Annotated in this window: 52 protein-coding genes, 1 tRNA gene and 2 riboswitches (2 of these 55 cut by a window edge); of the genes, 20 read left to right on the top strand and 33 right to left on the bottom strand. The window is 40.8% G+C overall.

The features are described 5' to 3' along the window. Positions 1-176: the start of a glycoside hydrolase family 3 N-terminal domain-containing protein gene (locus tag ACXIUD_RS00840; RefSeq protein ID WP_458050743.1), read on the bottom strand. Its footprint begins 2,800 nt before the window's first position; only the first 176 of its 2,976 coding nucleotides appear in the window; the start codon lies at positions 174-176; its stop codon lies beyond the left edge, outside the window. Between the two features lie 162 nt (positions 177-338). Here ACXIUD_RS00840 and ACXIUD_RS00835 point away from each other — a divergent pair, with 162 nt between their 5' ends. The 4 genes from ACXIUD_RS00835 to ACXIUD_RS00820 are packed head-to-tail and all read left to right on the top strand — an operon-like array spanning position 339 to position 4,406. Next, positions 339-746 (top strand): hypothetical protein, encoded by a 408-nt coding sequence (locus ACXIUD_RS00835; protein WP_458050742.1) that lies wholly within the window; start codon positions 339-341, stop codon positions 744-746. Next, positions 746-2,644 (top strand): DNA mismatch repair endonuclease MutL, encoded by a 1,899-nt coding sequence (gene mutL / locus ACXIUD_RS00830; protein WP_458050741.1) that lies wholly within the window; start codon positions 746-748, stop codon positions 2,642-2,644. Before ACXIUD_RS00835 ends, mutL begins: the two co-directional genes overlap by 1 nt. 3 nt (positions 2,645-2,647) lie before the next feature. Then, on the top strand, positions 2,648-3,439 hold the full coding sequence (locus tag ACXIUD_RS00825) for a rhomboid family intramembrane serine protease (RefSeq protein WP_458050740.1): 792 nt from the start codon (positions 2,648-2,650) through the stop codon (positions 3,437-3,439). 4 nt (positions 3,440-3,443) lie between these two features. Continuing rightward, positions 3,444-4,406: a rhomboid family intramembrane serine protease gene (locus ACXIUD_RS00820; RefSeq protein WP_458050756.1), complete on the top strand. Its 963-nt coding sequence runs from the start codon at positions 3,444-3,446 to the stop codon at positions 4,404-4,406. Between the two features lie 5 nt (positions 4,407-4,411). Here the strand turns inward: ACXIUD_RS00820 and ACXIUD_RS00815 are convergent, their stop codons facing one another. Then, the gene (locus ACXIUD_RS00815) at positions 4,412-4,879 is read right to left on the bottom strand and encodes a hypothetical protein (RefSeq protein WP_458050739.1); all 468 of its coding nucleotides are present in this window, start codon (positions 4,877-4,879) and stop codon (positions 4,412-4,414) included. Positions 4,880-4,957: 78 nt separating this feature from the next. Continuing rightward, positions 4,958-7,669, bottom strand: a complete 2,712-nt coding sequence (locus ACXIUD_RS00810; protein ID WP_458050738.1) for a TonB-dependent receptor plug domain-containing protein — start codon at positions 7,667-7,669, stop codon at positions 4,958-4,960. A gap of 272 nt (positions 7,670-7,941) precedes the next feature. Here ACXIUD_RS00810 and trxA point away from each other — a divergent pair, with 272 nt between their 5' ends. Beyond that, positions 7,942-8,250: a thioredoxin gene (trxA, locus tag ACXIUD_RS00805; RefSeq protein ID WP_458050737.1), complete on the top strand. Its 309-nt coding sequence runs from the start codon at positions 7,942-7,944 to the stop codon at positions 8,248-8,250. 151 nt (positions 8,251-8,401) lie between these two features. Here the strand turns inward: trxA and ACXIUD_RS00800 are convergent, their stop codons facing one another. Together ACXIUD_RS00800 and ACXIUD_RS00795 are read right to left on the bottom strand one after the other, a co-directional pair. Continuing rightward, positions 8,402-10,150: a M14 family metallopeptidase gene (locus ACXIUD_RS00800; RefSeq protein ID WP_458050736.1), complete on the bottom strand. Its 1,749-nt coding sequence runs from the start codon at positions 10,148-10,150 to the stop codon at positions 8,402-8,404. Positions 10,151-10,161: 11 nt separating this feature from the next. Continuing rightward, positions 10,162-11,775, bottom strand: a complete 1,614-nt coding sequence (locus tag ACXIUD_RS00795; protein ID WP_458050735.1) for a M14 family metallopeptidase — start codon at positions 11,773-11,775, stop codon at positions 10,162-10,164. A gap of 236 nt (positions 11,776-12,011) precedes the next feature. On the opposite strand from ACXIUD_RS00795, the gene ACXIUD_RS00790 reads away from it, so the two are divergent. From ACXIUD_RS00790 to ACXIUD_RS00775, 4 genes are all read left to right on the top strand, one after another. Continuing rightward, positions 12,012-12,839 (top strand): universal stress protein, encoded by an 828-nt coding sequence (locus ACXIUD_RS00790; protein ID WP_458050734.1) that lies wholly within the window; start codon positions 12,012-12,014, stop codon positions 12,837-12,839. Positions 12,840-12,847: 8 nt separating this feature from the next. After that, positions 12,848-14,101: a cation:proton antiporter gene (locus ACXIUD_RS00785; RefSeq protein WP_458050733.1), complete on the top strand. Its 1,254-nt coding sequence runs from the start codon at positions 12,848-12,850 to the stop codon at positions 14,099-14,101. 97 nt (positions 14,102-14,198) lie between these two features. Continuing rightward, entirely contained in the window at positions 14,199-15,233 is a 1,035-nt protein-coding gene (gene hemH / locus ACXIUD_RS00780; RefSeq protein ID WP_458050732.1) for a ferrochelatase, read from the top strand. Between the two features lie 227 nt (positions 15,234-15,460). Beyond that, positions 15,461-16,630, top strand: a complete 1,170-nt coding sequence (locus ACXIUD_RS00775; RefSeq protein ID WP_458050755.1) for a CynX/NimT family MFS transporter — start codon at positions 15,461-15,463, stop codon at positions 16,628-16,630. Positions 16,631-16,775: 145 nt separating this feature from the next. Here the strand turns inward: ACXIUD_RS00775 and hpf are convergent, their stop codons facing one another. Further along, positions 16,776-17,081, bottom strand: coding sequence for a ribosome hibernation-promoting factor, HPF/YfiA family (gene hpf / locus ACXIUD_RS00770; protein ID WP_189579264.1), 306 nt, complete (start codon positions 17,079-17,081; stop codon positions 16,776-16,778). A gap of 29 nt (positions 17,082-17,110) precedes the next feature. Further along, positions 17,111-17,995 (bottom strand): tyrosine-type recombinase/integrase, encoded by an 885-nt coding sequence (locus ACXIUD_RS00765; RefSeq protein WP_458050731.1) that lies wholly within the window; start codon positions 17,993-17,995, stop codon positions 17,111-17,113. 331 nt (positions 17,996-18,326) lie between these two features. Here ACXIUD_RS00765 and ACXIUD_RS00760 point away from each other — a divergent pair, with 331 nt between their 5' ends. Then, on the top strand, positions 18,327-18,926 hold the full coding sequence (locus ACXIUD_RS00760; RefSeq protein WP_458050730.1) for a hypothetical protein: 600 nt from the start codon (positions 18,327-18,329) through the stop codon (positions 18,924-18,926). Between the two features lie 113 nt (positions 18,927-19,039). Beyond that, positions 19,040-19,642 carry a hypothetical protein gene (locus ACXIUD_RS00755; protein ID WP_458050729.1) on the top strand — a complete coding sequence of 201 codons (603 nt, stop codon included), beginning with the start codon at positions 19,040-19,042 and terminating at the stop codon, positions 19,640-19,642. Positions 19,643-19,700: 58 nt separating this feature from the next. On the opposite strand, the gene ACXIUD_RS00750 is transcribed toward ACXIUD_RS00755, so the two are convergent. Both ACXIUD_RS00750 and ACXIUD_RS00745 read right to left on the bottom strand, forming a co-directional pair. Then, positions 19,701-19,856 carry a hypothetical protein gene (locus tag ACXIUD_RS00750; RefSeq protein WP_458050728.1) on the bottom strand — a complete coding sequence of 52 codons (156 nt, stop codon included), beginning with the start codon at positions 19,854-19,856 and terminating at the stop codon, positions 19,701-19,703. 7 nt (positions 19,857-19,863) lie between these two features. Then, a complete protein-coding gene (locus ACXIUD_RS00745; RefSeq protein WP_458050727.1) occupies positions 19,864-19,956 on the bottom strand; it encodes a hypothetical protein in 93 nt (30 codons plus the stop codon). A gap of 353 nt (positions 19,957-20,309) precedes the next feature. Here ACXIUD_RS00745 and ACXIUD_RS00740 point away from each other — a divergent pair, with 353 nt between their 5' ends. Together ACXIUD_RS00740 and ACXIUD_RS00735 are read left to right on the top strand one after the other, a co-directional pair. Continuing rightward, entirely contained in the window at positions 20,310-20,624 is a 315-nt protein-coding gene (locus ACXIUD_RS00740) for a hypothetical protein (RefSeq protein ID WP_458050726.1), read from the top strand. Further along, positions 20,624-21,145: a hypothetical protein gene (locus ACXIUD_RS00735; RefSeq protein ID WP_189579261.1), complete on the top strand. Its 522-nt coding sequence runs from the start codon at positions 20,624-20,626 to the stop codon at positions 21,143-21,145. Before ACXIUD_RS00740 ends, ACXIUD_RS00735 begins: the two co-directional genes overlap by 1 nt. A gap of 165 nt (positions 21,146-21,310) precedes the next feature. On the opposite strand, the gene ACXIUD_RS00730 is transcribed toward ACXIUD_RS00735, so the two are convergent. From ACXIUD_RS00730 to ACXIUD_RS00680, 11 genes are all read right to left on the bottom strand, one after another. Further along, positions 21,311-21,466 carry a hypothetical protein gene (locus ACXIUD_RS00730; protein WP_229800499.1) on the bottom strand — a complete coding sequence of 52 codons (156 nt, stop codon included), beginning with the start codon at positions 21,464-21,466 and terminating at the stop codon, positions 21,311-21,313. Positions 21,467-21,473: 7 nt separating this feature from the next. Then, a complete protein-coding gene (locus ACXIUD_RS00725; RefSeq protein ID WP_458050725.1) occupies positions 21,474-21,824 on the bottom strand; it encodes a DUF5615 family PIN-like protein in 351 nt (116 codons plus the stop codon). Then, a complete protein-coding gene (locus ACXIUD_RS00720) occupies positions 21,824-22,060 on the bottom strand; it encodes a DUF433 domain-containing protein (RefSeq protein ID WP_458050724.1) in 237 nt (78 codons plus the stop codon). The genes ACXIUD_RS00725 and ACXIUD_RS00720 overlap by 1 nt, the downstream gene beginning before the upstream one ends. 145 nt (positions 22,061-22,205) lie before the next feature. Further along, entirely contained in the window at positions 22,206-23,090 is an 885-nt protein-coding gene (locus ACXIUD_RS00715; protein ID WP_458050723.1) for a glycoside hydrolase family 17 protein, read from the bottom strand. Positions 23,091-23,095: 5 nt separating this feature from the next. Next, positions 23,096-25,426, bottom strand: coding sequence for an MFS transporter (locus ACXIUD_RS00710; RefSeq protein WP_458050722.1), 2,331 nt, complete (start codon positions 25,424-25,426; stop codon positions 23,096-23,098). Between the two features lie 53 nt (positions 25,427-25,479). Then, positions 25,480-26,748, bottom strand: a complete 1,269-nt coding sequence (locus ACXIUD_RS00705) for a glycosyl hydrolase family 17 protein (RefSeq protein WP_458050721.1) — start codon at positions 26,746-26,748, stop codon at positions 25,480-25,482. An 18-nt stretch (positions 26,749-26,766) separates the two neighbouring features. After that, complete coding sequence (locus ACXIUD_RS00700) at positions 26,767-28,479, bottom strand: glycoside hydrolase family 3 protein (protein ID WP_458050720.1); 1,713 nt, start codon at positions 28,477-28,479, stop codon at positions 26,767-26,769. A gap of 27 nt (positions 28,480-28,506) precedes the next feature. Next, a complete protein-coding gene (locus tag ACXIUD_RS00695; protein WP_458050719.1) occupies positions 28,507-29,925 on the bottom strand; it encodes a glycoside hydrolase family 2 TIM barrel-domain containing protein in 1,419 nt (472 codons plus the stop codon). 107 nt (positions 29,926-30,032) lie between these two features. Further along, entirely contained in the window at positions 30,033-30,215 is a 183-nt protein-coding gene (locus ACXIUD_RS00690; protein WP_458050718.1) for a hypothetical protein, read from the bottom strand. Between the two features lie 147 nt (positions 30,216-30,362). Next, the gene (locus tag ACXIUD_RS00685; RefSeq protein WP_458050717.1) at positions 30,363-31,505 is read right to left on the bottom strand and encodes a DUF4221 family protein; all 1,143 of its coding nucleotides are present in this window, start codon (positions 31,503-31,505) and stop codon (positions 30,363-30,365) included. Positions 31,506-31,582: 77 nt separating this feature from the next. Beyond that, the gene (locus ACXIUD_RS00680) at positions 31,583-32,698 is read right to left on the bottom strand and encodes a Fic family protein (protein ID WP_458050716.1); all 1,116 of its coding nucleotides are present in this window, start codon (positions 32,696-32,698) and stop codon (positions 31,583-31,585) included. Between the two features lie 542 nt (positions 32,699-33,240). Between ACXIUD_RS00680 and ACXIUD_RS00675 the strand changes: the two genes are divergently transcribed. Then, positions 33,241-34,449, top strand: coding sequence for an ATP-binding protein (locus tag ACXIUD_RS00675; RefSeq protein WP_458050715.1), 1,209 nt, complete (start codon positions 33,241-33,243; stop codon positions 34,447-34,449). A gap of 131 nt (positions 34,450-34,580) precedes the next feature. Here ACXIUD_RS00675 and ACXIUD_RS00670 read toward each other — a convergent pair whose 3' ends face one another. The 6 genes from ACXIUD_RS00670 to ACXIUD_RS00645 form a co-directional block, all read right to left on the bottom strand. Further along, positions 34,581-37,106, bottom strand: a complete 2,526-nt coding sequence (locus tag ACXIUD_RS00670; RefSeq protein ID WP_458050714.1) for a M14 family zinc carboxypeptidase — start codon at positions 37,104-37,106, stop codon at positions 34,581-34,583. Positions 37,107-37,515: 409 nt separating this feature from the next. Beyond that, positions 37,516-37,779, bottom strand: coding sequence for a Uma2 family endonuclease (locus tag ACXIUD_RS00665; protein ID WP_458050754.1), 264 nt, complete (start codon positions 37,777-37,779; stop codon positions 37,516-37,518). Positions 37,780-38,151: 372 nt separating this feature from the next. After that, positions 38,152-38,589, bottom strand: a complete 438-nt coding sequence (locus ACXIUD_RS00660; RefSeq protein WP_458050713.1) for a hypothetical protein — start codon at positions 38,587-38,589, stop codon at positions 38,152-38,154. Beyond that, positions 38,582-39,181 carry a hypothetical protein gene (locus ACXIUD_RS00655; protein WP_458050712.1) on the bottom strand — a complete coding sequence of 200 codons (600 nt, stop codon included), beginning with the start codon at positions 39,179-39,181 and terminating at the stop codon, positions 38,582-38,584. The genes ACXIUD_RS00660 and ACXIUD_RS00655 overlap by 8 nt, the downstream gene beginning before the upstream one ends. Before the next feature lie 20 nt (positions 39,182-39,201). Next, entirely contained in the window at positions 39,202-40,398 is a 1,197-nt protein-coding gene (locus ACXIUD_RS00650; protein WP_458050711.1) for a 6-bladed beta-propeller, read from the bottom strand. A gap of 185 nt (positions 40,399-40,583) precedes the next feature. Beyond that, positions 40,584-40,658, bottom strand: a tRNA-Val gene (locus ACXIUD_RS00645). A 241-nt stretch (positions 40,659-40,899) separates the two neighbouring features. Here ACXIUD_RS00645 and ACXIUD_RS00640 point away from each other — a divergent pair. From ACXIUD_RS00640 to ACXIUD_RS00625, 4 genes are all read left to right on the top strand, one after another. Next, entirely contained in the window at positions 40,900-42,168 is a 1,269-nt protein-coding gene (locus ACXIUD_RS00640) for a M24 family metallopeptidase (RefSeq protein WP_458050710.1), read from the top strand. Between the two features lie 141 nt (positions 42,169-42,309). Beyond that, the gene (locus tag ACXIUD_RS00635) at positions 42,310-43,443 is read left to right on the top strand and encodes a DEAD/DEAH box helicase (protein ID WP_458050709.1); all 1,134 of its coding nucleotides are present in this window, start codon (positions 42,310-42,312) and stop codon (positions 43,441-43,443) included. Positions 43,444-43,824: 381 nt separating this feature from the next. Beyond that, positions 43,825-43,921, top strand: a riboswitch (TPP riboswitch). Positions 43,922-44,008: 87 nt separating this feature from the next. Continuing rightward, positions 44,009-44,941 carry an ABC transporter substrate-binding protein gene (locus ACXIUD_RS00630; protein ID WP_458050708.1) on the top strand — a complete coding sequence of 311 codons (933 nt, stop codon included), beginning with the start codon at positions 44,009-44,011 and terminating at the stop codon, positions 44,939-44,941. Then, positions 44,942-45,040, top strand: a riboswitch (TPP riboswitch). A gap of 34 nt (positions 45,041-45,074) precedes the next feature. After that, positions 45,075-47,345: a TonB-dependent receptor gene (locus ACXIUD_RS00625; protein WP_458050707.1), complete on the top strand. Its 2,271-nt coding sequence runs from the start codon at positions 45,075-45,077 to the stop codon at positions 47,343-47,345. 143 nt (positions 47,346-47,488) lie between these two features. On the opposite strand, the gene ACXIUD_RS00620 is transcribed toward ACXIUD_RS00625, so the two are convergent. The 3 genes from ACXIUD_RS00620 to ACXIUD_RS00610 form a co-directional block, all read right to left on the bottom strand. After that, the gene (locus ACXIUD_RS00620) at positions 47,489-48,775 is read right to left on the bottom strand and encodes a sterol desaturase family protein (protein ID WP_458050706.1); all 1,287 of its coding nucleotides are present in this window, start codon (positions 48,773-48,775) and stop codon (positions 47,489-47,491) included. Positions 48,776-49,009: 234 nt separating this feature from the next. Next, positions 49,010-49,558, bottom strand: a complete 549-nt coding sequence (locus tag ACXIUD_RS00615) for a hypothetical protein (protein ID WP_458050705.1) — start codon at positions 49,556-49,558, stop codon at positions 49,010-49,012. Positions 49,559-49,580: 22 nt separating this feature from the next. Then, entirely contained in the window at positions 49,581-51,686 is a 2,106-nt protein-coding gene (locus ACXIUD_RS00610) for a penicillin acylase family protein (protein ID WP_458050704.1), read from the bottom strand. 61 nt (positions 51,687-51,747) lie between these two features. Between ACXIUD_RS00610 and ACXIUD_RS00605 the strand changes: the two genes are divergently transcribed. After that, the gene (locus ACXIUD_RS00605) at positions 51,748-52,524 is read left to right on the top strand and encodes a hypothetical protein (RefSeq protein WP_458050703.1); all 777 of its coding nucleotides are present in this window, start codon (positions 51,748-51,750) and stop codon (positions 52,522-52,524) included. 82 nt (positions 52,525-52,606) lie between these two features. Here ACXIUD_RS00605 and ACXIUD_RS00600 read toward each other — a convergent pair whose 3' ends face one another. Beyond that, a complete protein-coding gene (locus ACXIUD_RS00600) occupies positions 52,607-53,854 on the bottom strand; it encodes an NAD(P)/FAD-dependent oxidoreductase (protein WP_458050702.1) in 1,248 nt (415 codons plus the stop codon). A 410-nt stretch (positions 53,855-54,264) separates the two neighbouring features. Continuing rightward, complete coding sequence (locus tag ACXIUD_RS00595) at positions 54,265-55,305, bottom strand: RluA family pseudouridine synthase (protein WP_458050701.1); 1,041 nt, start codon at positions 55,303-55,305, stop codon at positions 54,265-54,267. Positions 55,306-55,362: 57 nt separating this feature from the next. Here ACXIUD_RS00595 and ACXIUD_RS00590 point away from each other — a divergent pair, with 57 nt between their 5' ends. Then, positions 55,363-56,274 (top strand): 1-aminocyclopropane-1-carboxylate deaminase/D-cysteine desulfhydrase, encoded by a 912-nt coding sequence (locus ACXIUD_RS00590; protein WP_458050700.1) that lies wholly within the window; start codon positions 55,363-55,365, stop codon positions 56,272-56,274. Positions 56,275-56,371: 97 nt separating this feature from the next. Here ACXIUD_RS00590 and ACXIUD_RS00585 read toward each other — a convergent pair whose 3' ends face one another. After that, positions 56,372-57,010 carry an AlbA family DNA-binding domain-containing protein gene (locus tag ACXIUD_RS00585; protein WP_458050699.1) on the bottom strand — a complete coding sequence of 213 codons (639 nt, stop codon included), beginning with the start codon at positions 57,008-57,010 and terminating at the stop codon, positions 56,372-56,374. 38 nt (positions 57,011-57,048) lie between these two features. Next, on the bottom strand, positions 57,049-57,671 hold the final stretch of the coding sequence (gene uvrB / locus ACXIUD_RS00580) for an excinuclease ABC subunit UvrB (RefSeq protein ID WP_458050698.1). The gene runs 1,414 nt beyond the window's last position; the window shows 623 of its 2,037 coding nt (coding positions 1,415-2,037); its start codon lies off the right edge, out of view — the gene reads right to left on this strand; its stop codon occupies positions 57,049-57,051.

The following is a 57,671-nucleotide window of genomic DNA, read 5'->3' as shown; positions in this document are numbered from 1 at the left end:
CTCATGGAATTGAAAACCGAATCTACCCAGGAAGTTTGCTTGCGCTGATCTTTGGATACCAATGGGTCACGCTCTTCCCGCTTACGGTCCTCATGGCTTTTTTCAAGGCCCAAGACCGCATCAGACTGAAAAATTACTACAGCAGCCAACAGGATTATCCAAACTTTACCTCTCATCCAAGTATTTAATTTTTATTGCTTAGATTTTAAAATAACTTTGTATGAATATACATCGTTTTGTACAAACATACACGGAAAAAACGTAAACAATGGTTGTATATTTGATAAGTTGAACCAGTTTTATTTTTTCCGTCCCAAACAGATTAAATCCGAGTACGCATGAAATTTCCTTCTATCTTCAGGACATCCCAGCCGATGCGGTTTGAAATCAAGCCTCGCTATTACGATCCCGTAAAAGAAGAGATTGAGCAACGAACCGCCCAAATTAAAAGAGAACTACAAGCGGAAGGCGCTTTACCGATTGAGGATGAGGATGAAGATAACCTCCGAAGAAATTATGGAGGTTCGCTGAGAGGCGCTTTTTCATCCGGCTCACAACTGAAAGGTAGGAAAACAAGCTCCTTGCATAGTGCAGGACTTATCCGGATGGTAATCTTCATTTTATTGATAGGCGGCATGTTTGGCTATATCTATTATGGCCCGGAAGTTTTTTATATCCTCTTGTATGCTGTCATGGGGATCTTCGGTTTTACCCTTTTGTTGAAATTAAGAAGAAAACGAAATTAATGAGTGATATTATCCATCTGTTGCCAGATGCCATTGCCAATCAAATAGCGGCGGGTGAAGTGGTGCAGCGCCCGGCGTCTGCCTTAAAGGAATTGATGGAAAATGCTATCGATGCAGGTGCCACATCGGTAAAGGTGGTGGTGAAAGATGCAGGAAAAGCGCTGATTCAGGTGATTGATAACGGCAAGGGAATGTCTCTGACAGATGCTCGTATGTCTTTTGAGCGTCATGCGACGTCCAAAATCCGTACTTCTGACGATCTTTTTGCTATCCGTACGTTTGGTTTTAGGGGAGAAGCTTTGGCCTCCATAGCGGCAGTAGCCCAAGTTGAAATGAAAACCAAGCAGACAGCTGCCGAGTTGGGTACCTTGATTCATATTGAGGGTTCTGAAGTAAAAAAACAGGAGCCGATAGCTACCTCCGAAGGCACTAGTATTGCTGTTAAAAACCTTTTTTTCAACGTTCCCGCTAGAAGAAACTTCCTCAAATCTAACCCGGTAGAAATGCGCCATTTGGTGGATGAATTTCAGCGAGTGGCTCTATCCTATCCAGAGGTGGCTTTCACTTTCCATCAAAATGATATGGAGTTTTTCAACCTGAGCAGTGGGAAACTTAGCCATAGGATCGTAGGAATTTTTGGGAAAACCTATCAGGGAAATTTGGTTTCCTGTGCAGAAGACACCCCTCATCTCAAGATCAAAGGATACATTGGCAAGCCAGCTGCTGCCAAAAAAAGTAGGGGAGAGCAGTTTTTCTTTGTGAATAACCGGTATATCCGAAATAATTACCTCCATCATGCAGTTGTTAATGCCTATGAAGGCTTGATTCCGGCCGACGCCCATCCTTTTTATGTGCTGTTTTTGGAGATTGACCCCTCCCATATCGATATCAATGTACATCCGACGAAGACTGAAATCAAATTTGATGATGAACGAACGGTGTATGGTGTCATTCGCTCAGCAGTGAAGCAAGCTTTGGGAGCTCATCATGTGATGCCCACCCTGGATTTCTCCTTGGATGTCAACTTTTCAGAGAATATTGGCAGGGATTCTGAAAAAAGGGATGCCCTTCGCGAAGAACACCGATACAAGGGAGAAGATGAGCGAGGAGCCGAAGTCAAGTACAAAAACTTTCAATCCCCCTCATTTCAAAGACCTTCTGTTTCTGGCTGGGAAAAGTTATTTGAAGGAGCCGAAAAATTCAGTGCTCCTAGCAGAGAAGTTTCTTCCTCTAGCAGTGCTTTGGATGACTTGGACGTCTTGACCTTTTCTTCCAAGGCGAATGATGAGTCTCAAAAGAGCCCACTTAATTTTCCTGATCCGAGAGAGACGGAAACGGGCACAGTTTTCCAAGTGGATGGAAATTATATTGTAGCACAGATGTCGTCTGGACTGATCATTATCGATCAGCAAACTGCCCATGAGCGTATCCTGTACGAGCGCTATCAGCGTCAATTAGCAAAAGCAGCGGGTTCTTCCCAGCAATGTTTGTTTCCGCAACATGTGCAGTTGAGTCCTTCCGACTTTGTATTGGTGATGGATATCAAGGATGAGTTGTACAGTTTGGGATTTCAAATCGAAGAATTTGGAAAAGACACGGTGTTGATTCAAGGGATTCCGGCAGATACACCCAATACCAATGAAAAGGCATTGTTTGAGGGCTTGTTGGAGCAGTTTAAGCACTTCAAGTCTGAGCTATCTTTGGATACCCGTGAAAATCTCGCCCGCTCTATGGCCAAGCGCTCATCTATCAAGAGAGGGGCTAAGCTCAACGCCGCAGAGATGGAATCTGTGGTGGGGCAATTATTTGCCTGTCAAAACCCGAATTATGGACTTTCTGGGAACAAAACCTTTGTCAAATTAGATTTACATAAGATACAAGCCTTTTTTCTTAAATAAGCTATGTTCAGAAACTTAACACCGGTAGTAAAAAATCTGCTTTTAATCACTGTGCTGATTTATTTTATTTCAGCCATGATTATGCCCCAATTGAAAGCTATTGGTGCATTATACTATATCCATAGCAGTAAGTTTTTGCCTTTCCAGTTTCTGACTTACATGTTTCTGCATGCAGATGGATGGCATTTATTTTCCAACATGCTGGGTCTCTTTATTTTTGGGCCCTTGTTGGAGCAGTATTTGGGTCCAAAAAAATTGTTGACCTTATGGCTTGTCTGTGGTGTAGGTTCTGGCTTGCTGTATTCGGGGTATACAGCATACAGAATGAATTCCCTTGATCAGGAGATTGCCGCTTTCAATAACGATCCTACGCCGGAGCGTTTCAATGATTTCGTCAAAGAAAACAGGCATTTGTTTCGAACGGGGGTATTTGATTTTATTGATAACTTTAGCAGAAACCCTGAAAGCAAAGAATTAAAGCAGCGTGCACGGGAGAATATGAGCCAAGTGAGAAATATACAGGCGAATATTCCAATGGTAGGTGCTTCGGGGGCTTTGTTTGGGGTATTGATCGCATTTGGAATGCTCTTTCCCAATACGCAGCTATTCTTACTGTTTCCACCCATGCCAGTGAAGGCGAAGTACTTGGTTTTGGTATACGGTTTGTATACCATTTACAACGTCATCAATAATAATCCGTTAGATAATGTGGCGCATTTTGCTCACTTAAGTGGATTGGTGATTGGAGCGATTTTAGTAACTTACTGGAGAAAAAAACGAGATAGTTTCTACTGATATGATGTACGGAGGATTTTGGCATAATTTGAAAAACGCATTCAAGGAAAGCAATAATAGTTTGTTCAAACTTATTGCGATCAACTTGATGGTGTTTGCTGTGATGTTGGTGTTGCGGGTAGTCCTAACCTTGGCTGGTTTGGGAGAAGTGTATCAATCGTTCCGCTCGATTTTGATGGTGCCGGCATCCTTGGAAAGTCTGATTATTCAGCCATGGTCTTTAGTAACCTATATGTTTTTCCATGAAGGGGTTTTTCATATCCTTTTCAATATGCTCTTCCTGTATTGGTTTGGCTTGTTGGTCCATGAATATCTTGGTAGTAGAAAGCTAGCTAATCTATATATTTTAGGGGGGTTGACGGGTGCCTTGTTGTATATACTCATGTACAATTTGTCTCCTTACTTTTCGAACTCTGTAGATGTAGCCCGCATGTTAGGTGCTAGTGCAGGGGTTTATGCGATCGTGGTGGGTGCGGCTACCTTGGCTCCGAATACCACCTTTCAATTGTTATTGCTTGGTCCTGTAAAAATCAAATACATTGCTATTTTTTATGTACTGATAGCTTTTGCCAATTCAATAGGTTCCAATGCGGGAGGAGAGCTATCCCATTTGGGAGGAGCACTTCTTGGTTTCCTGTATATCAATCAGTTGAGAAAAGGAAAAGACTGGGGTATTCCTATTCAGGCCATTGGTTTGTTCTTTGAAAATCTCTTGAAAAAGCGGCCTAAAGTTCGCGTTTCTTACAGAAAGCAAAAGACGCCCACTTCTTCATCTTCTACCACAAGCAGTAGTGGCTCCAAATTTGAAGGATTTTCGACCAACAAAGCAAGTAGTCCACTTCGTGGAGGCGGAAAAGAAGCTACGCAAGAGGAAATTGATGCAATTTTAGATAAGATTGCGGATAAAGGCTATGAAGCGCTGAGTAAAGAAGAGAAGCGAAAATTATTTGAGTTTTCGAAGAAATAAAACCATTACATCCCAAAGATTAGTCCTACCCGTAAAACAGATTGTCTGGTGTTTTGGCTTTGAATTTTGAACTCCGTGTTTAAGCCTATGCCATCAATCAGCGCAATCATGGCACCTAAGCCAAAATTACCGCCCGGTCTTGATTGGTTCAAGCCAGGTACTCCAGGCTGTAGATTGATCCAATAGTTGTTATAGCCTCCCAATACATATACCTGTGAAACCCCTTCAGTAAGGTAGTAGCGGAGATCCATATTAAAGTTCATACTACGCCCTACTCTTGGAAACCAATAGGTAAAATTGGGGGCTAGGGCAAATCTATCAGCGAAGAAATATTCCACACCGGCATTTGCTCCAAAGTCCTCAATTTGGAGTTTGTATTCACCGCCCAATTGAACTCTGAAGTCCCCTTGCTCTTGTGCTTGGGCAAAGGTGATTATTCCAAAAAACAAGCAGATTACTAATAGCTTTTTCATAATGATAGTGTTTGCTTTCAAATTATACAAAAAAAGAAAAATCCCCAACTTCGGTCGGGGATTTAAGCGTAAAATAGCTTATTCAGCTCCAATTTCTTGTTCTAAGTAAGAAATCCTACCAAACTTGTCTATGCCTTGTATGATCACCTTATATTTTTCTACATAGTCATTGTTGAAAAATTCTACGGTAGCTTCGTTGCCTGACCAGGTGAGTTTTGGACTCCAGAAGAGGGTAGAGCGGAAGTCTGGTCTTGGGTCATTTTCTTTGTCATATCTTGGTATATAAAATTCTCTAGGTGTGGTATAGCCTGGGAATTGAAGGTTAAATACTCCATCTCCTACATCCACTAATCCACTACCTCTTTTAGTGTAAACTGCGATAGCTCCTCCTGCTCCGGCAGAACCAAATATTGCCAAGGAAGCAGCATCTTTAAATACTTCAACAGTGGCAACCTCTCTTGGGGTAATCGTGCTTAAGAGTTCAGCGTCCACCTGAACGTTGTCTAATAGGAAAATTGGGGAAACTGGATTGATTGATCCAACTCCTCTAATGGTAATTACTGGTGTTCCACCACCCACGGGACTTGGTACTATTCTCACGCCAGCTATTCTTCCTTGTAGCATCTGCCAAATATCAAAGAAACCTTCATAGCCGGCAATATCAGAGGGTTTGATAACCACATCTCCTTTTCCAAATACTCTATTGATATTTTCTTCTTCGGGAGCTATTCGTTGAGCTTTAACAACGAACTCTCCTATATCCACTGTCCCCATTTCGTCGAAAGCCACATTTACCTGTCTTCTTTTGTCCGCATTTGTCAAATAATCCCTCATGACAGGATTGATCTCAAAGGGTTGGTACAATGGATTGAAACCTTTCCATTGTTCGTATTTGGCTAAGGGTTTATCCAATTCTAAACTCACGAATTCCCGTAGCCTTCTATCTTGTACAGTCAATACCAACTGACTGGTATCCTGAAAATCCATATCATCTATGATGAACCGCCCATTTTCGGCAAATTCAGCCATCACAAACTCCTCTGCCTTCCCTTTTAAGAATGCAGTTACAGTGCCACCGCTTAAGCCTCTTCTACGTTCTTCTTTTGGCTTTACTGTTCCTGTTATATTGATTCCTTGTTCTATGAAATGCTCATTTCCAAAGTTTCCTGCCAGCACTTTTTCCCAGTTAAACCTTCTCCAACCATGGGTGAGCATGACTAAATCCAGCTCTTCCATATTAGAGCCTTCAGTAAACAAAGCTTTTGCGTTATGGATAGTCCCCCTTAGTTCAGACTCTAACTTAAGGTATGAGAAAATATTGCTATCAAAAGACCCAGGAGATTCATTAGCATCTGTGATCGCTATGGAATATGATCCACCTTCAAAGTTGTCACCATTAATTCGAACTTTCCATGTGTTTTTTCCTCTAGCAGTTAGGTTTAAATTACCTGTTTCCAAAGCAAAATCCAGCTTATTGTCTTGCGGAATAAAGATCAGTCTTTCAGCAAGTGGAGTTCCATTTGGCTCAAAAAGTGTCACTTGGTTGATACCTGGAGCTAATTGTGACTTTTGAATTCGAGCGCCAGATACCCCACTGGCAAGATTGATTTTCTGCATGTGGCCAACTCTTCCTCGAGCATGCACTACGAGAAGTCCCTCTCCATTCGGTGAAATGTTATTAAAATTACTAGCTTGGATCAGAATGTTTACTAAACCTTCCCTAAGGTTGTCTACTGTAAGGTTGATACCAGTATCTTTGATTGCTGGGAGTGCTTTTTCCAGTTGTTCATTTCCTCTAGTAAGGGATGCTTTGTAGGTTATCCCAGATTGTGGTGTAAAGGTAAATTGCCCAAGTCCACTGGTATTGGTCGAAAAAGTTACTTCTTCCTCACCTACTGTTAGTTTCCCTTGCAGTTCTATAGGTAAACCTGCTGGACTAATGGAACGAATAGCAACTTTGTTGGGGAAGCCTGCGATGAGATCTCCTCCTTCGGGTAACAATTGTATATCTGCCACTGAGAGTGGTGTAGGTAAGATAAACTTTCTGGAGATGCTATATTCTTCATTTTCCTTTTGAATAAGTACCAGTACGGTTAGCTTTTCCAAATCTTTTTGTGGTAGATTGAAGTTTAAGGTATACTTACCTTCGGCATCTGTTATGAAACGTCCTTCTTTTAAGGTTTTGCCTTGTTGCAATAGTTCATAATGAATCTCTTCGTTTGCTAAGGATTGCAATGATTGATTTAGTGCTGTGATGCTCGCATTGTAAGAGACTTCATTTGCCGTTTCTGAATAAGTAAATGTTGTATTAGGCTGAAACTTGAGATTGTATGGTTCAAGTACCTGAATGCTTGTCTGAAAATAAGATTCTTCTTCAAAACCTCTCATCCAATGACTGTAAGCTTTTAGATGATAGGTTCCTTCTTTTGCATAAATATTTAATCGAAAACTTCCTTCTCCGTGCCCATCAGTGATTCGAACATTACTTTGTTCTACTAAATTTCCTTCATTGTCTAATAAATCCACATAGACCACTTTACTTAATGGCGAAGGAATGTCAGGACTACCTGCGGTAATATAAACTGAGAACCAAATAAAATCTCCAGCTGCATAATTGGGTCTGTCTAGATGAAGGAAGACTTTTTCTTCAGGGAAATCATTAGTGTAGCTCTCAGTTTGGGCGAGAATTCTTTCTGCCAATTCTGCTAGTTCATTTTTGAGTTGGTAAGCTGAAAATACTAGAATAAAGAAAAGTGCTAAAGGCAATAGATACTTTACTGGTCTTTGCATATTAAATAATCGTTGGTTTAGGTTTTAGTTGGGACAAATTTACTAGGTTTATCAACGGTATTTTCAAAATCTTGTTCGCTTTTCGAACCATTTTTTGATTTTTTAACTAATAATTCACGAATATACCTATTTAAAACTTAGGTTTGGGAAATTTTATCCAAAAATTTGTTAAAAGATTAGTTTTCGAATTGGAGTACCGCCAGAGGAATTAGTGTTTTTGGTCACCGGAGAATTAATCGTTAGCTTGTATTTTTGTACAAAATCAGCAGTAGATGGCAAAGAAGAAGTTTAAAGATGTGGTCAACCAATCCGATGAGTTCGTTTTGGTGGATTTTTATGCGGATTGGTGTGCTCCTTGTCAGACAATGAACCCTGTGTTGGAACAGGTTATTGGAGAGTTGGGAGGGAAAGTTAAACTCTTTAAACTCAATGTAGACCGTAATCCTCAGGTAAGTTTGCAATTCGGTGTGCGCTCCATACCCCATTATATCTTGTTTAAGCGGGGTAAAATTCTTTGGAGGAAGGGTGGTTATATGACCAAGCGGGATTTGCTGCAGGCGATGAAAGCCTTTGTTTCGTAGTACTAGTGAATTGATTATTGGTAATTTAGGAGCAGTATTGGATGATTATATTATAAACTTACTTGGGTCCCTTCTAGTGTAAAAAAAGCCTGAGAACAATTGCTCTCAGGCTTTCAATGTAATTAATGGACTTAATGTTAGCCGTTATTCTTTATTTGCTCCAACTAGCTTTACCGCCTTTGGCAGAATCAACCGTGATACTGTACTTGCTGTTTCCACTGACGATCCAGCGAACTTTTACAGCGCCCATACCTGGGATATTGTCAACAGCGATTTTTTCAGGATTGACTTTTTGTTCGGCAAGTTTGTTGAAATCCTCATTTTCTACCACAAAACCTGCCACAACTTTTGCACCTGAAATACTGATGTAATCCGGACGCTCGATTTTGTATTTCAAGTCTTGAGAAGAGTGCGTTGGAATCATGCGCTCATTGTAGATGGTAGCCGTGATTTCACGTAAGCCACCGCCCAAATCTTTTTCTTTCACATCAGATACAGAAAGTTTTGGGGTATGATAGGCGTGAAGAATGGTGAAAGCGGCATTTCTATGGGCGTCCGTTTCCATCAAGAAGCCTGGATGTAATCTTCCGAAGTTCTTTTTGAAACCTCCGATTTCGATTGTGCCATACTGAGGGTGATTATATTCTTCCCAATTGACAAAGGCATCCCCGAAGAGTAAATAGTCATCAGCTTTGAACTGCTCATCCTGATTGTTTCTGCCTGCATTTGTATGGAAATACAAGTAGGAAGTCATCAATTCATTGGAGTAAGTGAAGATCCCTCTTCCTCCGTAAAACCAATCCAATTGTCCACCAAATACAGAATACAAATCTTTGTATACGACTAGATATCTGTAGCCTGGCATAAACTCTTCACCTTTTTTCGCGATAGCATCATACACGCGTACGTCTGTAGCATTGTATGTGCCCAAATCCTCTTCAGCACCAGGACCTCTTAGAATCATCCCTCCGTAATTGTGGTAAGATTGAGCTGCAGCAATGTTTGGGTGCTTCATGACGAAATCAACTACTGCTCTGTTTTCTGGAACGGAGAACGGATAGCGCAAAGCACCTGATTGAATATAATCCGGCTGCCAGTTCCAACCCCAGTCTCTGTTGGGGTCATAATATCCGATACCATCATCGTTGATGACACCATCTCCATCCCGATCGATCCCTTCATAGCCAAGCATTTCATATTCTCCTTGCTGATCGGGGCCTACCATGATAAGCTTGCGAGGGTCCATTTTATCTTTAATGAATCGACCTGTAGGAGATTTACGGATCATCATGGTGATGTGCCCATCCTTATTCAAATCATCAAAAGGATCTTCACCAAATTCTCCATCACGGTCGTTGTCAAAAATCATCATTCCCGAACGTGGGGAGTTTTGATTGTTAGCCTCTTTGATGAAGTAATCGTGGGCATCTGGGTTGATCGTTGGAGCAATGTAGAAGGTTTTATCTTTCAGCAATTGCGTGATAAAATCTAAATCCCCATACATCTCGGCTAAGTACCAAGCGGTGTAGAGTGTAAATTCTGTTCCTTGGATTTCATTGGAGTGGATGTTTCCATCAATCCACATGGCAGGCTTGTCTTCTGCTTTTCCAGTGCTGAAATCCGTAATAGTCAAGACCCAAATGTCATTGCCTTGGTAAGATTTGCCAATGCTTTGCAATTTGACAATGTTTGGATGCTTCTTGGCCATGTCTTTCATGATTTCTTCCAAGGCCAAGTTGGTATGGTAGCGATTCCAGGATACTGGAACTTTGGGGTTATGAGGAGTTCCAAGTGCACGGAAATATCTTCCGTCAGCTACCTGTGCAGTGGATTCCTGTATGCCCGTGAAGCACAATGCTGCTCCAATCAGGCCTGTATATACTAAATTTTTTAATTTCATGGCTTGATGGATTAAAGTTTCACGTTTAAGGTGGCAAATCCTGCATGTGCTGCACCTGCTTTGATGTCAACACTTCCCGAACCTTTTACAACCCAAGTCAATGTGGTCTTGTCAAAAGCATCGATTTTATTGATCAACTTGATTTTATCACCTGCGATCAAGTCTTTGGCGTCACGGTTGATGTCTACACGAACTCTTCTCAACCATCTAGAGCGCACACCCATGTCGGAATGCGTCGGTAGTGGGGAATTATTGAATAAATCTACTGTGATTCGCGTGAGGCCATTGCCTAACTTTTCGGTTTGCAGATTATGAAACTCCAACTTTGGGCTCATCTCAGCTAGTTTCAAGATGAATTCATTGTGTTCTTTCGCAATGTCAGCTACTTTCTCAAACGGAGGATTGTACATGACAAATGGCTTGATGCCTCCAACTTCCACTTTCTGCCCAGGGAGGTCAGGGTGGGAAACTGATTGCCAATCCACAAATGCATCAATGCCTTCGCTATCTGCCCAAGCAAGGAAATTTGCTTCTGCATTCGGATTGGATTTACCGTCTGCATCCTTAAACTCAGGTACCCACCATCCTGGTGTAGAGAAGCTTAATCTTCCAAAGTGGAAATATGCCCATTGAAAGAAATCCCCGTCAGTACCTTGGTTGGTCTGATTGTAGGCTTTTTGAGTAACTGTTTTGTTGTAAATCCCTGATACCATACTGTTGATGGCTACATCTTTTTCCAGCATAGAAGTCACGATTCTCTTGCGCGCATCTGCAGCATTGTACTTCAATGGAGAAGATAAGTTATTCGCAGGAGAGAAGGTGAAAATTGCGAAGATATTCCACTGATCGAACAAATAATCCAACATGGCTCTTCCTTCCACTTGGGATACTGCAAAATCACCTGCTAATGGAGTGAAAATCGGGAATTTGTAGGTTAGGGATCGGTTGAAGGCAATACCTTCTTCCAAGTCCTCACCAAATTTCCCGTCTTTGTCAGTATCACGAGATTCAGTCATTAGCATGTGTGTGCCTTTTTCTCCTTTACTTCTGTCAGCTTTGACCATTACGCGAGGATCCTTTTCGTGTACATAGTAGTCACCCATAGGGCTCTCTACACGCATCATGGTGATCACTCCATCTTTATTTAAGTCAACATAGCCATCTTCAGAAACTTGTCCATCTCTATCGTGGTCTACTTTTGCAGCGTTACCTCTACGCTCGTACTTTAAGGATGCATGATATTGCTCGTAAGCATCAGGAGACATATTTGGGAATATGTAAAAGGTGTTTCTGTCTAGTGCTGCACTATTGTCTTTTACCAATGACTCGGCAAATTGTAGCGCAAGCTCTACACTCAATACATGGAATCCTTCCACTCCGCCCACTACGGCAATGGCAGGTTTGTTGTCTAGGTCGCCTTTTCCGACTTTGAGTACCCAAATGTCTTTTCCACCTTCAGTCTTGGTTAAGGAACTGAGTTTGGCAGCACTGCCGCTACCCGAGATGGCTTGCAGCCGTTGGGTCATCTGGCTGAGGGTGGGATAATCCCGCTGCGCCAAGGATTCGGTCTGTATAGCTAAGAGCATTCCAGCACCGGCAACCCATGATAGTAGGTTTTTCTTCATAAATTATCAGGTTATATTCCGATTGATTTGAATTAGCATGGATAGCTAATCGAGCCCTATGTTACGAAAAAAATATGGCTCTTGGGAACGGCCTTCGTGTAGCATGACTAAAGCTTTGCTAAGTGGTTAAAGTATTGGATAAATGGAAGGAGTGATTTGCCATTCCTCAAACTCTTTGATTTTTCTTACCCAAAAGCAAATAAAATTGGTATTTTACCCCTTGAAACTTTGCCGTTATGTTTAAGAAGATTGCCCTTGCCATTGCTTTTTCTCCTCGTTTTGCAGCATTGATCGCTGAAGCCAAGCGTCTTTCAGAGATTTTTGATGCAGAATTAATCCTGATTCATGTTGGTGAACAGGATGAGTCCCAGATGAACGTGTTGACTCAAATCCTACAGGATATGGGGATTCATCAAAAAACCAAAGTTTTTTGGGAACAAGGGAAGCCTGCCAATAAAATCATGGAAGTATGCGAAAAACAAGGAGTGGATTTGTTGGTCGCGGGTGCCTTAAAAAAGGAGGGTTTACTTCAATATTACATAGGTTCCATAGCCCGAAAAATTATCCGTAAGTCTAAATGTTCTGTGCTTATGTTGATAGAGCCCTTGGAAAAACCAACCCCTTTTGACAAGGTAGTGATCAATGGTACGCAACAAGAGCAAACGCCACGGGTTATTGCACGGGGATTGGATTGGTGTAAGATAGATCAGGCCAAGCAGGTATTTATCGTGAATGAAATTAAAATGTATGGTATGCAGATGGCTACAGCTGGAGAGGGAGGGGAAAGTGAAATAGCCAACACCCGAAGAAGGCTGGTAGCGGAAGAAGTGGCTTACGTGGAAAATATATTGAAAGGATTGGATAAAGGAAATTTGAAGGTGCATATCAAAATTACCTGTGGTAAATGGGCAGTGGAGTTAGCTCGATTTGCAACAGATGTAAAGGCGGATTTGCTGATAGTAGGAGATGAAGGGAAATTGGGGCTGTTGGATCGATTGTTTCCACATGATTTGGAGGAAATCCTCAGTGATTTGCCTTGTAATTTATTAATTGTTAAAAAGTAAACAGCTTCATGGAACATTTATCACATCAAGATGTAGTCAATCTATTTCTGATGCTAGCGGCCATGTTGCTGCTGGCGCGGGTCTTTGCGGAGATAGCGCAGAAATTCAAACAACCTGCTGTTGTAGGCGAGTTGCTTGCCGGAATTTTATTGGGTCCCACGATTTTGGGAACATTTTTTCCGGAATTTCACGAAACGCTCTTTATGAGCAATCCAAACGCCAACTTGGCCTTGGATGGATTTGTACAAATAGCAGTTGTACTCTTATTATTTATTGCAGGCCTAGAAGTCGAATTGCATTTGGTGTGGTCTCAGGGTAAATCAGCGCTGAGCATAAGTTTGCTTGGATTGGTGGTGCCATTTGCCTTGGGCTTTGTATTCCCGTATTATTTTCCGGAGTTCTTTGGCTTGGCAGAGGGGGACCGATTGCTGTTTTCATTGTTTATGGGTACAGCCATGTCGATTACTGCATTGCCCGTCGTCGTGCGGATTTTGATGGATTTGGATTTATTTAAAACCAAAATGGGCATGTTGATCGTGGCATCCGCTATGGTCAATGATATCATCGGTTGGTTGATTTTCTCCGTGATTTTATCCTTTATGGGTAAAGCGGGTAATCTCTCCTTGATGCAGACTATTGGGATTACCTTGTTGTTTACCTTCTTTATGTTGACCATTGGGAAGTTTATCATCAATAAAGCATTGCCTTGGATCAATAAAAAATTAGCTTGGCCGGGTGGTGTACTGTCACTTTCCATGGCTTTTTGTTTTATGGCTGCTGCATTTACGGAGTGGTTGGGAATCCATGCGATTTTTGGGGCATTTTTGTTGGGTGTAGCTTTGGGAGACTCCGAACACATGTCCGAGAGAGCCAAAGAGATTGTGCATCAATTTATCAACAATATTTTCGCACCACTTTTCTTTGTATCTATTGGTTTGAAGATTAATTTCTTTACCAATTTTGACCTACTGCTTACCTTGGCAATCTTGGTTATCTCATTTGCAGGAAAGATTGTGGGAAGTGGCTTTGGGGCATACAAGGGTGGCTTCAATGTTAAGGAATCCTTGGCGGTTGGTTTTGGGATGAATGCTCGTGGTGCTATGGAAATTATTTTGGGTTTGATTGCATTAGAAAATGGATTGATTGGGGAGAAGCTCTTTGTGGCTTTAGTTATCATGGCTATTGTAACCAGTATGAGCAGTGGCCCGTTGATGAAGTGGTCTCTGAAGGCGGCTAAAGAAGAACAAGCTGCTGCAACCTAAAGCAGTCAATCAACGATACAAAGATTCAATTGGTAAATTGCAACCAAAGACAGTACTTTTGGTTTCTATTTGGAAAAAGACGTTACTAGAATATATCATGAGTAAGAATAAAGCTAAAATTGGCGTATTGCTCGTCAACTTGGGTACTCCTGACAGTACAGCTGTTGGTGATGTTAGAAAATACTTGAGAGAGTTTTTGATGGATGGACGCGTGATTGACTTCCCTTTTATTCCACGATGGATGTTGGTCAATCTGATTATTGCTCCTTTTAGATCTTTCAAATCAGCCGCAGAATATAGAAAAGTATGGGAAGAAAGAGGTTCTCCTTTGATGTTTCATACAGTAGACTTACGTGATAAAGTAGCTGAAAAACTGGATAAGGATAAGTACGTGGTCGAAATGGCCATGCGTTACCAAACACCAAGTATTGAGGAAGGATTGAATAAGCTCAATAAAGCCAATGTGAGGAAAATCATCGTGATTTCTTTATTTCCTCAGTATGCTTCTGCTACCAATGGCTCTGTTGTGGACAAAGTGATGGAGATTGCCCGTACTTGGCAGATTATACCTAATATTTCTTTCGTCAATAACTTTGTGGATCATCCGCTATTCTTGGAAGCTTGGGCTGAATTGGGTAGGGAGTGGATGGCCAAGCAGGAGTATGATAAATACCTGTTCTCTTACCACGGCCTTCCAGCCAGACAAATCAAAAAGGGTTCTGTGGATAATTACTGTCAGTTGAGTGACAAATGCTGTGGGAATTATACCAAGAAAAATCAGTTTTGCTACCGAGGGCAGTGTTTCTACACTACACGTCTGATTGCCGAGAAATTGGGCATCCCTATGGAAAAGACCATTACCTGCTTCCAGTCTCGACTAGGGAAAGATACTTGGATTCAGCCCTACACAGAGGATGTGATTGAGGAATTGGCAAAAGATGGTATCAAAAAAGTGTTGGTGTTTTCACCGGCATTCGTAGCTGATTGCTTGGAAACAACCGTGGAAGTTGGACAGGAGTACAAAGAGGAATTCATCGAACTAGGTGGTGAACAATGGGATCTGGTACCAAGCTTAAACTCCAATGATACTTGGGTGGAGTGTGTGAAGGAGTTGGTGGTGGAGAATAGTTGATACTTAGGGATATTGGTAGATATTTGATATTGATTGAAATAAGGTAGAAATAAAGTGGAAATAAGGTTGAAATAGGGGCGTTGGGTTGAGAAGGATGTTTTGTTTCTAGGAAATTGTAACCGCAAAGGTCTCAAAGTTTTGCGCTGAGGGCGCTGAGATAGAAAAATATTCTTTGGGTTCTTTGCGTTGCCTTTGCATCTTTGCGGTTTAGAAGAGCAAAAGTGGAAATAAGAAAGTTGGCCCAGAGTAATGGGTTTTTGTTTTTTGGGATTTTATTGGTCGCTTTTAATTTGCGTCCTTCGATCACGGCTGTAGGGCCTTTGATTCCAATGATTAGAGAGGATTTGGGCTTGAGCAATGGATGGGCCGGATTTCTGACTACCTTGCCACTATTGACATTTGCGACCTTTTCCTTGTTTTCGGCAGCTATAGGTAAGCGCTTGGGTAATTCTCAGGCTATATTTTGGGCATTGGTGCTCATTTTGATAGGTACAATTCTGCGTGTTCAGGGTGGTTCATGGCTCTTATTTATGGGGACTGGCATCACAGGGATAGGGATTGTGATTTGTAATGTGCTACTGATTCCTTTGATTAAAAACCGTTTGCCCCACAAAATCGGTGTTGCCACAGCCTCCTACACTACGGGGATGACTTTATTTGCGGCGATTGCTTCGGGGATATCAGCTCCTTTGGCTTTGGACTTGGATTGGGGATGGCGAGGTTCTTTGTTGTTTTGGGCTGTGTTACTCCTTATTGGAATTTTGGTTTGGGCTCCTCAAGCAGCTGTAAAGATTCAAGGAAAGCAACAACATTCAAATACTCCTAAAGTCAATGTCTGGAAATCGCGTTTGGCTTGGCAGGTGAGTTTGTTTATGGGTGTGCAGTCCTTACTCTTTTTTACCATTGTGGCATGGCTACCGGATATGATGATTGATCGGGGATTGAGTCCTGTGGAAGCGGGGGTGTTGATTTCGGTGATGCAATTGGTAGGATTGCTTGGTTCTTTTTTGGCGCCGATTATTGCGGTGAAGTTCAAAGATCAAGTGGGGATGGTGTTGGTGTTGGGAGGGATGTACATTCTCGGGTTTTTGACGCTCTTTAGTTCTTTACTTTGGATCAATTATGCTGGATTACTTTTGGTTGGAATTGGCTTGGGTTCTAGTATTTCACTAGCCTATACCTTAATTGGCCTGAGAACTGATGCCGAGCAAACTACGGCTTCTCTCTCCGGTATGTCTCAATCGACTGGGTACTACTTGGCTGCATTGGGGCCTTTACTTTTTGGGATAGCTTTTGATATCTGGCAGGATTGGAATTTGTTGATTTATTTGTTGCTGATCTGTAGTCTGTTGTTCACCTATTTCGGCTGGAAATCAGGGGTAGCGAAAAAAATTTAGTTAGGATTTTTTACCATTAAGGCATTAAGGGAATGAAGGTTTGCTCTTAATGTCCCTTAACTTCTTCATGGTTTTTCTTTCCTATAAAAATCTGGGTTCATGGTTCTTCTATACAAAAAAAGCCCCGCGGGTGCGAGGCTTCTTGTTATTGGTGGGCTAGAACCACTTTTTCTTTAAACTTCTTCAATTGTCTTCGGAGTGCTTCTACAGCTTCGTCAGTTGCAGCTTCGAAGGAGTCCGCTTGTTGCTTGGCAAAAAGTATTTTGCCGGGTACATTGAGTTTGATTTCTACTATTTTATTTTCATTCTTTTCGTTTTTGTCAAGTCTCATAAAAACTTCACCATCGACAATGCGGTCATAAAACGTATCCAATTTATCCGCTTTTTTCTGGATAAAGTCGATCAGCTTTTGGTCAGCGTCGAAATGGATGGAATGCATTTGAAGTTTCATAACATTACTGGTTTAAAGTTAAACGTATATTAAGCTTTCGGATGTGCTTGATTATACACAGCCTTGAGTTTTTCCATAGAATTATGCGTATACACCTGCGTTGCGGCGAGGTTGGCATGTCCCAAAAGGTCTTTCACCGCATTGAGATCAGCCCCTTTATTAAGCAAATGGGTGGCAAAGGTATGTCTCAATAAGTGTGGACTTCGCTTGGTCGTCTGAGCAAAGAGGTCTAAATAATGTCTGACAATTCGATATATCATCATGGGATAAGCTTGCTCCTTCTCTTTAGTAACGATAAAATAGTCACTTTCTTTTGTATTCGGAAATGTTTCTTCAAATACTTTTTTGTATGAAATTATATTTTCCTGAAGCCTCGAAATAATAGGAATTATTCGTTCTTTTTTGCGTTTTCCGAATACCTTGACCTGCTGTTGTGCGAGGTCTAGATCTTTCCATTGGAGCTGGGTAAGTTCTGATAGACGTACTCCGGTGAGGTACAAAAAATCCATCACCATGCGGTCCCGCTGTCCTTCAAAGTCGATAGGGTAATTGATTTCTTCTAGAATTTTATCGATAGCGTCCTCTTGTACAAATTCCGGTAGGCGCTTGGGAGTTTTCAGCGCTTTGATTTTGTAGGTGGGGTCTTTGGTGATTTCGCTTGATCGTAGGAGGAATTTGTAAAAAGAGCGTAGGGTAGCTATTTTTCGATTGATTGAGGTTGGACTCATCTTGCTATCTACTAAGTCAATTACCCAGGCACGAATTTCAGCATGTTCGGCAAAGCTAATATCTTCTTTTTCAAATGCTGTTGCACAAAATTCCGCAAACTGCTCTAAGTCTTTTTGATACGCCAAAACCGTATGCGCACTCGCCCGCTTTTCGTATTCCAAGTAATTGATAAATGAATCTACCATAGTGAAATGAAGGTAAGGAAAGGAGTGGGGATTTCAAAAATTTGGGAGTCATTACCATGCTTGAGATTCCCTAGATTAACTCGATTTGGGAAATTTATTGGATTAAATCAAAGTGAATTTTAAAGATATTTTCTAGCATTTCCTCTATAATTATAGATAAAAATACCCAAAATTGGGTATTGTTTGTATTTAAATCACGAAATATATTTTCAAAAAAATAAAATAATACTATTATGAAAAAACGTCTATCTATCCTATTTTTAGGATTAGTGGGGAATACCTCCTGTCAGGATGTAGCTCAATTTATTTTGAGGGTTAGGCAATAATAGATATGAAAATAATAGCCTTTGTAGTTTGTTCTTTCCTGATAATTGGTTGGACTAAGGCCCAGGACCTTCAAAAGAACAGTTTTGAGATTTCAGCATTTAGAAATGCAGGAATTGGGCAGGTTGCTGAAAATAGCATGTTAAATTATGGAGTCAGTATTAATTATGACCGGTATCTTTCTAAAAGATGGATTGTAGGAGCAGGATGGGGTTTTGGTGATTTTGAGGGGAAAGGATTTCATGGTCTTTTAGAACAATTTTATGAATTTGCAGATAAAAGAAGCTATACCCAATACCATGTTAGACTAGGGTTTGAACCAATCCAAACAAAATGGTTTGTTTTGGGTGTTCAGGCTGAATTTCAGAGATTTTCATATAATAGTATTTCCGAAATAATTATTGGAGGGCCAGGCCAACCTGGAGATGACCCTAGAAGGGCCACTTTAGGGAGATCACGTGTATCTGGGGGTTTTTTTGGCCCTTATGGAATTTTCAATATTTCCGAAAATTTCTTTCTGCGCGGAAATTATCTGATAGGTGTTCCTGTTCTGAATTATGATTGGAGTTGGACAAATATATCGCTAGGTCTAGGATACAGGTTTTAGTTAGTAGAATAGAGTATCTGGATTCAATTATTCCGCGACTTCAAAAAAAGAGTTAAGTGAAGACGATTCGTGATTAAAAAAGTCGAATTTATATTAAGGACACGTCATTAAACATGAAAAAATTAATAGTATTAGTCGTTTTTATTTTCCCCTTTAGTGGGGTAATATATGGCCAACAAATTAACCGACTTCAAGTGGAGTTGTCAGGGTTTTCCCTATCAGGTCATACACCAAGGTATAGTAATAGCCTAGATATTCAAGGAATTGCCTTAGCTTACTCCAAGTATGTATTTAAAAAGTTTAACTTTGGAGGTGAACTTGGGTTTGGATCCATAAGCGGGACAAGTAGATCCGGTATTTTTGAGAGGTTTGAGGAATTAGGAGATAATAGAAATTATTTTCATTATCGATTTAATGTCGGATATGAACCTATTCAAAAAGAAAGATTTTCTTTTGGTATTCAGACAGGGTTTTTGGCTTTATCCTATGCTGGAATCACTGAAAGGTGGGTAGGTGGACCTGGCCAGATAGGTGATAATCCTGAAACGATTGTTTTGGGTAGGTTGAGTAATAGCTTTTTCTTAGTTGGTCCATATGCTATTTTCAAGTTTACTGATAATTTATTTATAAAACCTCAATATAATAGAGGCTTTGTGCTTGATAGAAGCACATGGTATTGGAACTCCTATTCTGTGGGGTTAGGATATAGATTTTAAACCAAAATTGCCCTCAACCAGATCTGATTGAGGGCAATTTTTTTAAAAGCTTAGCTACTCAGTACTTCAACTCCTCATCTTTGGTCCAGATGCCCCAATAGGCACCTACATCACCTTCTGCACAGACTTTCCAAGACTCATCAAAGGAAGAAAAGTAGTGTATGTCAATGTTGTCCAGTTTGGACCAGGTTTGCCTTTTGATGAAGGATTTCATAAAGTTTTCAATGCCAGGTACAGCTCGATTCAATTGAGTTCAAGTGTTGTCTTACGAACCTAGGAAACTGCTCTAAATCCTTAAGGTAAGATAAAACCAAATGCGCACTAACCCGTTTTTCGTCCTCGAGATAATTTATTGATAATTATGGTTAATATGTTTTAAAATGTTTTCAAATTGAAGATAATTAGGTCATTAATAGTTTACATATTCAAAAAAAATAATTGATAGAATTATAATAAAACAAAAAAAATAAAAAAATTAGGATATTAAACTAAAGATTTAACAAATTTATTTCATAGATTTGAAATTCATAGACCAAATTAAAAAGTATGAAAAAGAATCTATTTATCTATCTATCTATCTATCTATCTATCTATTTTACTTTTAGGAGTAGTAGTGATTAGTTCCTGTCAAGATGCTGGACAGGATGATTTGTTAGTCCAAGAGTTATTGGAGATCAATAAAGGCAAAGAGTTAAGTGAGTATGAAAGCAAGTTAAAAGAGTTAAGTTTGTTTATGGGAGAAGTCTTAAAAGATTATGAGGCAAGAAAGGAATTGTTTGATTTTGCCAAGTTGGATCAAAATGCTTATGATATTGATTATAATTTAAGACTGTTGTTTGAAAGGAATCAAAACCCTCTTTCAAGAAATCATTCCGCTATAGTAGGTGCATTTCATCAAATTGAGGAAACTTTTAGAGCAGCTAAAGATTTCGATACAAAAGTTATGGCTGAATTTATATTGGTCCCAGAAATCACATTATAATGTTAGGTAAATCGTATTTATATGTATTGGTATTTATACTATCACTACAATCTGTATATTGTCAATCATCTTCTAAATTTTCCTTTAGTGCGGGTCCGGGATTGCAGACCATTATTTCAAAAGATTTAACTGTATTTGGAGGTTTTATTGGAGCGGGGTTTGATCTGAATGAAGATTTAAATCGATGGCATGTTAATGTCTTAGCTACAAAATTTTCAACAAGGCCATTAGGGGAAGAAATCAATAGCTTTAGGGGTTGGTCTTCTAATTTGCAAATTGGAAGGATTTGGACTACTGGAATGGAAGTTAATCAACATAAAGTTCAGCTAGGAGGAGGAATTCAGGGAGTGTTTAACTTTCATCAAAGACAATATAATATGCCTGGTTTTGGAGCGTATTTCAAAGTTTTAATTCCTATCTTAACCTTAAATAATCAAAAACCTGTTTACCTTATGTTTGAACCTTCTTATTTTGGAGATGGAATAATTAGAAATTTTTTAGGTTTGAATTACCGGTTATAGAATTTAGTGTTGAATCTCTTAGATGATGCCAAACATCAAGGATTTATGTTGCAATGTGTAGAGTTTGGTAGGTTATGCTTTCAATATATTAATTGTTTTAATGGTTAGAAAACACCCTTTATCAATTTTGATAAAGGGTGTTTTCTTTTTAAAAATCTTTACTCCTCAGTACATCAGCTCCTCGTCTTTGGTCCAAATGCCCCAGTAGGCACCTACATCACCTTCTGCCCCCACTTTCCACGACTCATCAAAGGAAGAGAAGTAGTGCATGTCTATGTTGTCCACTTTGGACCAAGTTTGCCTTTTGAAGAAGGATTTCATAAAGTTTTCAATATTTTCTTATCCGTATGGAATTTTTATCGACAACTGTTAAGCTATTAGAAAAATCAATACCTCTAATTATAAGGTCAAATAAAATTTTGCCAATAGAAATAGGGCTAAAATTCCCAAGTCTGAAATAAATGACGCCTGCTTTAGGTTTATAACCCAGTTTAAAAATCAATTCTCCATAATCCGAGTCAAGCGTAATAATTGTTCTTTCATTTTTTATCGAAATATCAATGACTTCTTGATCACTAATTCCAGGGAAATTTTTAGCAATAGAAAGAATGTCAATATTTTGGTCTATCAAATACGCTATGCTTTGCAACGGGATATTTTCATTTGCTAAAAATTTCATTAGACTTTAGTTCTAACTTCATAGACTAATCCATCTTTCACAAGGTCATTCAAGTAGGAGAAAACGGCCAGAAGGTCTTCTTTTGTTAACAATGGATAAGATTGTAAAATCATCTCCTCTGACCATCCATTAGCCAATCTATCCAAAATAAACTCTATTGAGATGCGGGTACCTTTAATTACAGGTTTACCCATCAGCACATTTTTATCAGAAATAATCCGTTCATTCCAATTCATGTATTAAATATACTAAATATGTTGAAAAGTAGATTCACAAATTTTTCCCTTGTTAATCAGGTGTGAGAGTTTATTAAAAATCAGGTCTTCATTGCCCTCAACCAGATCCGATTGAGGGCATTTCATTTCAAAGGTGATTTCCCGCTTAGTATTTCAACTCTTCATCTTTGGTCCAGATTCCCCAATAGGCGCCTACATCACCTTCTGCACCAACTTTCCATGACTCATCAAAGGAAGAGAAGTAGTGCATGTCAATGTTGTCCAGTTTGGACCAGGTTTGCATATTGATAAAGTACTTCATGAAGTTTTCATCGGAAGGAACTGCTCCATACAAGGGGGTGCCTTGGCTTGGCCAACCAGTTTCGGTGATGATAACCTTTTTGCCCTTGCCTGCACGAAGCGCTCGCTGATACATATCTTTGATATACACCAAAGAGTACTCCTGCATGCAGCCTTCCCAGTAAGGGTAGCAATTGGCAAGGATGACGTCACAGGCGTCGGTAATGCGAGGCTTTAATTCAAATTCATAGTAGGCATCTACATATCCTACAGGAACTTTCGGAATGGCTTGCTTCACATGCTCAATAAATCCCAACAATTCATCTTCAGTCAGGTCCTTGCGGTACAATACCTCATTTCCAACGGCAGCGATATCTACAAAGCCCTCATTCGCCAACTTGATTAAGCCAGCGACTTCAGCTTGGTTGATTTCATCGTCTTTACCCAACCATGCACCCACGAGGGTCTTCATCCCAAGTTCCTTGGCGATGATCGGAATCAATTCATTTCCTTCAGTACAAGAAAAGGAGCGAACCCATTTTGTGTACGGACGGATGATTTCCAATCTTCGGCGAACTTGCTCTTCTGTCAATTGGTCACCTGGTTGTTGGCCTTCCACATAAGGGCTAAAGCAGAGTCCATGCATTCCGCCTTCCAATACCTCATTGTAAAGTTTTGTAAGTTCTTCTTTGGACAATCCTTCAAAATTGCGTCCCGTCAGTGCCAGGACTTTGTCAGCATTAAACGACATAGTAATCAGTATTTTAGTTGTTCGTGTTTATTCCATAAGCCCCAAGATTGGCCCACATCTCCTTCCTGTCTTACCTTCCATGATTCATCGAACGAAGAGAAGTAAAAGAGTTCCACTTGAGATTCCTTAGCCCAGCGTTGGGCATTGATAAAGTAGCGGACCGCATTTTCTGCGGAAGGTTCGGCTGCGTGAAGGGCTGTTCCTTTGTCCGGCCAACCCGTTTCGGTGATGATCACTTTCTTTCCATTGGTTGCATTTTTAACCAGTTCATACATTTGGCTTAAATGGCTACTTGCCTGGGAAATATGAATTCCTTCCCAGAATGGATAGCAGTTAACCAGAATCACATCACAGGCTTCCATGAGTTGAGGGTGGGAAAGAAATTGATTGTAGGTGTCTACATAAGCGACAGGGACTTGTGGAATTTCCTTTTTCACCTGATGGATATAGCCTATTAGTTCTTCTAAAGTCAAATCACCTCTCATCAACACTTCATTGCCAATCACAGCAATATCTACCAAGCCTTCTTTTGCGAGCGCTATCAAAGAGTTGATTTCCCTTAAATTCATCTCTTTATTGGAGTCCACCCATGCTCCGGTCATGGTTTTAAGGCCAAACTTTCGAGCCGCTTTAGGAATTAATTCATTCCCTCCAGTGCATGAAAAGGAACGTACCCATTCCGTATTTGGAGCGATGATTGCCATTCTTCGGTAAATCTGTTCTTCACTTAATGGGTCACCTATTTGCTGGCCTTCCAAGTATGGGCTGAAGCAGATACCATGTAAGCCGCTTCCTAATACTCCGCTGAAAAGGCTTTTCACTTCCGCAGGTGAATGTGCAGTCAGGTCCACATCTGTTTTCAAGGCTTCCCTTTGTCCAACTATCAGAGATGTTTGGGATTGGTACAGGGGGATAGTTTCTTCAATTGTACTTGTTTTTCTTGCATTCAATTCGGCACGAATCTCATTGGCACGTTCTTCATCTACATCGTAATCATGCATGAGATACATGGCCGCCATCGTTCCAAGCATGGGTAAACCTGAGAAAAATAATCGTAACCCATCTACAGCCCCCTCAGGTTGTACAGCGGCATTGCCATCAAATCCTACTACGGTCAAAATCAACCCACTCAATCCACCTGCAATGGCGAAACCAAATTTCACCATGTACCAATAAATAGCACCGAAGACACCTTCTCTCCTCACTCCATAATTTAATTCATCCAAGTCTATAACATCGGCAGTCATGGACATCATCAGCACAAAAAGGCTTCCGATTCCAAAGGAGTGAAAGGGTAGAGAGAAAATAAACATCCATGGTTTGCCCGGTACGAATAAAAACCAAAGGGAGGCATATCCGACTAAGGCAATTCCCTGAGATACCATGAAGGCATTTTTTTTACCGATTTTTCTGGACATGGCTGCCACGATGGGAATGACTAAAAAGGTGGTAACCAATGCTCCCACACTTCCAAAAATCGGTGTCCAGTAACCCGCAGCACCTGCATCCCCATTAAACAAATGCCATACAACGATGAAAAAGACAAATCCTGCTACGGTATTGAATGCGTTGAAAATAAAGAAAGTGGATATGCAGAGCTTTCGGAAGGGTGTAGAAGAAAAGGCTTCTTTGAACCCTTTGATGATTTTAGCAACACTATCTCCGATGGCATTGAATGTTAGTGGGGAGAAATTTTCATCTTTGGTTGATTTACTTGGAATGAAAATCGCTGGAATCATCGCACATACAGAAAAGACGACCGCCACCCATAGGGACAATTGACGCGTAGCAGCTTCTGGGCTTGGAAACCAACTTGGGTCGTACATAATCACCCAAAACCAAGGAGCTATCACCCATGCCCACTGCCCAATCCACTGGGCAATTGCCATTATTTGGGTACGTTCGTGGAAATCCTCGCTCATCTCATAGCCCATGGCTACATAAGGCACACTGAATATGGTCAAACCAATGTAAAAGCCGAAGGAGCCTAGTAGGAAATAGGTGAAATTGTAGGTTACACTATTTTCCCCGTATAATTGCCACATGGACGTAAAAGCCACTCCCATAATGATGGCTCCTAGAAATACATATTGTCTCCGCCTTCCCCAAACAGATCGCGTATTGTCAGAAATAAAGCCCATGATGGGATCTGTCACAGCATCGAGTACACGGGGAAGGAAGTAGACAACTCCCCACATCCATCCGGGGAAGCCTAAATTCTGTACGAGTACTACCATAAATATCCCCAGTGAGGCAGGAAACATTTGGTTGGCAAGCATGCCCACTCCGAAGGCAATTTTTTGCCCCATCGGGACTGTACTAGTGGTTGTTGACATAATTTTGGGTTGTGTGGTTAATTGTTACGGTATGTCAGTGGTTAAAGTAAGTATTATCTGGCTGGAGGTGCTAGGACTGTTTGAAGCATTTTTTCCTTATCCCCTCCAAATGACTTGGTAATAGGATTGCCATCTCTAGTAAGGCCATCAAAAACCCCTTGATCTACCAAATCCCAAAGGGCATATTTTGCCTCTCCTTTTTCAGTGAATAATCCAAAGTGGTTTTCTGAACCAATCGGGTTGGTAGCATCTTTCCAGGGCTCATTGAATGCCTCAAAATAAAAGCAAGAAATCCCCGCTTCATCCGTCCAATCCCGCATCAACTGTCGGTACTTGGCCTGCTTGTACTCATCCGTAGCCCTCGACCCTTCCGGCCCATACAATCCATCCGAAATGGATGCCCAGCCTGTTTCTCCAATATGCACAGGGATGTTGACACCCAAGCTTTTCATGTAATTGGTGACGGAGTCGTACTGCGCTTTGGCAAACTCAATGGCACGAATCATAGCACGGTCTACTTTTTCGATTTCTGATAACTTGGAGTCCTCAATCGGTACTCTCCAAAAATCTGGATTGTAATGAGAGTTGTGGTAAGGATAGGTATGCATGGAGATGAAATCTACCGAGCGAATCAGTTCATTCAGGTCTTCTGTGTGGTATTCCGGTCCACCGCCACCCCAAGAAGAGAAGTCATCTGAACTAGTAATCCACAAGTCTTTGGGTAGCTTACCTTCCGCCTTCAATGCCTGCGTATGCTTGACCCACTTGAGGATTACATCAGGCTGCACATAGTAACTGGTAGCCCATTTGACCATGGCTTCGTTACCGATGGCGAGTATTTTGACAATGTCTGGATATTGATTAATGAGTGCTACGGCACGGTTGATCTCCTCTTCATTTTGTTCACTCTCTACATTATGATCTGGCTCCATGCCTGTCCATGCATTTTTGCAGTCAATCCATGCGCCTAACATCAGGTACATTTCAAAGGAGGGGTCTTCTGCTTTGATTTCGGAGATGGCTTTGAGCAAATTGGATGCGTGTGCAAACTGTACGTTGTAGGTCCGAAGGAGTCGGATGCCCATCGCGTGTAAAATTCTCACATCTTCTTTCAATTGTGCTACTGTGGGCTGAATCTCTCTTGATTTCTCTCTATACCCTTCGTACGAAATAGCCCTGTAGGCCGGATTACCTAAAATATCTTGTGCTGTCACTTCTTTTATAGATTTATCTGATTGTTTTTCTGATTGATTACTGCTGCAAGCAAACGCTGCCGCAAGTGATACCCATATGCAAAAGGATTTGATGAAGTTAGATTTCATGGGAATATTGTTTAGGTGCTATCGATAAGTTAATCCAAAACCAATAGGAAATAGAGGAGTAATGGAAGGATCCCAATAGTTTGGGCCATATTTTCCTTCAAAATCTTCTACGGATTTAGGCCAGGAATGTGGAAGTTTTCCTTTGAAATCAAACTGACCAAAGAGTACTTCTGCGATCCCATCTCCCTCCGAACCGGGCAGCCAGGCTGCTACAAATGCATCGCTTTGATTGATTTGTTCGGTGACTACCAAGGGCCTGCCTGAAATCATCACAACGACAGTTGGGATTCCTTTAGCCTTATAGGTTTGGATGTATTGTTGATGCTCCTCTGTCGGGGTAAGTTGGAATAAATTCATTTCTCCACCGATATCTCCGAAAAACTCTGCGTAGGGTTTTTCACCTACTACGATGATGGCTACATCTGCATCATCAACCGCTGCTGTTCCATCAGGATCATACACTACCTCCTTTGAAGCCATGCGTTGAATACCCTCCAAAATGGTAGTAGCACCCGCATAGTTTTCATGCGTACCCTGCCAGTTAACAGTCCAACCACCCGATTGTAAACCCGAATTGTTGGCAAACTCTCCAACTACCACGATTTTGGAATCTTTCTTTAAAGGCAAGGTCTGTTTTTCATTTTTCAACAATACCAAAGACTCTCGAACGGCCTGTTTGGCTACTGTGCGGTGTTCAGGTATGCCAATTTTTTGGATTAAACTTTTATCAGGGAAAGGATTTTCAAACACACCAAATCTAAATTTTTGTCTGAGTATTCTTCGTACAGCATCATTGATACGCTCTTCCGAAATTTCTCCTTCCAGTACTCCATTCTTGACACCTTCTTGGAACATGTCCAAATCTCCATCCACAGCCATGACCATATCGACTCCTGCATTGATGATGGCATTTTGACCAAAACGGGAATAAGCTTTCCAGTCTGAGACCAAGATTCCTTGGAAGCCCAAGGTTTCTTTGAGTAAGCCAGTAATCAGTTCCTTATGTGCGTGCATAGGTACTTCATGCAAGGTGTTGAAGGAGGCCATAATGGAAGCGATGCCAGTCTCGATGGCGACCTGATAGGGTGGAAGCAGTCGTTCCAATACTTTATCCATTCCTAACGTAGTATTACCACCTTCTACACCATAGTCTGTTGCTCCATCGCCTATAAAATGTTTGGCAGTGGCCATTACTCCTGAATTTCCGTTGAGACCTTGATGACCTTTGACAGAGGCTTTGGTGAGTTTGGTGGTGAGTTCGGTGCTTTCGGAGAAAGCCTCATAAACACGTCCCCACTTTTCATTCATAGGCACAGCCACACAGGGTGAAAATACCCAGTGAAAGCCTGTAGCTTTGGATTCAATGGCCGTGATAGCTGCTGATTTTTCAACCAATTCTTCATTGGCAGCGGCACCCAAGCCAATATTATGTGGGAAAATGGTGGCACCCTCGTAGGTGTTTTGTCCGTGCACAGCATCTACTCCAAAAATTAGCGGAATACCCAAACGAGTCGATAATGCTTGCTTTTGGAAGGTAGTAAATTTTTCTTGCCATTCAGCAGCCTCAACACCGGGTAGTGGTCCTTGGGTATGAATCACCGAGCCTATAAATTTGGATTGGATATCTTCTACACTGACATCATCAAAATGACGCACTTGGGTCATTTGACCAATTTTTTCCTCCAAAGTCATTTGGGCGATCAGTGCTTCTATTTTTTCTTCTAGTGGCATATTGTTAATTGAATCTAACCGGTGTATTCATGTATCTGGACCTTCTGTGATTGCTTTGGCTTTAGCAGCAGCGATATCAATCTTTTCAAAATTGTTTTGAAGGTCCTGTAATGTCATACCCGATGCGTATGGATTGATTGCATGAACTTGTTGGAGTGCATAATAGGCTGCACGTGGATAAAGGGGGTAGTGGCCTTCATTGGTGGTTGGTCCTTTGGCGCAAATGCCAAACCATTCCTCGTTCATGTTATTTTGACCCTCCTTGTAATCATGGAAATAGCCCCCATTGGACCAAGTGGACTCGGTATTGTGTTTGTGCAAGTCTTTGGTCTGACCCACTTTCCACCAACCATCGCTGAATTGAAAGGTGAACCCACCCAAGGAATTGCCTGCTTTACCCATGCCGGCAGCTTGTTCGTACATTTCTTTCCAGTTGGCCACTAAATACATGGCTTGAGATTCTTGGTCTTCTTCATTTTTGATAGAATGATACGCATCTGCACCCAGTTCGGTCAAAAGAACTGGTTTATCCAACTCTTTCAAAACTCGATCGTAGGTATCTCCAAAAGAGAGGCCTCTGTAAATGTTGATGCCAAAAATATCGATGTCTTTGCATTCCTCGGCGATAATTTCCAAAAACAACAAGTCTCCATTACAAATCGCAATTGGGTGATTGGTGGAGATTTTTTTCATTTCAAGAGTTGCCTCATTGAATAAACGATACATAGCCCTTGCTCGCTTGGTAGATTCCTTGTCCTGAACTGGAATATCTTCCGTTTCGGCTCCTCCCCAAAAGAGGCCATAGTTGTTTTCATTGCCCAACAGGTATAAAAGTAAACCTGGTGTGTTTTTATATTCCTGAGTCATTTGACGAACCTCATCCAGAAGAATCTTTTGAACTCTGGAATCCGCATATTCTGTATTGGCCATCCAACTACCTTCCACTTCTACACCGTATCTTCCAAAGGAATGATTTAGCATGGTATGGATGCCATAGTTTTCGTAGATGTACGTAATCCATTTGGCAGGTATTCCGGTATAGACGCGAATAGCGTTTACTCCCATTTGCTGTAGAAGAGACATTTCATCATCTAATGCTTGTTTGATGAAAGCATCTGATTTTTTCCAAAGATTGTAATTGTAATTGGTTCCAATTGGGAAGTAATCCCAATTCATACCATTGACCATGAGGCTTTCTCCATTCACTTGGAGCCTCATGCCGCTTTCGTCGCGTACGACAGTTACTTGGTTATTTTGGGCATTTCCACAGGATGTTAAAAACAAGATGCAAAATGCCATTGGGTATAGGTACTTCATCATAGAAAATATATAATCATGCAACACCTGCGTGATGTAGCAAAAATTCGTATTCGTAAAACGATTGTAAATAGCACAATGAAAGGAAAAAAACAAAGTGTAGGAATACATCAATTCTTTCTGATGCATACTACAAAACTTCAAAAATTGGATGAAATACCCTTTTTTATCTTAAAAAACGCTTATTGAGGACACTACAAGTATCTGTTGTAGGATTTTTTGAGGAAGTCTTTATGTTAGGTATTGGTGAGTTCTTGAATGAATTGATAAAGTCCCATTACCCGGATAGTGGATGCTATCGGATAGACTTCTTTTCCTCTGTAGATGATAATTCCTTCTTTTGCCGCTGTATCAGCTATCCCGCAGGAAGGATTCTTAGATATTTTTCCTAAAGATTCCACCTTCTCGATTTTTACCATGAAAAATGAAAATTTCAGTTCCGAATTTCATGGTAAATTGAAGAAGGGACTTTTGATTTCTTCCCTTCTTTCAGTGTTTTTTTAAGAATTGGGATGTTTTGGGTAAATCGTCCATTGTGCGTCTGACGTAAAAGTGATTTAAATAACTTAGTTTACATGGAATCTTACAAATCCCATTTCATCATCTACATTTACATACACCCAAATCACGCCGTCTTTCACGAAGGAATATATTGGGGCAACTTTCAAGTCAGTCAATGTTTCTCCGATTAGATTCAAGTTTTCGTCAAATATGCTGAGATAAACTGCTGCTATGGGTCTATTCTCTGGCATTTTGAAAAGTGGTCCATCATAAACCCCTGTCGGGCTAGTTTCAAATGAAAATCTGTAAAACTTCTTCTGTTGAGCATCCCAGATAGGTGCAATGAAATTGATTTCGGCATGGATTTGCTCTGCGACCTCTCTAAAGCGTTGTTCGGAATCAACTTCGGATGGATAACCACCTTTTTTACTTTTGGCCGTGAGTTTGGGGTTATAGTCTATTTGATACGCACTATCTGTGTTGATGTCAATGACAAATAAGTTGGCATAGGCTGAATTGGCTAAGATTAATCTATTTTCAGCTCTGCTTAAGGTTTTGACAGCAGGCATAACTCCATTCATGTTTTCCGTACTGATTTTCAGTGGATAATCCTGAAGTAATTCTTTTCCTGGGAGGGCTATTTCTTCGATGCGTTTTTCTTCAAAATCAACTTTCGTAAAAACTTCCTCTTCTCTTATCATGCTTCCTAGCATGCCCCATAAGATAGTGCCATCATGTGAGGCCAAGGCTTTTCTATAAAAATTGGTGCCCTCTTCCAGTTTATCAAAATTCTCTTGAGTGAATGTATAGCTGCGAAGCTTATTGCCCTGTAAATCAAATAAACCTATTTCAGAAAAATTTGCCAAAAAGATACGTTCCTCATCCAATATACTCATCCAAGTTACATACGATCCAGTCCCATTGGGTCCTTCTTTTTCAAATGGTATTCTCTTTTCCAATATCAGTTGATTCAAATCAATGATATCCAAACTGCAAGATTGTGGGTCAAAAAGATAAAGTTTGGAACCGTCTTGCGTAAGGGCGCTATTCCAAAGGCCTGACCTTAGGTTGATGATTTTATCTTCTGGGTCAACCATTACCGTATCAACTTTGATTGAGATGCTAGCGTAATCAAGCGTTTGCTTGTTTTGTTCGCCTCCACAGGAGAATAAAAGCAGACCGAGAGCTATGAAAATAAATGATTTCATGTAAGGAGGATTAAGGATACAATCTAACCACTAAATCTATAATTTCAAAAATAATCCCTTAATCATGACCATAAAAGTTAGGTGCCCAATATTCTGTATAATTCCAAATTTATATAATAATGCCCCCCGCTGATTTCTTTTCGTTGGACAATACCCATGTCGTGAAGTTTGTTTAAGTATTGTCTAGCGGTATTTTCAGCATAGAGTTTTTTATCTGTCAGGTGCTTTACCTTCGTGTAAGGTTGAGTGAAAATAGCTTCTACAATGGACTCTGGTCTGCTGATTGAGGTTTCTTTTTCTATGGCATGTAAAATACTTTCTTTGGTTGAAAGGATGTCATTGATTTTATGATAGGTGTCTGCAGCTGTATTTTCAATAGCTTTTAATATAAATAAAATCCAATCTTTCCATGCTCCACGCTGTGTAACTCCAGCAAGACAGGCATAGTAATCCTCCTTGTGTTCCAATATAAACTTGCTTAGAAACAGGATCGGTAAATCCAATAATCCTTGATGGGTTAGGTAATGAATATTAAAAAGCCGTCCAGTTCTTCCATTACCATCTCTAAATGGGTGGATGGCCTCAAACTGCAGGTGTGCAATGGCCATTTTTATGATTGGATCTATGCGAGGGCTTTGTTCTTGGTTAATGAAGTCTATTAAATTTTGCATCTTAGCCTCTACTACACCTTCTCCTCGTGGAGGTGTGTATACTGCTTTGCCTGCATTGGGCCCTGTTCCTCCCTGACGGATGTAGGTTTGTGCAAAAGGCTTTCTTAAACCATCACTCATCTCAGTGATTGTCTGATAAACTAACTCGAAATAGGGGATGTCGAATTTCTGATTTTCCAGTAAGTATTGATGTCCTTTCCAAAGAGACTCTCGGTAGTGAAGAATTTCTTTTGTAGGGCCTTGCTTACTACCTTCATCACTAAAGGCCTTGTAAAGTTCATCATCGGTTGTAAAAATATTCTCTATTTCAGATGATGCCTTCGCTTCCTGAAGACTGATGGAATTTATCAACATGCTTTGATTGGGTATAGCTACACTTCTTCCCTGCAATCTTGCAATTGCTGCTTTGGCCTCAATCAATCTTTCGTAAATATCCAAATTTCTATAGTACTGAGCTTCGATGGGTAGTTCCGGCAGATTATTCCAAGGTTTTGTTCTGTCAGGATTAATTCTATAAACCATGATTGACATTAAATTTTATAAATTTTAATGTGAATTTATAAAATTGACATTAAAATTGCGATTTGTCAAGTAGTTAACATTAAATATTCAAAAATCTAATGCGAGACTTGTTTTGAGTGATGAATTTAAGGTGGCTTTGCTGGTATAACCTCAAAAAATATAGGAATTTAATGTTTGCTATTCGTAAGATGTACGCAAGTTTACTTTCATGTTAGTATAATCCATGAGGTTATCAGTCCCCTTTCCTACGCAGGCAATAAGCAAGATTGCAAAAAAATAAACCAGTAGGTTTTTCATAGTACAATAACTTGGCTGCAATAAAGCTAAGAATACCGTTTATTCTGTGCAATCATCAACTGGAATAAAGTTTATCAATTGTATCTATTGGCAATGATGGTTTAAAATGAGATATTTTTATTATTCAACTAGGTAAAATATCCGATAATTTTACTAGTCTACTAGGTAAAATATCCGATAATTTTACTAATCTGTGTAAAAAACTTAGTTGATTTGATTATTTTTACCAAAAATCTAGACAACAAATGAAAAGGAAGCTCTTTTTAAAATTGCTCCAACACCTTCCCAAAAAGGAATTCACCATACTCACTGGTGCGAGGCAAACAGGGAAAACAACTTTACTCACTGCTTTGAGAAATCATTGTGTACAGGAAGGTTTACCTGTAATTTTCATCAACCTTGAGAATAAATCCTTTTTAGCAGAACTTGATTCAAATCCTCTAAATCTTTTGGCGTACCTTCCTACCCAGGATAAAAAAACAGTGGTATTCATTGATGAAATTCAATACTTATCAGACCCTTCTAATTTTCTTAAATTGATTTATGATGATTATCACCACTTAATCAAAATCGTAGCGAGTGGAAGTAGTGCATTTTACATCGATGAAAAATTCAAGGACTCTTTGGCAGGTAGGAAACGGATTTTTCATTTAACGACCTGTGACTTTGAAGACTACCTGGTTCTTCAGGGAAAAGAAGATCTATGGCAAGAAATCGTTAGAATCAAAGAACAGCCACATGCCAAAAGCCTTAAAATTGATTTACTCCGCCTGGAGTGGGATTCTTATCTGTTGTTTGGGGGTTATCCTGCAATTGTTACTGAACCTCTTATGAATGAAAAAAAGGAAATGCTGAAAGAAATTAGGGATTCATTTATCAAGCGGGATATCATCGAGTCCGGTGTACAAAATGAAATTGCTTTTTACCAATTATTCCAAATTTTGGCATCTCAAACAGGGCAATTAGTCAATGTCAATGAGTTAAGTAATACTTTGAAAGTCAGAAACGAAACCATCCAAAACTATTTGGAGGTTATGGAAAAGTGTTTTCATGTATCGTTGGTAAAGCCTTATTTTGCCAATATCAGAAAGGAGTTGGTAAAAATGCCTAAAGGCTATTTGCTAGATACTGGATTGAGAAATTCCCTTCTAAATAATTTCACTCCTATCAATCAACGGTTGCATAAAGGTGAAATCTGGGAACAGGCAGTTTTTCGTTTGTTGGTGGATAGATATGGGTTAGATACTATTCGGTTTTGGAGAACGTCTGATGGTAAGGAGATTGATTTTATTTTGCCGGATGAAAACCCACCGCTTGCAGTGGAAGCAAAATTTGATTTGAAAATTGCCAAGCCAAAAAAGTATCAGCTTTTCAGAGATACCTATCCTCAATTTCATTTCCAATTTGCCAGTATGCAGCCATGGTCCGAGAACTTTTTTAGGAGCTATTTTTAATCAGTGCTCCCACTACCAGCTTTAAAGTTTAATTTTTACCATTAAGGAATTAAGGCCCATCTTAATGAACCTTAACCCCTTAATGGTTTTATTTTCATCCCTCAAACTTCATCCTTCATCCTTCCATCTTCTCACTGTCCTACCAAGAAAACCGCATTCGCCATCAAAAGCTTGCCATTTTCCCAGAAGGAACGGAACATTGGATTATCCACCATATAGACTACCTGACCTCTGCCTTGGTTTTCTACACCATAGACCATGGATTGAGCCATGCGAGGCTTGATTTTGCTGCCGATGTATCCAAATCTGTAAGCATCTAAGCTTGAAATAATCCCCACATTGACGCCATTATTCAAATAAGCATATCGGGAACCGTTATTTTTCAAGGTATAGAAACTTTCTCCCAGTCCAAACCCTAAGGCATGTGTTTGATCGATTCGTAACTGATAAATAGCGCCAGCTGCTGTGGTTGAAATACCCATGCGTTCACGCTCTTGATAAGGTTCTAAGCGCTCTACCGATTGGATGGCCTTGGCCTCTTTCTCAGCTGCTTTTTTCTCCTCATCGGTATCAAACTGGCTCAAAGAAAATCCAGATTTATCAGCAAATGCGTTAACAGCATTCTCTATCGCAATGATTTTACCGCCAGCGCGTACCCAGTCCATAACTTTTTTGAGGTTGCTTTCAGATAGGAAGGAACCCCAGCTCGATGGCATGATGAGTACATGGTATGAAGACAAGTCGAATCTTCCCAAATTGTCAGCTTCTAAAATACTGAGTGGATAGTCTAACTCCTGCTCGAAGAAATACCAGATTTCCCCAAAATTCAAGGATGAAATACCAGCACCACCCAACAAAGCAACTTTAGGTTTGACGATAGGTCGTACGTCTGCCGAACCAAAATCTTTGCCCTTATCCACAAATGCTGAATTGGTTGCGGTCAATGGAATTTCGAATTGATTGGCAAGGTCTACTACTTTTTGGTCATAGTTGGCCACGTACTGATTGCCATTGCGGTGGATGATTAAGGTCCCCGCTCCATAGGATTGTCCGCCAATTTCAAATGGGTATTCTGCAAAGCGAACACGAATGCCTTCGTTCAATAAAGCAGCCAAGTATTTTGCATGAACGGTGGCATGCCAAGGGGCCAAATAAGCCAATGGTTTGCCATCCACTTTATTGGAAGCGAATGCTGCTTTCTCAAACTTTTTGGCAGCATCCAACCGGGTTTCCAAAGCATAGGCTTGTACCCCGTAAGCATAAGGCAAGGCCCAGCTCGTGATATCATAGGTGATGCTGTCTTGCAGCACTGCTTCTGGTTCGAAGAGAATCTGCGTAAGTACCGATTTAGGCTGGTATGCATTCACCACAATGTCTTTTTCTGTGGTGGAGAAGGTAGCGGATTTGCCACTGTTATAATCCAAACCTCTCAAGCCGGAGCGATTTCCTGCAAATCCATACTGAATGCCATTTTTGTCTAATAGTCCCAAGAGGGCTTTTACTCTTTCCGGGTTTTTGTCCCCTTTGATCACAAAGCTTTTGTACTTCGCTTTGGGGTTGGAGCTGTTAGATTTGAAATATTGAGTAAATTCATCTGCCAGTTTTTGAGCGTTTTTAGCGGCAACTTCCACAGCTGAAATACCCGCTACATGGGTATGGGCAATTCGTTCGGTCAGCGTGACAGTATCACCAAGGGCATTGAGCATACCCAAACCAGCGCGACCTGAACCACCTTTTTCGATGGTCATACCGATGGCACCATTATAGGTCGGCCAAGTGTCTCCATAAGCTGGATATAGCAAGTCAAAACGCTCTTTGGTGAAGTAGAACCAGCCATTTTCGTCAAACTTGGAAGCGGTATGCTGTCCATAGAGTGTTTGGAATTCGAATTGGAATGGGCTTATTTGCTCATGCAAAGGTTGAGCAGCAGGAGCAAAATAGAAAGGTTCATTGATACCTTGCTCGTGGAAATCCACAAACAAATGTGGCATCCACTGATGGTAGAGTTTAATGCGTTGCTCCGTTTCTTTTTGTGTTTGCCAAGCCCAGTCCCTATTCAAGTCCATCAGGTAATGATTAGGTCTACCACCTGGCCACGGCTCAAAATGTTCCACTGATTGTGGATCCGGTTGTAGACGCTTATTTTGTTTTTGGTTGTACCAAACGGTGTAGCGGTCTTTGCCGTCAGGGTTGGCACACGGGTCTAGAATCAATACCTGATTTTTCAACCATTCTTTTGCTTCTGCATTGGCAGGATTGGCTACTTGCCAGAAGGTTTTCATGGCAGCCTCTGTTGCTACCGCCTCATTTCCGTGCACATTGTACTGCATCCAGTTCATGGCAACTGCTGTAGAAGGAGTTCCTTCTACCATGCCTGTTCGGCGAAGGTTATCCAAGCGGATATTTTCCAGATTAGTCATGTTTTCTGGAGAAGAAACGATCGCTACAAAAAGTGGTCTGTGTTCGTAGGTCTCTCCATAATGCACCAATTGCACATTGGGTAAGGTGGCAGCTAAGTGTTCGAAATAAGCTACTACTCGATGATGAGGGGTGAATCGTTCTCCTAGTTGGTAGCCGAGAAACTCCTCAGGGCTTTTTTGGGCCATTACTTGTACGGCTACAAGCATGGCCATGAATAGTGTATAAATTTTCTTCATAGTCAACAATTTGAACTCGTAAGATAAGGGGAATTGGAGAAGGGGGCAAGACCATTTTTGGGGATGGAGGAAATTGGGGTTGGATAATGGATATTGGTTGATATTTTTTGATATTAGGATATTTGGGATGGAGAGATTTAGAGGGTTAGAGCGAGGGAAATATGCTACGCGAAATAATGTTGATATAAATTGGAAATAGGATCGAAATAATTCCTTGATTTATGGAGCTTAACCGAAAGAGGCGTTAGCCCTGTAGTCTTCGTAGAAAAAAACTAAAGTTAACTGATCAAGAGGGGCGTTAGCCCTGAGGTCTAAAACATTCGATTGATAAATGGACCCTGAGGTGAAATAGATAATTCTGAGTCAGAAAAATATTTGTGATCATCCGTGTATTCGTGGCTTCCAAAAATCACCTAAAACCCCCAAAAAACTCCTCTAAATTCAGCTCGAAGCCTTTGATTACCGAGGATTTGGCGAGGTCTCCGGTGGTCATCAATCGGGAGGCGTTGAATTTTCCATTGATCAATGTGTAAATCAAGAGGGTTTGACTGTCAGGGATTACCAACCAATACTCTTTTACGCCCGATTCTTCGTACACTTCGTATTTGTGACGAAGTTCTACTTGATTATTGCTGGGAGATAATACTTCCACGACCAAATCTGGAGCCCCTATACAATTAACCTTGGAATCTCAGTTGCTTGAACTATCAACAAAGTACAAATGCCATCCTGATAAATGGAATTCTTCCTCCAGTAGGGTCATAGGAAAAACTAAGGAAGCAAGGATGATTAATTCATATCTAGATGCTTTCCAGCTTAAAGTCTATCAATCTAGAAGGTTTTTGATGGACCATGATTTGGACATTACCTTGAAAAATATCAAAAATGTTCTTAAAGGTAACCGACCGTTCCTATTCAATATCTCGAGATACCTGCAGATAAAGATGGTGAAATACTGGATTGGAGATCGGAAGCTTTATGGAGCTAATTTCTCTTGTAAATTTTACAAACGTGTTTCCCAAAATCTGATCATAAATTTACTCAATCAATTGTTTTTTTGATCAGCGTTTGGTTTAAATAACCTATCATAAAGACCATATAACTGGGTTCTGTTTTTTCGGTACTTTTCCACTTCAATAGGAATTTCTGACCATCCCTCTTTAGGTGAGCTCACATTTAATGAATCGGGTATAGGATAGTATAAAAGTATTCTTGATTTCTTGGGGTTATTTACTTCAAACTCAACTAAAAATGAATCTCCGATTTTGGCTCGATAATCTCCTTTCCAGTATCTTGAATGAAACACTTTGCCGAAATACAAAAACTCGTATTCAACCTTGCTATCCGATTTAAATCCCACGGTTATGTTGGTTACTTTTCCTATAGTGTAGTTTTTTGGTAACCTATTATAATTATATTCCCAAACGAAATATAACATGTAGCAAGCCAACAGAATTAATAAAGCTCTTTTTCTATCATTCATCTTTGACAATTGATTTTACTCCGGTTACAAAAGTTATCCTTAATGGTTGGTTAACGCGATTAAAGAAATTAATAACTGTTTTATCAACTCCTGCAATTTTCATTTCATTTGAATGCCAGCTGTTAAACCTTCCTATCCCTAAATCCATTCCGACTTTTAATGGATTTTTATTGGCACCTGCTACTTTTAAACCACCTGCATCAAAATCTACTATTGCTTGAAAAACATAAGTGTATTTTCCTCCTATACCCGCAAACCTAATATCCGCTATATCCATTTGAGATAGGCTACCGTTGAAAAGAAGGCTATTACCCGCCTGCCATGTAGCCTCGATAGTCATATCAATTCCAGTCTTGCTTGCCATTAAAGGGGCCAAAGTCTCAATCAACATCGGACTTGCAGCAGCGGCCACCATGCTCCCAGTAATACCATAGCCTACCATTGCCCGGATTCCGTCCAGATATTTTGAGTTGCGTGACAACAGGGCTTCGCCTGAACTGTAATGAAGGGGTATTCCTCTATGAAACATTTGATTGGCCTGCCCAAGTCCATTATAATTCAGGTAATAATTATCCCAAACCCGCCAATTCATAAAAATTCTCTTCCTATATATCATTTAACACTACCTCTTGAATGAATATACAAACAAGATGGGGTTATCGTCAGAACCAATTTTGTATTGCTTAGCGAAATTGGGGTAAAGGTTTTGTCCCGGTCTGAATTTTTTTTCAAATTCTTCCAACTCTTTTGGAAATGCTGCCCAAACATATGCGTCGGGGCCACGAAAATAGTCATGCAAACCAAAATGATGTCTGGGGTTAAGCGGTCCATGTCGTTTTGAATGGCCTCTACAATTTTAACAGCATGCTCTTCCATTTTCCAAAGAGCTAATTTTGATTCTCTGCCTTTGTTAATAGAAAGCAACGTAATCTTTTCTCCGTCAATTAATCCATCACCTAATGCATATTGATCTTGTCTCCAAAATTCTCTTGTGAAATCTATGGCTTGATAAACTCGTTGTAAATCTGGTTTAAACTCGTCTTTGGAAAAAGAAAATACATATTGACGTTTGATAACATCATCCTGAATTTCAAGAATTCTGTTGGAATTGCGTTCATTAAATAAAAAGCTAAAGCCTTCATAGGTAGGGTATAAATAGGCGTTTTTCGTACCATTGATAATTTTTGAATCCCCTTTGAAGAAGGTGTTAATTCTCGATACTGTTTGCATTCCTACTGTTGTTTTAAAAAGTCTATCCTCGAAATCCTCTCCGTTTTCGCTGTAAAAATAGAAATGCCCTCTATGATAAATCCAATCATAGGTAGCTAACCAATCTTTATATCTGATTTCATGTAAAAAATTCCCATCATAGTCGTAGAACATGCATTTGCCCTGTCTACCGTCAAAAATGACCAGTTGATTTTCTTTGTCGAGAACTTGTGCTGAAGTTGGTTTAAACAACTCACCGGGCCCAAGTCCTTTACTTTCTATTCGTTTCACTAATTTTCCTGAACCGTCAAAGATAAATAATGACTTTGTTTTGTTTTCATCTACAATGAAGATCCTGTTTTCTGCAAATAGGACTTGATCGATATCCCCTACCAATAGTTCGTGAGTGGACTCCAAAGGAATAATTTCAAGGGATTCGAAGATATCTGAATAGTTTAATTTGACTGAAGTGTCTACATCAATGACTATTTCAGCATTTGCAAGGTTACGGTCTTGGTGAGTGGTACATGCAATGAAGAAGGGCAAGATAAATGAAGACAAAAAAAGGAGTTGGTTGAGTTTAAATTTGAATAGATTCATTTCTGACGAGTCATGGTTATTTCAAGTACTTGGAACTAAATATTGGAATAATTTTCCAATAAATCATTATTAGTTATCTTGATTCTTGGTTCTCGCCTCTTGTTTTCACTAAAAAATTGCTAATTACCAACCTAACGAGTCTAACCTCTCACTTCTCGCTTCTCGCTTCTAAAAATCTAAAAAAGTGGAACTTGAGGGATTCGAACCCACGACCTCTGCCCTGTCAAGGCAGCGCTCTAAACCAACTGAGCTAAAGTTCCCTACAATAATTATTACTAATGGTCTTGGACTTTTGGATTCGAACCCACAACCTTCTCGACTCTTGTCGGGACGTTCAAAACCAACTGAGCTAAAGTTCCATTTGGGAATGCTAAATACGGGAAAGCGAGCAACAAATGCAATATCTTTTTGACTATTGATTTTTACCTTTTATGTAATTCAGTCATTGTAAAGCATTCAGATAGGACAGAATTATTTATTTTTCTGAAAAACGCCACCACCATGAAACTTAATCGAAGATCATTTGTCAAATGGGCATCTCTCACGCCAGCTTTGGCTTTGCCTGCTTTTGCCTGTTCCACTTCCGAAAATAAGGAATCTTCTTCATCATCCAGTAGTACAATTCAACCCTTGAATTTGGCGATTCAGCCAATCAGTAAAGAAGAGCGCTTGGCCAGAATAGCCAAGGCGCAGCAATTGATGCAAGAGCAAAAAATTGATGCACTGTTTTTGGAGCCGGGGACCAGTATGAAATATTTTCTGGATTTTGATTTTTTCCTATCTGAGCGAATGGTGGCTGCGGTTATTCCCGCGAAAGGAGACGTCTCCTATATCTGTCCGGGTTTTGAGCGGGATAAAGTGGAGGAGTTGGTGAAGTTTGGGAATCAGGTATTGACTTGGGAGGAACATGAAAGTCCCTATGCGCTGACTGCGAAGTTATTAAAGGATTTGGGTACGCCCAACCAAAAAGTTGCCATAGAAGAGCGTTGCCGTTTTTTTCTGTATGAAGGCATCAAAAATGAAACTGCCCGACTCAACTTTGTCAATGGTGACGGAGTCACTGCGGGTTGTCGGATGTACAAGTCTGCCGCCGAAATTGCCTTGATGCAAGCTGCCAATACGGCGACTATTGAAGCCTATAAAATTCTGTTTGACTCCTTGCAAGAAGGCATGAATCAATATGACTTCCGAGATATTGCTACTGATGCCCACAAGAAATTAGGCTTCAGCGGCTCTATCGGGGCTAATTTTGGTGAATGGTCAGCCTTTCCTCACGGAAGCAGCAAAACCCAAACCTTAAAGCAAGGCGATATTATCTTGGCTGATGGAGGTTGCACGGTGGAGGGGTACAAGTCCGATATCAGTCGAACGATTGTTTTTGGAGATTACACCGATAGACAAAAGCAAGTGTGGGATGTAGTAAAAGAAGCGCAAACAGCAGCTTTTGAAGTAGCTAAGCAGTCGGGTGCTACCTGCGAACAGATGGATGCGGCCGCAAGAGCAGTCATAGACCAAGCAGGTTTTGGGCCTGATTACAAGTACTTCTCCCACCGTCTAGGGCACGGGATCGGAATGGATGGGCACGAATGGACCAATCTGGTGAGAGGAAATACCACCCCTTTACAAGCGGGTATGTGTTTCAGCAACGAACCAGGAATTTATACTGTAGGGGAATTTGGGGTAAGGCTAGAGGATTGCTTCTACATGACTGAAAATGGACCTCAATACTTTACTCAACCTAGTCCCGCCATTGATCAACCATTTGCATAGATAATTTCTCAAATGTTCGCCATAAATGAACGAAGGCATAAAAAAATGAAAAAACTTAGTGCCTTCGTACCTTTATAGCATTACTCTCGGTATTAGCCTTCTTTTTAAAATCACTACATTTGTGAAAAAGTAAATCCACTCATGAATTTTTCCGAACTCGGTTTGTCGCCTGCCCTCGTTCAAGCCATCCAACAAGCTAATTACGAAGCCCCATATCCTATACAAGTAGAAACAATCCCGGCTATTCTTCAAAAAAGAGATGTGCTGGGCTTAGCACAAACGGGTTCAGGTAAAACCGCTGCCTATATGCTACCAATTCTAGAGGATTTGCAAGCGGTCGAGGTCCATAGAAGCAGGTCCATCCCCATTCTGGTGATTGTTCCTACTAGGGAATTGGCTGCTCAGGTAGAGGAGGTTATTCGATTATTTGGAAAGTATCTTCCAAGGAAAGTCAAAAGTATGGCTGTGTATGGAGGGGTATCGATCAATCCGCAGATGATGAACTTAAACGGGACGGATATTTTGGTGGCTACCCCTGGACGTCTCTTGGATCTGCTAGCAAAAAATGCCATCACCATCGATCGTTTAAGAACCTTAGTACTCGATGAAGCGGATAAGGTATTGAGTTTAGGTTTCAAGCTGGAGCTGGATGAGATTCTTTCCCGATTGCCGAAAAAGCGGCAAAACATCCTGTTTTCGGCGACTATGGACGAGACAGTCGAAGGTTTGATTGGGAAGTTGTTGAACAATCCTTTGAAGATTGAGATACAGTCAGAAGATGTCACGCCTGATTTAATTAATCAAACAGCCTATTTGATCACTCAAGAGAAAAAAGGGCCCTTGTTAAGACACCTTATTTCAGAAGGTAACTGGCAACAAGTATTGGTTTTTGCTTCATCTATTCGTACCGCGGATAATCTGACCACCAAACTTAATAAACATGGCATCCAAGCCATGGCATTTCATGGGGATAAGAGTCAGGGGGCACGTATGGAAGCATTGAAGCAATTCAAAGGAGGCAAGGTGCGTGTACTGGTAGCGACTGATTTGGCAGCAAGAGGAATTGATATTCAGGCCTTGCCTTATGTGGTCAACTTTGAGTTACCAAGATCCCCAAAAGACTACATCCACAGAATCGGTCGAACGGGTCGGGCAGGCATGGAAGGGGAAGCTATTACGCTTATTACCGAAGAAGATCAGCATCATTGGAAAGTGATTCAGAAAAAGATGAAGCGTTGGGTGGAAATGGTGGATGCGTTGAATCTTGATTTTTGAAAGCGGGGTCATATGTGAAATGATATCCAGCATCGTCTTATTTAAAGATTCCCACAAAACATTCATGCATTTTTCCTGATCAGGTTTAAATGCACACAAACTTTATTACACCTTATCGGGTATAAAAAATGCTGTAAAATTGAATTTTATACCCGTTCAGGTGCAATTTGAGTTGTACATGAACAGAAGCCGGTGAAGCAGATGACTTGAATATTAATTTCAGGCAATATTATGTATTCTTACTCTTCCATTCGGAGCCGTACAAAATTCACTTCATCATTGACATTTTCAAACATCCAAATTACGCCATCTCTGACAAAATGGAAGTTTGGTTGTTACCAAAGCTTGTAAACAAAAACAAAAGAGGTTTTATTTGCGTTTCGAAAGCGATAGGGGTGCCTTAATACAACGGGCTGAGATCATACCCTTAGACCTGATCCTGGTAATGCGGGCGTAGGAATAAATCATTAATTGATTGCTTGTAGGCTGCTGAGTGTTTTGGATTGTCTTTGAAAAAAGGCAGGTATATCACTTGGTTTGCGTGCAAGCGCTTAAAAAAAAACGTATGAAAAAATTTATCCTAGCATTGGATTGGACTGCCAATACCAATCACAGCGGCTTTTTTGTGGCCGCTCAACAAGGTTTCTATGCAGCGGAAGGACTAGATGTTCAGCTGCGTTCTACCTCGGTAGATAATTATGCACGTACGCCAGCCAGCCTTGTCGCGTCTAAAGAAGTGCACCTGGCGATGGCTCCTTCAGAAAGCGTGATCGCCTACCGTGCCAATCCTGAAAAACCCGCTTTGATGGCCATTGCCGCAGTTTTGCAACGGGATGCCAGTGCCATCGTAAGTCTGAAATCTTCGGGCTTGGATCGCATCAGCCAATTAGACGGCAAGGAATATGCGAGTTACAATGCCCGCTTTGAAGATCATATAGTCGCTGAAATGATCAAGACTGATGGCGGAAAAGGGGAACATATCAAGCTTGTTCCTGAAAAATTGGGCATTTGGAATACCCTCTTGGAAGGAAATGCAGCAGCAACTTGGGTATTTATGCCATGGGAAGGTGTCATGGCGCAAAAAAAACAAGTGGAATTGAATGCCTTTTACCTGAAGGATTTTGGTATTCCCTATGGCTATTCCCCTGTTTTGCTGGCACATCCTGAGCTCTTGGCAGAAGATCCGGAGGCTTACAAAAAATTCCTTCGAGCTAGTAGGAGAGGTTTTCAGTTAATCAAAGAAAACCCTCAATTGGCAGTAGATGCGCTTTATAAGCAAGAAAACTTGGAAGAATTAGCAGACAAAGATTTTTTGATCCAAAGCCAGGAAGCCATCAATCCTTATTATTTCGATGATGCAGGAAATTGGGGACTTATGCAGGAGGAGCGATGGTCCCAATTTATCCACTGGTTGAAAAGTAAAGAGCTGATTACTGCGGAAGAACTTATCAACCTCATGAAAGAACCAGTATTTACAAATTTCTATTTATCTAACTAATGCAGACAAAAGGGGTGCTTTTCCTCTAGGAAAGGCTGAGATCAAACCCGTATAACCTGATGCCGATAATGCGGCCGTAGGAACTGTACAGGAAAGAAGCCCCTGCTTCTAAAACCTAACAATTTTGTCATCCATGAAAAAACTACTCATGATTTGCCTTTGGGCACTTGTATCGAGTGCCCAAGCCCAGTTTTCCGTATCAGGAAAAGTTACCAATGAACAAAACGAGCCTCTTCCAGGGGCAAACGTGTTCATTTCATCCCTCGAATTGGGTGCTGTAGCCTCAATAGATGGCACCTATCAACTGAGTAATGTTCCCGCAGGAACGTATACGCTTGAAGTCAGTTTTATCGGTTACCAAACACAGCGACTTCTGATTAATTTGACCGAAAATCGTCAGTTAGACGTTACATTAGTGGAAACGGCTTTGCTTTCTGAAGCAGTGATGGTGAGGGCTATACGTGCTGATAAATTATCGCCAATCACACAAAAAACGGTGGATTATCAAGAGTTAAACGAAGTGTTCAACGGGCAAGATGGGGCATTTGTCTTGGAAACTTTGGCTCCAAGTATACAGGCAAATTCAGAGTCAGGTACACGCTTCACTAATTATGGCACCATGCGTATGCGAGGGATTGATCAACGAAGAATCAACATTACCCTCAATGGTGTTCCACTGAACGATATGATTGATCAGGGGGTGTTTTTTAGCAATTTCACCGATTTTACGAATAGCGTGGAGTCCATCCAAGTGCAACGAGGCGTTGGAACCAGTACCAATGGAACAGCTTCCTATGCGGGCAGTATTAGTTACGAATCTGTTCGCTTGAATGTGGATGCACCGGAAACCACCGTGTCCTTATTGGGAGGTAGTTTTAATACTTGGCAAGGGAGTGCCGAAGTTAAAACAGGCATTTTGCCCAACAAAATGGCTTTTTATTCTCGTGTCAGTATGACTTCTTCGGATGGATTCAGAGACCATAGTGGTACCGACTCGTATTCCTTCTTCTTCAGTGGAGGCTATTTTGGGGACAAAGATATCATTCGGTTTACAGGTTTCAATGGACGAACCAAAAGTCAACTCAGTTATATTCCTGTTCCAATTTCTCTAGCGAGAGAAAATCCACGGACCAATCTCAACTTTGAGGATGATCGGGATGATTTTGGACAATCTTTTGCGCAGCTGGAGCATATCCGAACTATTTCTAAAAACACGACACTGACCAGCAGCATTTATTATGGTGGGGCAGGAGGAGACTTTCCCTTCGGCTTTGTGGATGGGGAGCAGTTTGTGCAAATCAATTATCCGCTCTTCAACAATCATTACGGTGTCATGAGTAATCTGCAACATTCCAGTGATGCATGGGATCTTAGTGCTGGTGTACATGCCTATACCTTCCGCAGGAGAAACATTGAGCAGGTAGTACCAAACTTTGCTAATCCTTATTATCAAGATCGCTCAGTCAAAGACGAGTTTTCTGCATTTGCCAAAGCCTCCTATACCCATCAAAACTGGGTCTTTTTTGGGGACTTGCAAGCTCGATTTGTCAATCTTCAGTTGACGCCTGATACTCAGTTTTTGGGAGAAAATAGAACCATTCCCTTGTACAGCTGGCAGTTTTTGAATCCGAAAGTGGGATTGACTTATCAGCTGAATGCCCTTCAAAATGTGTATGGTTCCTTTGGTCGCACAGGCAGGGAACCCAATCGCTCAGATTTCTTAGGTGGTGTGCAGATTAATGCCGGTAACATTGATTTTCTCCAAGATCAAAATAACGTACGGGCAGAATTTGTCAATAATTACGAGTTAGGGTATCGCATAGCAACAAAAAAAGCCAATGCTCAACTCAACTTCTTTTACATGGATTTTGAAAATGAAATTGCACCTATTGGAGCATTTGTTGATCAGTTTTTCCTCCAGCTATTTGCCAATCAGGAGGATAGTTACCGTAGGGGAGTTGAAGTGGATTGGTCTACCAAGCTATCGGATAGATTCAGATTACTGGGTAACGCAACTTATATGCGTAGCATCATCAGTCGCTATCAGCCCGAAGGAAGTTCGGAAGTGTTTACCAATATCAGCACCCCTTTTAGTCCCGAGGTATTCCTAAATGCACGTGTGCAGTACAGCCCGATCAAAAATCTGCAAGTTGAATTTCATACGCGCTATGTAGGTGATTCATTTACTGAGTTGACCAATAATCCGGATTTTGTCCTGCCTGCCTATTGGGTCAACAATTTGCGTCTGTCCAAAAAGTTTGGAAAGCATTATACCTTTGATTTGGAGGTCAATAATTTGTTCAATGAATTGTATTTCACGGATGGTGCTCCGGTAGGAAATGAACTTGCCGTTTTCGCACAGGCCCCGCGTCATTTCTTTGGACGATTTACCGCAAGGTTTTAAAAATAAAAGCCGATGCTAGTACCATCAGATAAACAACTAGCATCGGCTTTTTGCCAATTCCACCATATGAGTTATAATTGTGAATTTAAGGGAATCGCTTGTAAGCTGATTATTCGTTAGAATTCTGATCTCTACATATAGGTTCAATTACTTGCAACCAACTCAGCGGGCTTCATAGCTAAGTCACCTTTTCTTTCTTTGGAAAGAATGAAAAAGGTCATCACCAATGAGATAGCCATGTATACTCCAATGATTAAGGTGGCTCCAGGGATGATTTCCTGTAATCCAAACCAACCTCCGTTCCAATAAATCAAACCTATGCCCATAGCAAATCGGATGATTTCGGCCGGAATGGCAATTTTCGATTTATCCATCAAACTGGTATAAGCAAATATCGATACCATCATAAAGGAGGCATACAACATCACTTCTAGATATTGAAAGCTAACAAATGCGATCAATACATGGAATACCATTGCAAAACTCACAATTAACTGAATCCAAGACCAAGTCTGTAAAGCTTTGGAAGGTTTACTATCGTATTTCACCTGTTCAAATGCATTTTTCCAATAAGCCCAAGGATATTTTTCCGCTACATCTGCCGGTCTCCATCCTGTTGGCATAAACCAAATTCTCAATTTATCCCAATAGCTTTTGGTTCTCCAAGCATCTTGAATCAAGGTCCACAAATGCACATAGTTGATGATCAATGGATTCCATGTATTTACTGGTTTTTTCACACCGTAGACAGGAGGTTCTTCTTCTAATTCTTCCTGAAAAGTTCCAAAGAGTTTATCCCAAATGATGAAAATCTGAGCTAAATTTTTGTCCAAATAAATATCATTGATGGCATGATGTACTCGGTGATGACTAGGTGTTACTAGGATGTATTCCAAAAAACCCATTTTATCAATCAGACGGGTATGGTACCAAAACTGGGCAAATAGATGGATTGGAGCTATAATGGCTACAACTTGTGCCGGCACTCCAATAAACGCCATCGGGATATATAGGAAGAAGTAAATCCCAAAAATCGCTGATACCGATTGCCGCAGGGCGCAACTGAGATTAAACTCCTCACTGCTATGATGGACGATGTGACGATTCCAAAAAGCATTGATGGTATGGTCGAATCGATGTGTCCAATAGCCTGCAAAATCAATTCCTATAAATGCAATGACATACACCCACCAGGTACTCTCAATCTCAAAAAGCGCTACTTTGTCTACCATCCAACCATACGAAACGATGACCACGGATAATCCCATCAAGTTTTTGAGTGTATTGGTCATTCCTGAACTTAGACTGGAAATGGTGTCCATACCTATGTTCACTTGTTTTTTCATGCGGCGTGCAGCAAACTCCTCAATAATGATTAATATCAAGAAGAAAGGTACTGCAAAGGATAAAGCTTTGGCGTAAAGTTCCATTTGGGTTTATTTTCAGACTAATCAGCTGTAATTTAAGATTGTTTTTTTCTCAGGTCAAGTAAAAAATAAAATAGAGGGGTTAAAAAGTGTAAGTTAAACAAGCCCCTCCATTAATGTTATAAAAACTGTATTTCAAAAAGTTGCTTAATCACCCGTTACAAACTTACACAAGTTAGCAACATAAAAAAATACCCTGATCAGGGTATTTTTTGGGTAAAATTCAACTTTTTTCTTTTAATCATCCTTTCCAGTACCCTTGAAATAGTCGTCTTTGTCTGCAAATAGGACGTTGAAGGTAGTTAGAGAGCCATAAGATCGAGTAATGTATTGTTGCATCTGCACCCTATCTTCATCATCCAGCTTGGGATGATTGTTGATGTTTTGCTCCAATACCCGCAATCGCTCCCGGACCATGACAATTTTATGGAAGAATGTTTTAATGGGAATTTCCTTATTGCTCATTTCAGGGTTGAAAGGATTGAGCGTGATGGTTCCATTGATCCATTTTTGAGCCATGGTAACTTTGGGTACTTCTTCTTTTGGCTGATTTTTTTTGATGACATTTTCTACGGCTTTTTCGATGTCACTCAAAGTGATCGGTTGAAATTCCGCTTCTTTTTTTTCAATCAACTCAAAATTTGGGAAGTCTCGGGCAATTGTTTTTACTTCTCCCGTGTAGTTAAAATAGATTTTGTAGTAAGAGGCATCCGATTCCACCACTACTCCTTTTCCAAATTTCGGATGCCTGATTTGGCTTCCGATTCCTAGTTCCATTGCTGCCATAAGTGTATGTATTTAAATGATTTTATTGTTTCTTAGGTTCATAAATTCGTTGGGCGGATTTCATAACTTCTGACTTATCAAGTGTCATAGGCTTGAGTTTTTGCCGGACAAAAAGCCCCATTTGATCTGCATAGTGAGGACTATCCTCCTGATTCGATGCACCGTAAGCATTAACAGTTTCTACCTGAGGAAGTCCTTTGCCAAATCTGACCATCATAATGTATGATTCACCTTGATCTCCTTTTCTTACCTTTTCATTGAGGGGCTCCGAACGCATGGCTGAGATGACATCTGGTAATCCGAATAATGGCATTTCCTGATTGCCACGAACCAATTTCTGGTAATCTCCCAAAGTGACTGGATACTGCTCAAATGAAGTTAGGAAAAAATTCTGAGCAGACTCAATTGCCAAAACAGCTTCTTCCTCCGTGAGGGTACGCTTGGGATCTAAGTTCAATTCAAGGGTTCTGTCGCGCAAAAAGTAATAGATGTAAGCAAAGTAAGCAGCCCCCACACTGTTGGTATTTGCTGTACGATCCCAAGATTGGATGGCTTGGATACTTTTTGAGATGGATGGAAACTTTTCAGCCTTTAATTTGAATAGCGGATTCACATTCATTTCATACAGAAGACTGTCTGGTAAAGTTTTATCAAACTTGATGGTTTTGAAAGTTTCGTAAGACATACTTAGTTGGTCTTTTAATAAGCTCGCAAGCCTAACCGAACGATTGTTATCAGTTAAAAGATAGCCCATTTGCGGGTCAAAGGATGATGGGGCTAGTTGCGACATTTCATCTGTGGCTTTGAAGGGACTATGATTAGTGTTAAACAGGTAGCCTGAAGCAGGATTGATTTGTTGAGGTAATGCACGGAATGGATGATAGGAGTCCCATAATTTATCCCTGCTGTCGCCAAGTAGTGTTTTACTGTAATCAAAGGCAGGATTTCTTTTGGGCAGTAATGCATTGCTGACATAATAAATTGTATCGTATTTGTCTGCATATACGGTATTGAATCCTGGCAAGGCCATTTGGTCCATGGCTGCCTGAAACTCAGTGAAATTTCTGGCCTTATTCATATGATACCATTGTTCGGGCGCTGTAATGATTTCAAGAGCACCTGTTTTGATGCTAAATACGCCATGATCAGTAACCAGTGTAGGGCCATAGATGCTTTTCCAGACTTTTTTGGGAATAGGAACTGTAATTATGTCCCATAATTTAACCTTCAACCACACTCGTTTTTCATCCAAAAGGAGGTACTCTCCATCCACTTCGTAGTGCAGCTTTTTACTTGGATGCATTTTTAGCTGAAACACATCCAGTTTGTCGGGGTAGTTGACGGTATGCGCCCAGCCTAGATGCTCATTGATTCCATGAAAGATTGTCAAGCCGCCGGGGAAAAGTCCACCCAAGGCATTCCAGCCCTCTTCCGAACAAAGATGTGCTTCATACCATGCTACCGGACCTGTAAGTGGTTGATGAGAATTGACGGCTAAGAACGCTTCTCCTGTATCTGTCATCCTTGGATGAATGGCAATCGCATTGGAACCGGCGGCAGGGTCTTTCACTTCGGGTAGATCTACAGTTCCATTGACTATTTTTTTCACTGCTTCATCTGCGCCTGACATTTGTGCCAGAGAAAGAATATATGCAGAGATGATGTCAGTTTCGGAGACAGGAAAAGCCTCAGGAAGTAAGATCCGCTCCGGATAAGCTAGAGCAAAGTCATTCATAGCAGCTAGATAAGCTCTGACCAAGGCCTTGAATTCAGGAGAAAAATCAGTATCGTATTTGCTTGAAGCGATCGTTCGGGTCTCTAAGAGGTGCACAAAGTAATCTACTGCAGCACCATTTTCTCCAAAAACTCTTCCCACCATGGCTTTTCCTGCCAAGAGTGTTTGTTGAATGGTCTCAAAATCATCTTCTGCATGCGCCCAAGCTAGGCCATAGGCTACATCTGCATCAGTTTTTCCAAAAATATGAGGAACCCCATAGGTATCCCTTACAATTTGAATGTTGCTTGTATCGTATCCGGATTGCTCGTAGGATAGTGGAGTACATGAGTGGAGTAATCCTATAAAAACCAGCAAAAGGAAATAGGTGGAAAGTGGGTGTATTCGTAGCATTCGTAAAAGTTTTCGTTTATTTTGAGAAAAATAAGCAAACCAACCAAAAGTTGATAGTCCTATGGAAAAAACTTTTCACTTTGAGATGAAGCCTAAGACGAGTGCCTTTGACAGGCTTCGGCTGCTATTTGAAGAGCAGGTAACTGTGTTGACCATAGCTGAGAACTTATGGATTTTTTCCAAGGAACATTATAAAGAGCAAATGGAGCAGATGAATTTTCATGCGGCATTTGTAATAGATGAGGGCACTTACTGGAAGTTTGACGATGGGGACTTGGAACTTTCCCCTGTTACTGAAAGCGATTGGATGGATTTGAATACTCCCTTGCTGTTAGCTTTTCGAATGATCTTGCAGCAGCGCAGATATTTTATCAAAAATGAAGAAGGTGAACCTGCTTACATTGTGACGCGCACGGATTTAGATAAGATAGCTATGAGAATTGGACTTTTCGGGCTGATTAGTCTCTTTGAAACCCACATGAAAGACCTCATTCGAAAACATGTGCCCAGTTGGGAAGATGCGATTTCAGAAAACAGATTGAGCCAGGCCCGAAGTTTATACGAATGGAAGAAAGCACGAAAAGAGGAAATTGATTTGGTTCAGTGTCTACAGTTTGGAGATTTGGGTACTGTATTCAGTAAGCAACAGCGATTCAAGGTGTTTTTCCCAGATTACAGTAGAGACCGATGGGTGGATATGCTCAATGCACTTGGCAAGCTTCGAGATGCATTAGCTCATTCACAAGCCCATTTGGGATTTTCATGGGAAGAAATTGATGAAATGATCATCTTTATCCGAGGGATTATTGATCGGGAGGAGATAAGTTTTACCGGTTAAAGTACTGAAAAACAGTTGTTTTCAGTCAATGTTTCATTTATTGTAATGGAAATTACAGTAATTTCCATTACAGTATTGAGTATTAAAACCTCCCCACCTCAAAAGCTTTCAAGTCCATAGGACTTACGTGGCCTTGATGCAAATCAGATAAAATTTTACCTGTGGCGGGGGCCATGCTGATGCCCATCATACCATGGCCTGTTCCAAACCAAGCATTCTCATAGCCCGGCGCCTGCCCAATGTAAGGGACTCCATCAGGAGAACAAGGGCGAAGCCCTTTCCAAATTTGTTCTTTTTCGGGGAATTCCGCTTGAAACCCTGGATAAAAACGGTTGATGGATTCAAAAATACCTTTCACTCGGTTCATGTTGATCCGCTCATCTGTTCCGGCAATTTCCATCGTTCCTCCAAAACGTACCTTGGAAGCGTAGGGGCTGACAGCTACTTTCATTTCGGTTAGAATGGAGGCTTGCTTGATTTCAGGGGTGTTATCTTGCATGAAACTGTAGCCTTTGCCACCCATCATGGGCAACTTAAAACCTAGCATCTGAGCCAACGATGCAGACCAAGCACCTGCACAAAACATAAATTTTTCTCCCTCAATCGCTCCTTGGGAGGTAATAATGGCGTTGATTTTTCCACCTTTCTGTTCAAATCCCAATACCTCTTGATTGTTGTAGAAGGCGACTCCTTTTGACTCCAAGTATTTCTTGAGGAATTGATACAGCGCCGCAGGGGATAAGTGTGCATCTCCTGGGAAAAGTATTGCTCCTCTGGCTTTCACCTCGAGATTAGGTTCAATCGTGGAAATGTCTTTTGGACTTAAAATTTCAGCTTCCAGTCCATGTTTTCGGGCCAAATGGGCAAATTCAATTTCCTCTTTTTCCACCTCCGCTGTTTGATAAAGCATCATCAAGCCTTTTTCCTCCAGTTGCAACTCGGCGGAAGCTTGATGCTCCAATCTGAAATCCTGATACAAGGATTTACTGAGCAAGCTGATGTTTTTCAAGAAAGGAATGGAGCGCTCCACATGTGCTGCATTGGCAGAACGGTAAAAAAGCCATGACCACTCCAGGAGTTTACGGTCTAGTTTTGGATGGATATAAAATGGGCTTTTGGAGGAAAACATCCAGGCTATCCCTTTGCTAATCATACCGGGAGCGGCCAGAGGGATAATATGACTTGGAACGATCATACCTGCATTTCCCGTAGAGGTGGTGTCCTGCATGTCTCCCTTATCAATGATAATGGATGGAATCCCTGATTTTTCTAAGTAGTAAGCTGTAAATAAGCCTATTATTCCTCCTCCGATAATGATGGTTGGCTTCATGGGGTATGTCAGATTAACTTTGAAAAGTACATATTTTTTCAGCAATTTTTGCCTGAAAAATGATGAGCGCTCAAGAGCTTGTAAATAGTGTGAAAAAGTCTAGACATAAAAAAAGCCGTGAAATAGAATTTCACAGCTTTAGTCAATTAACAATAAACCCAAAATAACCTGCTATGGAAGAAGGAAACGATCCTTCGGTTAACCTGCCATCATTCCACAGTATCTCGCTTTTGATGTTACAAAGTTAATGCCGAATCCAATATTTTGGAAATATTGAAAAATATTAGATGAAAATTTACAGTATTTTTAATTTTATGGGCTATAATTTTTTTGTTTGCTATCTGTAATCGATTGCGGATACTTGTATTTTGAAAACTTGGCAACTGTTTTTGAGTTTCCTGCGCTCCGTTTTATTCATTATGCTGCACATATTGCTCCCATTTTTCCAAAACTGTCTGAAAATCTGACGGTAAAGGGCTTTCAAAATACAGTTTTTCTTTGGTGATCGGATGAATAAACCCAAGAGACATGGCGTGTAAGGCCTGTCTTGGTAATGCATCGAAGCAGTTTTGAACAAAAGACTTGTATTTGGAGAATTGGGTGCCTTTTCTGATTTTATCACCCCCATACATGGCATCATTGAAAAGGGGATGGCCTAAAAATTTCATGTGTGCACGGATTTGGTGGGTTCGTCCTGTTTCGAGATTGCACTGCAGCAAAGAAACATATCGTAAGCGTTTCAATACTTTCCAATGGGTGATAGCATTTTTGCCTTGACTGCCATCAGGATATGCGTCCATTACCTTACGATCTTTGGCACTTCGGCCCACATGTGCATCTACTGTTCCTTCATCGTCTGCTGGTTCTCCCCACACAAGCGCCAAGTAGGTGCGCTCAATAGTATGGTGAAAAAACTGATGAGCCAAGTCCGTCATAGCAGCCTCAGATTTAGCTATAACCAATAATCCAGAGGTATCCTTATCAATCCGATGAACAAGCCCTGGTCTGCCCGAATTCCCGGGTAAAGTAGGTAATTGATTGAAGTGATAGACCAAGGCATTCACCAGAGTACCCGTCCAATTTCCTTGAGCAGGGTGAACAACCATACCCGCTGGCTTATTGACAACCATTAAGTGGTCATCTTCAAATAAAGTATCGAGTGTAATATTCTCTGGAATGACCGTAGTATCCCGGGGAGGTTTTTCAAATAATACCTTGATCTCATCCAAGGGCTTGATTTTGTAATTGGCCTTGGTGGGCTGTCCGTTGACTAAGATGTTTTCATTGTCAATGGCTGTCTGAACCTTATTTCTGGTGGCATTAGCCACTTTCTCAGTTAAGAATTTATCGATGCGAGTAGCTTGTTGGCCTTTATCTACTACAAAGGTATAGTGTTCGAATAGCTCTAACTCGTCTTCTTCTTGGTTTTCCCCGTCAAAAATTTCTTCCATCTTGCAAAAATAGGGTCATTTCCCAAGATTTTGGATATTTGTAAGAAATATGCATCCATGTTAATTCCCCAACACATTCCTTACCAGTCTATAGCCCATCCTTTATTGCAGGGAAAAGGCCTTGAACTTACGGTAAAACGCCTGGATTTGGTACATGGGGAAGTGTCTGGGAATAAGTTTTTCAAGTTAAAATACAATCTCCAAGAAGCGATAGCTCAAGGCTATTCCCGCATCCTAACTTTTGGAGGTGCTTTTTCCAATCATATCCATGCGACCGCTGCTGCTTGTCAATTGATGGGTTTGGAAAGTATTGGCATTATCCGAGGAGAGGAATCAAACTCATTGAATCCAACACTTCGATTTGCCCAAGAACAAGGTATGCAGTTGCATTACTGGGATAGGAGTAAGTATCGAAACAAACATCAGCCTGAGTTTCTCCGAGAGCTTCAAGATGTCTTTGGGAAGGTTTATATTGTTCCCGAAGGGGGGACCAATGCATTGGCAATTCAAGGAACAGCTGAAATTTTGAGCGCTGAAGATGCTAACTACTCCCATATATTCACCGCCATAGGTACAGGGGGAACATTTGCAGGCTTGGCCTCCAGTATACAAGATCATCAAAAGTTACTTGGGGTATCCACTTTGAAGGGGGATTTTATGATTAAAGAAATTCAAGCATTGATCCAAAATCATAAAATTCAGGTAAACGGAAGCTATGAGATTCTCTTGGAGTATCATTTTGGAGGATATGCCAAGTGGACGCATGAATTACTGGACCTGATCCGTCAGTTTAAAAAAAGCCAAAATCTAGCGCTAGACCCTATTTATACTGGGAAAATGATGGCTGCTATTTTGGGAGAAGTTGAAAAAGGTCATATCCCCACAGGTTCCCATATTCTAGCGATTCATACAGGTGGTTTGCAGGGAGTGAAGGGATTTGAAGAGAGAGTGGGGGAGTTTTTGGGGTAATGGAGCGAGAATATGCTACGTTTATTCATAGTTTAGGAAGTGTAATTCATTTAAAATTTACTAAAGGGTCTCACCTTAAACTTACCGATAAAAAAAATCACCCCTCATTCAAGATAAAATAATCCTCTCCTTCCTGCGGCTGAATTTTGAGTACATTGGCAAGGACAAGCCTTACCAGTGTTTTCGAGGCTAGGAATTTAGGGAGTTTGGCAAGGCGCTGGAATTCGCGGAGGGTGATTTTTTCTTGCTCGCCCAAGGCTTTCATCAACAGCGTTTCCTTTTCACCATATGTAAATACCGTGTCTTTGGGAGTCTTTCCACGCTTGATGATCTCCCACATCTCCCGGCTAGCCTGAATACTTCTATCTTTTACCCGTACGTAAGCTTTTTTACGCTCGCCATCTTTCATGTAATGGGGTCGATTCTCGGATATGGGAATTGAAAATACAGCAATGCCCTTCTTGGGGTTGAGTTTTTGAACACGGACTTCATAGGTCAATTCAGGAAAAATATATTCTCGAATGGCTTTTTCCATCACAAAAACTTCCTCTTCAATAAATCGCTGACCACTGACAGTGCCATCATCATCTACTCCAATCAACAAAAAACCACCTTGCGTATTCGCCAAGGCAATAATCTCCCGTGCAATCTTCTCGGGAAAGGCTGCCTTTTTTTTGAACTCGGTTCGGATACCCTCCCCTTGTTGGGCGAGTTTGTAAATTTCTTGTAGGGTCATAGGTGATGGCTTTGATGACCATTAAGCGTTTTTTGCAATTAAACACTCCTTTCGAGCGTTGCGAGCCTGTTTTTGAGGCCTTGCCACTCATCTCTCAAACGGGCAGCCTCCATAAAGTTCAACTCTTTGGCGGCTTTTTCCATTTGTTTCTGCGTCTGTGTAATCAATTTCTCAAGTTTATCCTTACTCAAGTACTGCACCACCGGATCTGCGGCAACCATGGCTTCCACATCGACTTGGTCTTCGTAGACTTTTGCATTTTTCTTGCTATCGGCAACTTTGGTTTGCCCAAGAATTTTTTCCTTGGATTTGCGAACAGTCGTTGGAGTGATACCATGTTCTTCATTGTAAGCCATCTGAATTCCTCTTCTACGTTTGGTCTCATCGATGGCCATTTGCATGGAATCTGTGGTCTTATCTGCGTACATAATCACGCGACCATTTTCATTTCTAGCAGCCCGACCGATTGTTTGTACCAAGCTGCGTTCATTTCTTAGGAATCCTTCTTTATCAGCATCTAAAATAGCCACCAAAGAAACCTCCGGTAAATCCAATCCTTCTCTCAATAAGTTCACCCCAACCAGTACATCAAAAACGCCTAATCTTAGTTCTCTCAAAATTTCCACACGGTCCAATGGCTTCACTTCTGAGTGAATATATC

This window comes from Mongoliitalea sp., assembly GCF_054166905.1.
The sequence above is the reverse complement of the archived record's forward strand: the minus strand, read 5'-3'. Positions and strand labels throughout refer to the sequence as shown.

Excerpts from the sequence above, each read along its gene's own strand:
- ACXIUD_RS00835 (WP_458050742.1), top strand. The coding sequence starts at position 339 with ATGAAATTTCCTTCTATCTTCAGGACATCCCAGCCGATGCGGTTTGAA.
- mutL (WP_458050741.1), top strand. The coding sequence starts at position 746 with ATGAGTGATATTATCCATCTGTTGCCAGATGCCATTGCCAATCAAATA.
- ACXIUD_RS00825 (WP_458050740.1), top strand. The coding sequence starts at position 2,648 with ATGTTCAGAAACTTAACACCGGTAGTAAAAAATCTGCTTTTAATCACT.
- ACXIUD_RS00820 (WP_458050756.1), top strand. The coding sequence starts at position 3,444 with ATGTACGGAGGATTTTGGCATAATTTGAAAAACGCATTCAAGGAAAGC.
- ACXIUD_RS00815 (WP_458050739.1), bottom strand. The coding sequence starts at position 4,879 with ATGAAAAAGCTATTAGTAATCTGCTTGTTTTTTGGAATAATCACCTTT.
- ACXIUD_RS00810 (WP_458050738.1), bottom strand. The coding sequence starts at position 7,669 with ATGCAAAGACCAGTAAAGTATCTATTGCCTTTAGCACTTTTCTTTATT.
- trxA (WP_458050737.1), top strand. The coding sequence starts at position 7,942 with ATGGCAAAGAAGAAGTTTAAAGATGTGGTCAACCAATCCGATGAGTTC.
- ACXIUD_RS00800 (WP_458050736.1), bottom strand. The coding sequence starts at position 10,150 with ATGAAATTAAAAAATTTAGTATATACAGGCCTGATTGGAGCAGCATTG.
- ACXIUD_RS00795 (WP_458050735.1), bottom strand. The coding sequence starts at position 11,775 with ATGAAGAAAAACCTACTATCATGGGTTGCCGGTGCTGGAATGCTCTTA.
- ACXIUD_RS00790 (WP_458050734.1), top strand. The coding sequence starts at position 12,012 with ATGTTTAAGAAGATTGCCCTTGCCATTGCTTTTTCTCCTCGTTTTGCA.
- ACXIUD_RS00785 (WP_458050733.1), top strand. The coding sequence starts at position 12,848 with ATGGAACATTTATCACATCAAGATGTAGTCAATCTATTTCTGATGCTA.
- hemH (WP_458050732.1), top strand. The coding sequence starts at position 14,199 with ATGAGTAAGAATAAAGCTAAAATTGGCGTATTGCTCGTCAACTTGGGT.
- hpf (WP_189579264.1), bottom strand. The coding sequence starts at position 17,081 with ATGAAACTTCAAATGCATTCCATCCATTTCGACGCTGACCAAAAGCTG.
- ACXIUD_RS00765 (WP_458050731.1), bottom strand. The coding sequence starts at position 17,995 with ATGGTAGATTCATTTATCAATTACTTGGAATACGAAAAGCGGGCGAGT.
- ACXIUD_RS00760 (WP_458050730.1), top strand. The coding sequence starts at position 18,327 with ATGAAAATAATAGCCTTTGTAGTTTGTTCTTTCCTGATAATTGGTTGG.
- ACXIUD_RS00755 (WP_458050729.1), top strand. The coding sequence starts at position 19,040 with ATGAAAAAATTAATAGTATTAGTCGTTTTTATTTTCCCCTTTAGTGGG.
- ACXIUD_RS00750 (WP_458050728.1), bottom strand. The coding sequence starts at position 19,856 with ATGAAATCCTTCATCAAAAGGCAAACCTGGTCCAAACTGGACAACATT.
- ACXIUD_RS00735 (WP_189579261.1), top strand. The coding sequence starts at position 20,624 with ATGTTAGGTAAATCGTATTTATATGTATTGGTATTTATACTATCACTA.
- ACXIUD_RS00730 (WP_229800499.1), bottom strand. The coding sequence starts at position 21,466 with ATGAAATCCTTCTTCAAAAGGCAAACTTGGTCCAAAGTGGACAACATA.
- ACXIUD_RS00725 (WP_458050725.1), bottom strand. The coding sequence starts at position 21,824 with ATGAAATTTTTAGCAAATGAAAATATCCCGTTGCAAAGCATAGCGTAT.
- ACXIUD_RS00720 (WP_458050724.1), bottom strand. The coding sequence starts at position 22,060 with ATGAATTGGAATGAACGGATTATTTCTGATAAAAATGTGCTGATGGGT.
- ACXIUD_RS00715 (WP_458050723.1), bottom strand. The coding sequence starts at position 23,090 with ATGTCGTTTAATGCTGACAAAGTCCTGGCACTGACGGGACGCAATTTT.
- ACXIUD_RS00710 (WP_458050722.1), bottom strand. The coding sequence starts at position 25,426 with ATGTCAACAACCACTAGTACAGTCCCGATGGGGCAAAAAATTGCCTTC.
- ACXIUD_RS00705 (WP_458050721.1), bottom strand. The coding sequence starts at position 26,748 with ATGAAATCTAACTTCATCAAATCCTTTTGCATATGGGTATCACTTGCG.
- ACXIUD_RS00700 (WP_458050720.1), bottom strand. The coding sequence starts at position 28,479 with ATGCCACTAGAAGAAAAAATAGAAGCACTGATCGCCCAAATGACTTTG.
- ACXIUD_RS00695 (WP_458050719.1), bottom strand. The coding sequence starts at position 29,925 with ATGCATCAGAAAGAATTGATGTATTCCTACACTTTGTTTTTTTCCTTT.
- ACXIUD_RS00690 (WP_458050718.1), bottom strand. The coding sequence starts at position 30,215 with ATGGTAAAAATCGAGAAGGTGGAATCTTTAGGAAAAATATCTAAGAAT.
- ACXIUD_RS00685 (WP_458050717.1), bottom strand. The coding sequence starts at position 31,505 with ATGAAATCATTTATTTTCATAGCTCTCGGTCTGCTTTTATTCTCCTGT.
- ACXIUD_RS00680 (WP_458050716.1), bottom strand. The coding sequence starts at position 32,698 with ATGGTTTATAGAATTAATCCTGACAGAACAAAACCTTGGAATAATCTG.
- ACXIUD_RS00675 (WP_458050715.1), top strand. The coding sequence starts at position 33,241 with ATGAAAAGGAAGCTCTTTTTAAAATTGCTCCAACACCTTCCCAAAAAG.
- ACXIUD_RS00670 (WP_458050714.1), bottom strand. The coding sequence starts at position 37,106 with ATGAAGAAAATTTATACACTATTCATGGCCATGCTTGTAGCCGTACAA.
- ACXIUD_RS00660 (WP_458050713.1), bottom strand. The coding sequence starts at position 38,589 with ATGAATGATAGAAAAAGAGCTTTATTAATTCTGTTGGCTTGCTACATG.
- ACXIUD_RS00655 (WP_458050712.1), bottom strand. The coding sequence starts at position 39,181 with ATGAATTGGCGGGTTTGGGATAATTATTACCTGAATTATAATGGACTT.
- ACXIUD_RS00650 (WP_458050711.1), bottom strand. The coding sequence starts at position 40,398 with ATGAATCTATTCAAATTTAAACTCAACCAACTCCTTTTTTTGTCTTCA.
- ACXIUD_RS00640 (WP_458050710.1), top strand. The coding sequence starts at position 40,900 with ATGAAACTTAATCGAAGATCATTTGTCAAATGGGCATCTCTCACGCCA.
- ACXIUD_RS00635 (WP_458050709.1), top strand. The coding sequence starts at position 42,310 with ATGAATTTTTCCGAACTCGGTTTGTCGCCTGCCCTCGTTCAAGCCATC.
- ACXIUD_RS00630 (WP_458050708.1), top strand. The coding sequence starts at position 44,009 with ATGAAAAAATTTATCCTAGCATTGGATTGGACTGCCAATACCAATCAC.
- ACXIUD_RS00625 (WP_458050707.1), top strand. The coding sequence starts at position 45,075 with ATGAAAAAACTACTCATGATTTGCCTTTGGGCACTTGTATCGAGTGCC.
- ACXIUD_RS00620 (WP_458050706.1), bottom strand. The coding sequence starts at position 48,775 with ATGGAACTTTACGCCAAAGCTTTATCCTTTGCAGTACCTTTCTTCTTG.
- ACXIUD_RS00615 (WP_458050705.1), bottom strand. The coding sequence starts at position 49,558 with ATGGCAGCAATGGAACTAGGAATCGGAAGCCAAATCAGGCATCCGAAA.
- ACXIUD_RS00610 (WP_458050704.1), bottom strand. The coding sequence starts at position 51,686 with ATGCTACGAATACACCCACTTTCCACCTATTTCCTTTTGCTGGTTTTT.
- ACXIUD_RS00605 (WP_458050703.1), top strand. The coding sequence starts at position 51,748 with ATGGAAAAAACTTTTCACTTTGAGATGAAGCCTAAGACGAGTGCCTTT.
- ACXIUD_RS00600 (WP_458050702.1), bottom strand. The coding sequence starts at position 53,854 with ATGAAGCCAACCATCATTATCGGAGGAGGAATAATAGGCTTATTTACA.
- ACXIUD_RS00595 (WP_458050701.1), bottom strand. The coding sequence starts at position 55,305 with ATGGAAGAAATTTTTGACGGGGAAAACCAAGAAGAAGACGAGTTAGAG.
- ACXIUD_RS00590 (WP_458050700.1), top strand. The coding sequence starts at position 55,363 with ATGTTAATTCCCCAACACATTCCTTACCAGTCTATAGCCCATCCTTTA.
- ACXIUD_RS00585 (WP_458050699.1), bottom strand. The coding sequence starts at position 57,010 with ATGACCCTACAAGAAATTTACAAACTCGCCCAACAAGGGGAGGGTATC.